This window comes from Alloalcanivorax mobilis (genome assembly GCF_002864685.1).
Classification (GTDB): domain Bacteria; phylum Pseudomonadota; class Gammaproteobacteria; order Pseudomonadales; family Alcanivoracaceae; genus Alloalcanivorax; species Alloalcanivorax mobilis.
Genome location: NZ_NMQZ01000041.1, coordinates 1 through 52,322 on the forward strand (window position 1 = coordinate 1; position 52,322 = coordinate 52,322).

General features: G+C 64.3%; 44 protein-coding genes and 1 tRNA gene. 40 read left to right on the forward strand and 5 right to left on the reverse strand.

Annotation, left to right across the window (positions count from 1 at the left end; all coding sequences use genetic code 11):
• The 28 genes from fliK to CGS25_RS16135 form a co-directional block, all read left to right on the forward strand.
• A partial coding sequence (fliK, locus tag CGS25_RS15995) for a flagellar hook-length control protein FliK (protein WP_198588828.1) occupies positions 1-569 on the forward strand: 569 nt, incomplete at its 5' end.
• Entirely contained in the window at positions 559-831 is a 273-nt protein-coding gene (locus CGS25_RS16000) for an EscU/YscU/HrcU family type III secretion system export apparatus switch protein (RefSeq protein ID WP_101676076.1), read from the forward strand. The genes fliK and CGS25_RS16000, both read left to right, overlap by 11 nt.
• Before the next feature lie 535 nt (positions 832-1,366).
• Positions 1,367-1,675 carry a flagellar transcriptional regulator FlhD gene (gene flhD, locus CGS25_RS16005; protein ID WP_089032863.1) on the forward strand — a complete coding sequence of 103 codons (309 nt, stop codon included), beginning with the start codon at positions 1,367-1,369 and terminating at the stop codon, positions 1,673-1,675.
• Positions 1,676-1,708: 33 nt separating this feature from the next.
• Complete coding sequence (gene flhC, locus CGS25_RS16010; protein WP_101676077.1) at positions 1,709-2,290, forward strand: flagellar transcriptional regulator FlhC; 582 nt, start codon at positions 1,709-1,711, stop codon at positions 2,288-2,290.
• A gap of 275 nt (positions 2,291-2,565) precedes the next feature.
• Positions 2,566-3,438, forward strand: coding sequence for a flagellar motor stator protein MotA (gene motA, locus CGS25_RS16020; RefSeq protein WP_101676078.1), 873 nt, complete (start codon positions 2,566-2,568; stop codon positions 3,436-3,438).
• Positions 3,435-4,340 (forward strand): flagellar motor protein MotB, encoded by a 906-nt coding sequence (gene motB, locus CGS25_RS16025; RefSeq protein ID WP_089032860.1) that lies wholly within the window; start codon positions 3,435-3,437, stop codon positions 4,338-4,340. Before motA ends, motB begins: the two co-directional genes overlap by 4 nt.
• A gap of 3 nt (positions 4,341-4,343) precedes the next feature.
• Positions 4,344-6,422: a chemotaxis protein CheA gene (gene cheA, locus CGS25_RS16030; protein WP_101676079.1), complete on the forward strand. Its 2,079-nt coding sequence runs from the start codon at positions 4,344-4,346 to the stop codon at positions 6,420-6,422.
• A complete protein-coding gene (locus CGS25_RS16035; RefSeq protein ID WP_089032858.1) occupies positions 6,422-6,916 on the forward strand; it encodes a chemotaxis protein CheW in 495 nt (164 codons plus the stop codon). The genes cheA and CGS25_RS16035 overlap by 1 nt, the downstream gene beginning before the upstream one ends.
• A gap of 16 nt (positions 6,917-6,932) precedes the next feature.
• Positions 6,933-8,615 (forward strand): methyl-accepting chemotaxis protein, encoded by a 1,683-nt coding sequence (locus CGS25_RS16040; RefSeq protein ID WP_101676080.1) that lies wholly within the window; start codon positions 6,933-6,935, stop codon positions 8,613-8,615.
• An 11-nt stretch (positions 8,616-8,626) separates the two neighbouring features.
• Positions 8,627-9,496, forward strand: a complete 870-nt coding sequence (locus CGS25_RS16045; RefSeq protein ID WP_101676102.1) for a CheR family methyltransferase — start codon at positions 8,627-8,629, stop codon at positions 9,494-9,496.
• 319 nt (positions 9,497-9,815) lie between these two features.
• A complete protein-coding gene (locus CGS25_RS16050) occupies positions 9,816-10,877 on the forward strand; it encodes a protein-glutamate methylesterase/protein-glutamine glutaminase (RefSeq protein WP_089032856.1) in 1,062 nt (353 codons plus the stop codon).
• Between the two features lie 138 nt (positions 10,878-11,015).
• On the forward strand, positions 11,016-12,773 hold the full coding sequence (locus CGS25_RS16055; protein ID WP_101676081.1) for a methyl-accepting chemotaxis protein: 1,758 nt from the start codon (positions 11,016-11,018) through the stop codon (positions 12,771-12,773).
• 47 nt (positions 12,774-12,820) lie between these two features.
• A complete protein-coding gene (cheY, locus tag CGS25_RS16060; protein ID WP_089032854.1) occupies positions 12,821-13,210 on the forward strand; it encodes a chemotaxis response regulator CheY in 390 nt (129 codons plus the stop codon).
• Positions 13,211-13,266: 56 nt separating this feature from the next.
• Entirely contained in the window at positions 13,267-13,953 is a 687-nt protein-coding gene (gene cheZ / locus CGS25_RS16065) for a protein phosphatase CheZ (RefSeq protein ID WP_198588829.1), read from the forward strand.
• A gap of 196 nt (positions 13,954-14,149) precedes the next feature.
• The gene (gene flhB, locus CGS25_RS16070) at positions 14,150-15,307 is read left to right on the forward strand and encodes a flagellar biosynthesis protein FlhB (protein WP_101676103.1); all 1,158 of its coding nucleotides are present in this window, start codon (positions 14,150-14,152) and stop codon (positions 15,305-15,307) included.
• Positions 15,304-17,382 carry a flagellar biosynthesis protein FlhA gene (gene flhA / locus CGS25_RS16075; RefSeq protein ID WP_101676082.1) on the forward strand — a complete coding sequence of 693 codons (2,079 nt, stop codon included), beginning with the start codon at positions 15,304-15,306 and terminating at the stop codon, positions 17,380-17,382. The genes flhB and flhA overlap by 4 nt, the downstream gene beginning before the upstream one ends.
• A gap of 53 nt (positions 17,383-17,435) precedes the next feature.
• Complete coding sequence (locus CGS25_RS16080) at positions 17,436-19,466, forward strand: flagellar biosynthesis protein FlhF (protein ID WP_101676083.1); 2,031 nt, start codon at positions 17,436-17,438, stop codon at positions 19,464-19,466.
• The gene (locus CGS25_RS16085) at positions 19,451-19,843 is read left to right on the forward strand and encodes a flagellar protein FlhE (RefSeq protein ID WP_101676084.1); all 393 of its coding nucleotides are present in this window, start codon (positions 19,451-19,453) and stop codon (positions 19,841-19,843) included. Before CGS25_RS16080 ends, CGS25_RS16085 begins: the two co-directional genes overlap by 16 nt.
• Positions 19,844-20,145: 302 nt before the next feature.
• Positions 20,146-20,853: an RNA polymerase sigma factor FliA gene (locus CGS25_RS16090; protein WP_101676085.1), complete on the forward strand. Its 708-nt coding sequence runs from the start codon at positions 20,146-20,148 to the stop codon at positions 20,851-20,853.
• Between the two features lie 222 nt (positions 20,854-21,075).
• On the forward strand, positions 21,076-22,656 hold the full coding sequence (prfC, locus tag CGS25_RS16095; protein WP_089032848.1) for a peptide chain release factor 3: 1,581 nt from the start codon (positions 21,076-21,078) through the stop codon (positions 22,654-22,656).
• Between the two features lie 678 nt (positions 22,657-23,334).
• Positions 23,335-24,813, forward strand: a complete 1,479-nt coding sequence (locus CGS25_RS16100) for a SulP family inorganic anion transporter (protein WP_089032087.1) — start codon at positions 23,335-23,337, stop codon at positions 24,811-24,813.
• A gap of 14 nt (positions 24,814-24,827) precedes the next feature.
• Positions 24,828-25,670, forward strand: coding sequence for a universal stress protein (locus tag CGS25_RS16105; RefSeq protein ID WP_101676086.1), 843 nt, complete (start codon positions 24,828-24,830; stop codon positions 25,668-25,670).
• A 207-nt stretch (positions 25,671-25,877) separates the two neighbouring features.
• Positions 25,878-27,473 (forward strand): isocitrate lyase, encoded by a 1,596-nt coding sequence (locus CGS25_RS16110; protein ID WP_101676087.1) that lies wholly within the window; start codon positions 25,878-25,880, stop codon positions 27,471-27,473.
• A 283-nt stretch (positions 27,474-27,756) separates the two neighbouring features.
• On the forward strand, positions 27,757-30,306 hold the full coding sequence (gene ligD, locus CGS25_RS16115) for a DNA ligase D (RefSeq protein WP_101676088.1): 2,550 nt from the start codon (positions 27,757-27,759) through the stop codon (positions 30,304-30,306).
• A gap of 38 nt (positions 30,307-30,344) precedes the next feature.
• Entirely contained in the window at positions 30,345-30,548 is a 204-nt protein-coding gene (locus CGS25_RS16120; RefSeq protein WP_089032846.1) for a B-box zinc finger protein, read from the forward strand.
• On the forward strand, positions 30,548-31,324 hold the full coding sequence (gene ku / locus CGS25_RS16125) for a non-homologous end joining protein Ku (RefSeq protein WP_089032845.1): 777 nt from the start codon (positions 30,548-30,550) through the stop codon (positions 31,322-31,324). Before CGS25_RS16120 ends, ku (CGS25_RS16125) begins: the two co-directional genes overlap by 1 nt.
• Complete coding sequence (gene ku, locus CGS25_RS16130) at positions 31,317-32,384, forward strand: non-homologous end joining protein Ku (protein ID WP_101676089.1); 1,068 nt, start codon at positions 31,317-31,319, stop codon at positions 32,382-32,384. Before ku (CGS25_RS16125) ends, ku (CGS25_RS16130) begins: the two co-directional genes overlap by 8 nt.
• Positions 32,385-32,737: 353 nt before the next feature.
• Positions 32,738-34,825 carry a putative bifunctional diguanylate cyclase/phosphodiesterase gene (locus CGS25_RS16135; RefSeq protein WP_198588830.1) on the forward strand — a complete coding sequence of 696 codons (2,088 nt, stop codon included), beginning with the start codon at positions 32,738-32,740 and terminating at the stop codon, positions 34,823-34,825.
• A gap of 152 nt (positions 34,826-34,977) precedes the next feature.
• Here CGS25_RS16135 and CGS25_RS16140 read toward each other — a convergent pair whose 3' ends face one another.
• Positions 34,978-35,175 carry a CsbD family protein gene (locus CGS25_RS16140; protein WP_089032842.1) on the reverse strand — a complete coding sequence of 66 codons (198 nt, stop codon included), beginning with the start codon at positions 35,173-35,175 and terminating at the stop codon, positions 34,978-34,980.
• A 276-nt stretch (positions 35,176-35,451) separates the two neighbouring features.
• Between CGS25_RS16140 and CGS25_RS16145 the strand changes: the two genes are divergently transcribed.
• The 7 genes from CGS25_RS16145 to CGS25_RS16175 all read left to right on the forward strand — a co-directional run bounded on the left by CGS25_RS16145 (position 35,452) and on the right by CGS25_RS16175 (position 41,282).
• Positions 35,452-35,880 carry a hypothetical protein gene (locus CGS25_RS16145; RefSeq protein WP_101676091.1) on the forward strand — a complete coding sequence of 143 codons (429 nt, stop codon included), beginning with the start codon at positions 35,452-35,454 and terminating at the stop codon, positions 35,878-35,880.
• A 140-nt stretch (positions 35,881-36,020) separates the two neighbouring features.
• Positions 36,021-36,320: a hypothetical protein gene (locus tag CGS25_RS16150; RefSeq protein WP_101676092.1), complete on the forward strand. Its 300-nt coding sequence runs from the start codon at positions 36,021-36,023 to the stop codon at positions 36,318-36,320.
• A gap of 183 nt (positions 36,321-36,503) precedes the next feature.
• Positions 36,504-37,370, forward strand: coding sequence for a sugar phosphate isomerase/epimerase family protein (locus CGS25_RS16155; protein WP_101676093.1), 867 nt, complete (start codon positions 36,504-36,506; stop codon positions 37,368-37,370).
• A 15-nt stretch (positions 37,371-37,385) separates the two neighbouring features.
• On the forward strand, positions 37,386-38,402 hold the full coding sequence (locus CGS25_RS16160) for a fatty acid desaturase family protein (protein WP_101676094.1): 1,017 nt from the start codon (positions 37,386-37,388) through the stop codon (positions 38,400-38,402).
• Between the two features lie 88 nt (positions 38,403-38,490).
• Positions 38,491-39,375 carry an ABC transporter permease gene (locus CGS25_RS16165; RefSeq protein WP_101676095.1) on the forward strand — a complete coding sequence of 295 codons (885 nt, stop codon included), beginning with the start codon at positions 38,491-38,493 and terminating at the stop codon, positions 39,373-39,375.
• A 25-nt stretch (positions 39,376-39,400) separates the two neighbouring features.
• Positions 39,401-40,429 carry an ABC transporter substrate-binding protein gene (locus CGS25_RS16170; protein ID WP_101676096.1) on the forward strand — a complete coding sequence of 343 codons (1,029 nt, stop codon included), beginning with the start codon at positions 39,401-39,403 and terminating at the stop codon, positions 40,427-40,429.
• Positions 40,430-40,487: 58 nt separating this feature from the next.
• Positions 40,488-41,282 (forward strand): ABC transporter ATP-binding protein, encoded by a 795-nt coding sequence (locus tag CGS25_RS16175; protein WP_089032835.1) that lies wholly within the window; start codon positions 40,488-40,490, stop codon positions 41,280-41,282.
• A gap of 313 nt (positions 41,283-41,595) precedes the next feature.
• Here the strand turns inward: CGS25_RS16175 and CGS25_RS16180 are convergent, their stop codons facing one another.
• From CGS25_RS16180 to CGS25_RS16190, 3 genes are all read right to left on the reverse strand, one after another.
• Entirely contained in the window at positions 41,596-43,086 is a 1,491-nt protein-coding gene (locus tag CGS25_RS16180) for a phospholipase D family protein (protein WP_332872163.1), read from the reverse strand.
• A gap of 267 nt (positions 43,087-43,353) precedes the next feature.
• Positions 43,354-45,159 (reverse strand): beta-ketoacyl synthase, encoded by a 1,806-nt coding sequence (locus tag CGS25_RS16185; RefSeq protein ID WP_101676098.1) that lies wholly within the window; start codon positions 45,157-45,159, stop codon positions 43,354-43,356.
• A 412-nt stretch (positions 45,160-45,571) separates the two neighbouring features.
• Positions 45,572-46,753, reverse strand: a complete 1,182-nt coding sequence (locus CGS25_RS16190) for an acetyl-CoA C-acyltransferase (RefSeq protein ID WP_089032832.1) — start codon at positions 46,751-46,753, stop codon at positions 45,572-45,574.
• A 368-nt stretch (positions 46,754-47,121) separates the two neighbouring features.
• On the opposite strand from CGS25_RS16190, the gene CGS25_RS16195 reads away from it, so the two are divergent.
• From CGS25_RS16195 to CGS25_RS16205, 3 genes are all read left to right on the forward strand, one after another.
• Positions 47,122-47,709, forward strand: a complete 588-nt coding sequence (locus CGS25_RS16195; protein ID WP_089032831.1) for a superoxide dismutase — start codon at positions 47,122-47,124, stop codon at positions 47,707-47,709.
• A gap of 190 nt (positions 47,710-47,899) precedes the next feature.
• On the forward strand, positions 47,900-48,790 hold the full coding sequence (locus CGS25_RS16200; RefSeq protein WP_101676099.1) for a hypothetical protein: 891 nt from the start codon (positions 47,900-47,902) through the stop codon (positions 48,788-48,790).
• A 52-nt stretch (positions 48,791-48,842) separates the two neighbouring features.
• Positions 48,843-48,927 (forward strand) — tRNA-Leu (locus CGS25_RS16205).
• 481 nt (positions 48,928-49,408) lie between these two features.
• Here the strand turns inward: CGS25_RS16205 and CGS25_RS16210 are convergent.
• The gene (locus tag CGS25_RS16210; protein ID WP_101676100.1) at positions 49,409-50,215 is read right to left on the reverse strand and encodes an SDR family NAD(P)-dependent oxidoreductase; all 807 of its coding nucleotides are present in this window, start codon (positions 50,213-50,215) and stop codon (positions 49,409-49,411) included.
• 227 nt (positions 50,216-50,442) lie between these two features.
• Here CGS25_RS16210 and zigA point away from each other — a divergent pair, with 227 nt between their 5' ends.
• Together zigA and CGS25_RS16220 are read left to right on the forward strand one after the other, a co-directional pair.
• Complete coding sequence (gene zigA / locus CGS25_RS16215) at positions 50,443-51,642, forward strand: zinc metallochaperone GTPase ZigA (RefSeq protein WP_101676101.1); 1,200 nt, start codon at positions 50,443-50,445, stop codon at positions 51,640-51,642.
• A 168-nt stretch (positions 51,643-51,810) separates the two neighbouring features.
• Complete coding sequence (locus tag CGS25_RS16220; protein ID WP_089032827.1) at positions 51,811-52,263, forward strand: transcriptional repressor; 453 nt, start codon at positions 51,811-51,813, stop codon at positions 52,261-52,263.
• Positions 52,264-52,322 lie beyond the last annotated feature (59 nt).

Consider the following 52,322-nt stretch of genomic DNA (forward strand, 5'->3'; position numbering starts at 1 on the left):
CCCGCCCGGCGATGGCACCCTCGGCACCGCTGGGCGAGGCGGCCGTGCCGCTGGCCGACGGCGCCCCCACGGCGCGCCCCGGTGAACCGGAGCGGGGCCAGGAAAACCGCGCCCTGCCGGCGGCTGCGCCGACGGGCGCCGGCGTCGACGAACCGGTGCACGAAACCCTGCATGGTTTGCTGCGCCATCAGTTGGAATTGCTCACCACGCCGGTGCTGCGCTGGGAGGGCGATGTCTGGACCGGGCTGTTCATGGCCCTGGTGATCCAGCCGCCCGCGGCGCGCCACGGGGACGCCAGCGGCAAGGGCGGCGAACGAGATGGCGAGGGCGGCGAGGATGGCGAGGCGCAGGCCTGGCAGTCCGAATTGCGTTTGCACAGCGACGACCTGGGCGAAATCCGGGTGCGATTGCACTTGGCGTCGAAGCAATTGAGCCTGGTGATGAACGTGGACTCCGAGGCGGTGGCGCGGACCCTGCGCGAGGGCGGCGAGGGTTTTAGCGAGCGCCTGCACGCGCTCGGGTTTGATCAGGTGCGGCTGAACGTGGAGGCCCCCGGCGATGAGCGATAAGGAGCCGGCCGGGCGCCGCCGGGCGGTGGCGATGGCCTACGGCGAGGGCGACAACGCCCCTCGGGTGGTGGCCAAAGGCTACGGTGAACTGGCCGAGCGCATCATCGCCGAAGCCCGCCAAAAGGGCGTGTATGTCCACGATGCTCCGGAACTGGTGGCCCTGCTGATGCAACTGGACCTGGATCAGCGGATTCCGACCAGCCTGTATCAGGTGATCGCCGAATTGCTGGTCTGGGTGGGGGATCTTCGCCGCGAACAATGACGAACAGGCTAAGTATAAATCATTAGTTTATAAAAAAAGACGGATTGGAAAGGCTTTTTGAGACCTGTATCCAAGCAATTTTTTTTACCCTCATGGGAATTCCGTTTTCCGCGCCGTTGCTTGCTGGCCGGCAGGCGTTCGATTTGCTCATTGCGGCTGCCGTTTCGTTTAGAGTTAAGTGCTAACTTGATGTTTTAAAAGGAAAAACTGGGAAATTTTCAGCTTTTCTTTCGATTCCTTCCGTACCTCCGACGCTGGCGCCGCGCCCCTTATCCTTCCGAGACTTCGTAGTGTGAATTAGATCACATTTTGATCTGGAGACGTGATCTTTGTCACACAAAAGTGTGAGGATTACGTAATGGTATGATAGGTTACGACGTAATCGGGGCCAGCCTAAAAGATTGCAGCATGGCCTTTTACTAAGAAAAAAGAATGAATTTGCGGCGCCTGCGCTTGCGGGCTCTTCTGGGGATGCTTTTCCGCCGTGGAAGCATGGGGAGACACCCCTCGGTAGTGGTTACCGTCGGAGATAAACATGGATGCGGACACCGTTCTAGACGAAATTCAGGACATCAATCTCACCTATCTTCTGCTTGCCCAGCGCATGCTCAAGGAAGATTTCGCCACCGCTTTGTTCCGGCTCAAGATCGACCCGGCCATGGCGGAGGTGCTGACCTCTCTTTCGGCCCGGCAACTGGGGCAGCTCTCACGCACCAATCAGCTTCTCTTTCGCCTTTGTTTCGACAACGCCGAACAGGTGAAAAAAGTCACTCATAACCGACGCGAGCAGGGTCTCGGGCAGACCCATGCCGCCTTGCTCATGGCGTGCGCCAATTCCGCTTAACGACGCACGGAAAACGTTTCTGGGGGGAAATTCATGTCAGAGAAAAGTCTGGTCGATGAGATGCGCCAGGTTCAACTGGCGATTGAGCTGATTGAGCTGGGAGCACGCCTGCAGGTGCTGGAATCGGAGACCGCGCTCAGCCGTGGCCGGCTGATCCGGCTTTATAAGGAAGTGCGCGGCATGTCGCCGCCCAAGGGCATGCTGCCGTTCTCCACCGACTGGTTCACCACCTGGCTGCCCAACATTCATTCCTCGTTGTTTTACAGCTTCTATCGCCAGCTCACCGGTGAGCAGGGCTGCGGCCGCATGGACGGCTTCGTGAAAGCCTACCGGCTGTATCTGGAACAGATGCTGCTCGATGACGCCGAGCCGGTGCTCGGGCTGACCCGGGCCTGGACCCTGGTGCGCTTCTTCGAGAGCGAGATGTTCCAGCTTTCGCCGTGCACCCATTGCGGCGGCCGCTTCGTCGCGCACGCCCACACCCCCTGCCAGGATTTTGTCTGCGGCATCTGCCAGCCGCCCTCGCGCGCCGGCAAAACCCGTAAACGCCGCGCCGAGCTGGACGCTACCGCGCTGGCCACGCCTTTGCTGGCCGGGCATGCCTTGGGGGCTTGAGACGCCAGACGCCGGACGCCGGACGCCGGACGCTAGACGCCGGACGCCGGACGCCGGACGCCAAACCCGGCGCGGATAGCAATGGTGTGTTTACTGAACTGCAGGAAACACACCATGCCTCTCAGGTTGAGGGTTTAGCGTCCGGCGTCTAGCGTCTAGCGTCTAGCGTCTAGCGTCTAGCGCCCAGCTTTTTTCCAACAATTCCCCTCAAGCCCCACCGCCGCCGGCCGATACAGACGGTAATGCTATCCACGTTGTAGTAAAGGATACCGGTTGTGCTGATACCCCTTGGTTTCATTATCGTCGCGTTTTCCGTGTTCGGTGGCTTTTCGATGGCCGGCGGGCATTTGGGGCCGCTGTACCAGCCCACCGAAATTCTGATGATCTGCGGGGCGGCGGTGGGCTCGTTCATCGCCGCCAATAACGGCAAGGCCATCAAGGCCACCTTGCGCACCGCCTCCAAGCTCAAGCGCACCAAGCGCTACGACAAAAGCATCTACATGGATCTGATGGCGATGCAGTACAAGCTGCTCTCGAAGATGCGTCGCGAAGGGGTGCTGGGGATCGAGCGGGATATTGAAAAGCCCGACGAAAGCCCGTTGTTTTCCGAATACCCCCGGTTGCTTCAGGACCCGATGATCATGGGATTCATCACCGATTACCTGCGCTTGATGGTGAGCGGCGGCATGGACCCGATTGAACTCGACGAGCTGATGACCCATGAGATCGAGGCCTTCGAGCATGAGGCGCACGTGCCGGTGGACGCGCTGACCAAGGTCGGCGACGCGCTGCCGGCGTTTGGCATCGTGGCGGCGGTGTTGGGCGTGGTGAAGGCGCTCAGCTCGGCGGACTCCGGGGTCGACGAGATGGGCTTTATGGTCGCGCACGCTCTGGTCGGCACCTTCGTTGGCATCCTGCTCGCCTACGGCTTCGTCAATCCGGTGGCCAGCCGCATTGACCGCCAGGTGCACGAGGCGGTGAAGATGCTGCAATGCATCCGCGTGACCCTACTGGCGAGCCTCAACGGTTACGCGCCGCAACTGGCGGTGGAGTTTGGTCGCAAGGCGCTGCACACGGCGGAGCGGCCCTCTTTCACTGAGCTGGAAGATCACGTGCGCGCCGCCCGGGGCGGCAACGGCGAGCCATGAAACAGGGTGAACGGGCGATCATTATCCGCCGCCGGCGACCGGCGGCGGCGGGGCACCATGGTGGTGCCTGGAAGATCGCGCTGGCGGATTTCATGACCGCGCTGATGGCGCTGTTTCTGGTGCTGTGGATTATTTCCACGGCGACGCCCCAGGAGCTCAAAGGGCTGGCGGAATATTTCCGCACGCCGTTGTCGGTGGCGCTGGCCGGTGGGGATCGCAGTGCCTCGGATTCCAGCGCGATTCCCGGTGGCGGCGCCGATCCGGCGCACGCCGAAGGGGAGAGGATGCGCGTGGACCTGCGCCAGCAAAGCCGGCCCAGCGACACCCGCAACCTGTTCCGGCATTTGCGCCAGCGCATTGAAGCGGCGATTGCCGCCGACCCGGCGTTGCGCGATCTGCATGAACAGATGCGCTTCGACATGACCCAGGAAGGGCTGCGCATTCAGTTGGTGGATACCGAGCGGCGCCCGATGTTCCGGCTGGGCCGCGATCAGGTGGCGCCTTATATGCGCGATCTGCTGCGCACCCTGGCGCCGTTGCTCAATGAGTTGCCCAACCAGATCAGTATCAGCGGGCACACCGACAGCCTGCGTTATCAGCGCGGCGATCAGGGTTACAGCAACTGGGAGTTGTCCGCGGACCGCGCCAACGCCTCCCGGCGCGAGCTGGTGGCGGGCGGGCTGGACGGCGAAAAACTGCTGCGGGTGGCGGGCATGGGCGACCGGGTGCCGATGCAGGACGCCAACCCCGGCGACCCGGTGAACCGGCGCATCAGCCTGGTGGTGCTGACCGCCGAGGCGGCGGCGCGGATTCTGGCGCAAAGCCAGGGGCGGGCCTACACGCCGGCGGCGGCACAGCCACAGGCAGCAGTACAGGCGCAGGCGAAGGCGAAGGCGGAGTGAAGCATGGACATCAGTGAATTTTACGACACCTTTTTCGAAGAGGCCGAGGAGTTGCTCGGCGACATGGAGGCGCACCTTCTGGATCTGAACGTGGACGATCCAGACGTGGAGCAACTCAACGCCATCTTCCGGGCGGCGCACTCGATCAAGGGGGGCGCCGGCACCTTCGGTTTCGAAGCGTTGCTGCGCACCACCCACTTGCTCGAAAACCTGCTCGATCACGCGCGGCGGGGCCGCATCGCACTGCGCCGCGACATCGTGGATACCTTTCTGGAAGCCAAAGATATGCTTAACGACCAATTGGACGCCTATCGCCAGGGCACCGAGCCGGACCCGGAAGCACTGGAACGGATCTGCGAGACCCTGCGCAAGATGGCGCTTGAAGAGCTTGGCGAGGAGACCGGTGACGACGCCCCGGTGACGGCCGTCCCGGTGGCCACCGCCGAGCCCGAGCCCCCGGCTCTGCCCGGCGGCGGCGTGAGGGTGGCGCTGTTGGGCGTCGATGAAAAAGACCGCCAGTTGTTGATCGAGGAGCTGGGGCAACTGGGCGAGATCGTTTTCCAAAGCGGTGACGCCGACCGCTTCGAGGTGACGCTGAACACCTCGGTCAGTGCCACCGACATCGAAGCGGTGATGTGCTTTATCGCCGAGCCGGAGCAACTCGATATTCAGGCGGTCGCCGCCAGCGAGCCGGCGGCGGCACCGACCGAGCCGGTGGTGCCCGCGCCGGCGGCGCCCGACGCAGCGCCTGAAAAAGCCGCGCCGGCGGCCAAACCGAAGGCGGCGGCCAGCGGCGAGTCGTCGTCGATCCGCGTGCCGGTGACCAAGGTGGACCAGATCATCAACCTGGTCGGCGAGCTGATCATCACCCAGTCGATGCTCAATCAGGTCGCCGAAGGTGGCCAAGGCAAGCACTCAACGGACAGCAGTGGCCAGGACAACGGCAGCGCCGCCCTGGTGACCGGGCTCAACCTGCTGCAGCGCAACGCCCGCGATTTGCAGGAAGCGGTGATGTCGATCCGCATGGTGCCGATGGACTATGTGTTCAGCCGTTTCCCGAGGCTGGTGCGCGATCTTGCCGCCAAACTCGGCAAAGAAGTGGAACTGGTCACCGAGGGCAAATCCACCGAACTGGACAAGAGCCTCACCGAACGGATCATCGATCCACTCACCCACCTGGTGCGCAACAGCCTGGATCACGGCATCGAGACGCCGGCGATTCGCCAGGCCGCCGGCAAGAGCGGCACCGGCACCTTGACGCTGTCCGCCCAGCACCAGGGCGGCAATATTCTGATCGAGGTCAGCGACGACGGCGCTGGCCTGGATCGCGCCAAAATTCTCGCCAAGGCACGCGCCAACGGGCTGAGCGTGTCCGATTCGATGAGCGACGACGACGTTTGGCAACTGGTGTTCGCGCCGGGTTTTTCCACCGCCGAGCAGGTCAGTGACGTGTCCGGTCGGGGCGTGGGCATGGACGTGGTGAAACGCAACATCCAGACCATGGGCGGCCATGTGGAAATTCTCTCGCGGCCGGGCGAGGGCACGGTCACCCGCATCGTGCTGCCGCTGACCCTGGCGATTCTGGACGGCATGTCGATCAAGGTGGGCGCCGAGGTGTTTATCGTGCCGGTGAGCGCGGTGATCGAATCGCTGCAGCCGCGCCGCGAGGATCTCTATCCCATGGCCGGCGGCGATGTGCTGTTGAAAGTGCGCGAGGACTATTTGCCAGTGGTGGCGGTACACCACGCCCTGGACGTGGACGACGCGGTCACCGAGCCGCCCCGCTGCATCGCGGTGATCGTGCAGGGAGAAGGCCGCCGCTACGCCCTGATGGTCGATGAGCTGGTCGGCCAGCAGCAGGTGGTGGTGAAAAATCTTGAAACCAACTATCGCAAGGTGCCGGGCATTTCCGCGGCCACCATTCTCGGTGACGGCAGCGTCGCACTGATTCTGGACATCGTCGACATGCACCGGCTCAGCCAGAGCAAAAAAGAGCGCCAGCGTGAGCAACACAACGTGGCAACGCGCCGCCGGCCCGAGGCCCTGATTCCCCCGGCCTTAATCAAGGAGGTAGAACACTGATGAATACGCTCAATGCCGTCAAACACGCCGCCGTGGACGCCGACCGCCAGGAGTTTCTGGTGTTCTCGCTGGGGCAGGAAGAGTACGCCATCGACATCCTCAAAGTGCAGGAGATTCGTGGCTACGAAAACGTCACCCGCATCGCCAACGCGCCGGACTTCATCAAGGGGGTGGCCAATCTGCGCGGGGTGATCGTGCCGATCGTCGATCTGCGCCTCAAGTTCCGTCTTGAACGTGCCGACTACGATGGCCAGACCGTGGTGATCGTGGTCAACATCGCCGAGCGGGTGGTGGGCATCGTGGTGGACCAGGTCTCCGATGTGATGACGCTGACCGCCGAGGAGATCAAGCCGGCGCCGGAATTCGGTGTCAGCCTGCCGCTGGATTACATCCACGGCCTGGGCAACCTGGAAGACCGCATGCTGGTGCTGGTGGACATCGAAAAATTGCTGACCAGCGAAGAAATGGCCTTGGTGGAGGAGGTCGGCGAGTAATCGCCGGCGCGAATCGATGCGCAACAATCAACCGGTAACGCAGCGCGAATACGTACTTGGCGACGACGACTTCCTGATCTCGCGTACTGATCTGCGCGGTAAGATTACTTACGCCAACCCGGCCTTCATTACCGTTAGCGGCTTCAGCCGCGACGAGCTGATGGGCGCACCGCACAATATGGTGCGCCACCCGGACATGCCGGTGGAGGCGTTCGCCAACTTCTGGGCAACGATCAAAAGCCGTGGCACCTGGATGGGGCTGATCAAGAACCGGCGCAAAAACGGTGACCATTACTGGGTGCGTGCCCACGTGACTCCGGTGATCGAAGGCGGAGAGATCAGCGGTTTCGTGTCGGTGCGTCTGAAGGCGGACAAGGCCTCCATCGCCCAGGCGGAGAGCCAGTACACGGCGATTCGCGAAGGGCGCGGCAAACATCTGAAGCTGCACCGGGGCGCGGTGCGCCGGCGCGGCCTGGTGCCGGCGCTGCGCCGCTGGAATCCGGGCTCGGTGGTCAGCCGGCTGGCGACTCTGTGCGCGGTGGCCTGCGCGCTGCTGGTGTTGAGCGCCGGGCTGGGCGGGTATGGCTTGAGTCAGGCGGACGCCGACAACGGCGCGCTGATAACGGCGCTGGTTATTCTCGCCGCACTCGGCTGCGTGGTGCTGGCGGCGTTGGCCTGGACCACCAAGCGGGCCTTTGTGGTGCCGCTCAAGCAGGCCGCCATATTCACCCTGCAAATCGCCGCCGGCAACCTGGCGGCGCAGCCGCCGCGCCGGGTCGGTGGCGAAATCGGCGAGGTGGTGATGGGGCTGAAGCTGATGCGCCGCAGCCTGGGCAGCATTGTCGGCCACGTGAACGGTGGCATCGCGGTGGTGGCGCCGGCCGCTCGGGATATTTCCGAGGGCAACGAGGATCTCGCCACCCGCTCGGAACAGCAGGCGGCGTCGCTGCAACAAACCGCCTCCAGCATGGAGCAGATCACCGTGACCGTGAAACAGAACGCGGACAACGCTCGCCAGGCCAGCGGGTTGGCGTCGGACGCCGCGCGCGCGGTGGGCGAAAGCGGCGAGGTGATGGGCCAGGTGGTGGACACCATGGGGCGCATCACCGCCAGCTCCGAGCAGATGGCGAAGATCATCGATGCGATTGATTCGATTGCCTTCCAAACCAATATTCTCGCTCTCAACGCCTCGGTGGAGGCGGCGCGAGCCGGCGAACAGGGCCGTGGCTTCGCGGTGGTCGCCAGTGAGGTGCGTAACCTGGCCGGTCGCTCCGCCGACGCCGCCAAGGACATTCGCAACCTGATCGCCAGCTCCACCAAGGAAATCGACGGCGGCGCGCGTCTGGTGCGCCGCGCCGAGCAAACCATTGAATCGGTGGTCGCCTCGGTGACCCGGGTCAACGACATCATGGGCGAAATCTCCGCCGCCTCCGAAGAGCAGAGCACCGGCATCGACCAGGTCAATCACGCGGTGGCGCAGATGGATGAGGTCACCCGGCAGAACGCATCGCTGGTGCAAGCCTCGGCCACCGCCGCCGCCGAACTGCGCTCACGCATTGATCTGCTCGGCCACGCGATTCAGGTGTTCCGCCTTGGCGCCGAACGCACGCCGACACCGGCGCCAGCGTTACGGGCGCTGGCCGGGCGCGCGGATGACGCCGCCACCGGGGCGCCCGCTCCGGTGAGACGGGCGGGGTAGAGCCGTTGAGCCTGCGACCGTCAGCCACCGCCACCTCGCAGGACGATGTCCTGCCAGGTGGCTTCGCGGATCGTGACCTGCAGTTTACGCAGAGCGACTTCGCCCGCATTTGCGTGCTGATTTATCAGCGCGCCGGCATCGTGCTCGCCGAGCACAAGAAAGAGATGGTCTATGGCCGCCTGGGCCGCCGGGTCCGGCACCACGGTTTGACGCGCTTCGCCGACTATCTGGCGCGCCTGGAAAGCAACCCGGCGAACCCGGAATGGCAAGCGTTCACCAACGCGCTGACCACCAATCTGACCTCGTTTTTCCGCGAGGCGCACCATTTTCCGCTGCTCGCCAGCCACGTGGCCGGGCGCCGTGGCCCGCTGCGGGTGTGGAGCGCGGCCGCCTCCACCGGCGAGGAGCCGTACTCGATCGCCATGACGTTGATGGAGCAGCTCGGCGCGCACGCCGACATCACCGTGGTCGCCACCGACATCGACACCGATGCCCTGGCCCGCGCCCGTGACGGCATCTATCCGCTGGAACAGGTGGCGCGCCTGGACCCGACCCGCCGCAAACGTTTCTTCCAGCGCGGCAGCGGCCGCCGCGCCGGCTACGCCCGTATCCGCCCGGAGGTGGCCGCGCGGGTGCGGTTCGCGCCGCTCAATCTGATCGAAAGCCGCTGGACACTGGACGGCCCGCCGTTCGACGCGATCTTCTGCCGCAACGTGATGATCTATTTCGATAAGGACACCCAGGCGCGCATCCTGGCGCGCTTCGCGCCGTTGCTGAAACCCGATGGCCTGTTGTTCGCCGGTCACTCGGAAAGCTTTTCCTACACCAGTGACCGCTTCGCCCTGCGCGGCCAGACCGTGTACACCTTGGCCAAGCGCTGAACGTCGGCCCGGCCGAAAAACGTCGCTGGCTGGGCGGAACGCCGCCCGGCCTCTCCTACGGCGGCGTCCGGTTCCAGGCTTCAAGCTGCAAGCCTCAAGCTAAGAAGCGGCTCCGTATCAGGCGTTTCTTGCAGCATGCAGCATGCAGCTTGAAGCCGTTCTCAACGAAGCCCGGCGCCGCCGCCGGCACGATCTCCCCCTGTTCCCCGTTGCCGCGCTGTCTTCCCGGCGACATTTTTTCCTAAAGCCGGCGCTGCGCTGGCCGATATCAGAAATGAAATGACCGCGCCCGGGCATAGGGACAACAGGGGAGGCCGCTTTGGCTGGCGACAAAATCAGGGTGTTGTGCGTCGACGATTCGGCGCTGATTCGCGATCTGATGAGCGAAATCATCAACAGCCACGAAGATATGGAAGTGGTGGCGGTGGCCCCGGACCCGCTGGTGGCGCGCGATCTGGTCAAGCAACACAACCCGGATGTGCTGACCCTGGATGTGGAAATGCCGCGCATGGACGGCCTCGATTTCCTGGAGCGGCTGATGCGGTTACGGCCGATGCCGGTGCTGATGGTGTCGTCGCTGACCCAGGCCGGTTCCGAGGTGACGCTGCGCGCGCTGGAGCTGGGGGCGGTGGATTTTATCGAGAAGCCGGCGCTGGGCATCCGCAGCGGCATGCTGGAGTACAGCGCGCTGATCGCCGAGAAAGTACGCGCCGCCGCGCGTTCGCGGCCACGGCGGGCGCGGCGCGCTGATCAGCCGGCGCCGGTGGCGTTGAAGGCGCCGTTGGTGTCCAGCGAGAAGCTGGTGATTATCGGTGCTTCCACCGGTGGCACCGAGGCGATTCGCGAGGTGCTGGAGCCAATGCCGGCCAACTGTCCGGCGATTCTGATCGCTCAGCATATGCCCGGTGGTTTCACGCGCTCGTTCGCTCAGCGGTTGAACCGGCTGTGCCGGATCGGCGTGAAAGAAGCGGAAGACGGTGAGCGCATTCTGCCCGGTTACGCCTACATCGCGCCGGGCGAGGCGCATCTGAAACTGGATCGCAGCGGCGCCAACTACGTGGCGCGGCTGGACCATGGTCCGCCGGTGAACCGCCATCGGCCCTCGGTGGACGTGTTGTTTGAGTCCGCCGCGCGCCAGGCCGGGCGCAACGCCATCGGCGTGCTGCTCACCGGCATGGGCAAGGACGGCGCGCGTGGCTTGCTGAGCATGCGCGAGGCCGGCGCCCAGACCCTGGCCCAGGATCAGGAAACCTCACTGGTGTTTGGCATGCCCCGTGAGGCGATTGCCCTGGGCGCCGCCAGCGAAGTGGTGGCGCTGGATCAGGTGGCGGCCAGGTTGATGGCGCTGGCCGCCGCTTCCGGCCGGGCCCAGCGGGTGTGACCGATGGTGGATTGAAAGGGGGAAACCCGAATGGCATTTGAGCTGGCCACTGTCTTCGGCGGCCCCAAAAGCCATTTGGATTGAGATGGCAGAAACGCGAAGAACGATAACGACACTCTCGAATAAAGGAACGCCGGCATGATGAAAATAATGCGTAACCTGAATATAAGAACCGCGATGGCGGGAGTTCTGGTCTGCTGCGCGGTGCTGATCGGCTCGCTGGCGGCCATCCGGATGATCACCAATCAGACGGTGGAAGAGACCATGAGTGTGATCACCACGGTTAACGTGGATCAGCTCAACGAGATCAATCGTGCCGGCACGCTGCTCAATCGCGCACGCCTGGATCTCGAACTGACCGCCTACTATTACGGCCAGAGCATGCGTCTGGTGGGCCGCAGTCAGCTCAAAGGCGTGGGCATGCTGCTTAACCGTGCCCAGGAACGGCTCGACAAGTTCGCCGCCGTGCCGAAGACCGAAGAGGGCCGGGCGCTGGCCAGCGAGCTCGAGGAGCGTTTCGCCAAGGTGATGACCCTGGTGCGTTCACAGTACGACGCCTTGGGCGATGAAGATCTGGAGCAGTTCAACTCGATTCGCGGCAGCCTGATGACGCCCACCCAGAAGCTGGATGAGACCCTCACCGCGTTCGTCAGCTACGCCGGCGACCGGGGCGACAAGCAACTGGCGGCATACCACGAAAAGATGCAGTTGTTTGGTTACATCGGCCTGGGGGTGCTGGCGCTCACCGCGATCATTCTGGTGTTGATCTACTTTGGCTTGCGCGCCGTGGTGATCCGCCCGTTGTACGACGCGGTGCAGAATCTGCAACGCATTTCCGACGCCGATCTGTCGCACAAGATCGAGATACCCGGCAACAACGAGATCGGCAAACTGTTCCGCACCATGCGCGATATGCAACACAGCTTGCGCAAGATCGTTGGCGACGTGCGAGACAGCAGTAACTCGATCTTTATCGGCTCCTCGGAAATCGCCCGGGGCAACACCGATTTGTCTTCGCGCACCGAGCAGCAGGCCGCCTCGCTGGAAGAGACCGCCACCAGCATGGAGCAGCTCACCGCCACCGTGAAGCAGAACGCGGACAACGCCCGCCAGGCCAGCGGTCTGGCCAACGACGCCTCCGGCACCGCCAGCCGGGGTGGCGAAGTGATGGAGAAGGTCACGGTGACCATGAACGGCATCTCCACCAGTTCCCGCAAGGTCGCCGACATCATCAGCATGATCGATTCGATCGCCTTCCAGACCAACATCCTGGCGTTGAACGCCTCGGTGGAAGCCGCCCGCGCCGGCGAACAGGGCCGGGGTTTCGCGGTGGTCGCCGGGGAAGTGCGCAATCTGGCCGGCAGCTCGGCGGACGCCGCGCGCGAGATCAAGCAACTGATCGCCAACTCGATGACGCAGGTGGACGAAGGCTCGGCGCTGGTGGAACAAGCCGGTGAAACCATGAAGGAAGTGGTCGCCGCGGTGAAGCGCGTGACCGACATCATGGACGAGATCTCCGCTGCCTCCCAGGAGCAAAGCGGCGGCATCGAGCAGGTCAGCCAGGCGGTCAGTCAGATGGACGAAGTCACCCAGCAGAACGCCGCGCTGGTGCAGGAAGCGACCTCCGCGGCCGCGTCCCTGGAAGATCAGGCCAAGCGGCTGGAACAGTCGGTGGCGGTGTTTCGCCTGCCCCGCGAAGACCGCGCCTCGCTGGACAGCTACCTGGGCGACGCGGTGCTTTCGGCGCAACCGCCGACTCTGGAAATGGACCAAGAGCCCGACAGCGCGCCTTTGCCACGCCGTGAACCGCGTGGCAAAAGCGCCGAGGCACGGCCGCAGCAGGCTTCCGAGCGCCGTGAACTGGTCGCCGCCGACGACGACTGGGAAGAATTTTAACCGGGCGGCGCACTTCGGGCCGCCGCACCCTGTAACGAGAGGATCCAATGGTCGACAAGAACATGAGCATTCTGGTGGTGGACGACTTTCCTACCATGAGACGGATCGTGCGCAGCCTGCTCAAGGAGCTGGGCTTTACCAACGTGGACGAGGCCGAGGACGGCCAGGAAGCGCTGGCGAAACTGAGAGGCGGCAACATCGAGTTCGTGGTCTCGGACTGGAACATGCCGAACCTGGACGGCCTGGAGATGCTCAAGCAAATACGCGCCGACGAGGCGATGAAGAGCCTGCCGGTATTGATGGTGACCGCCGAAGCCAAGAAGGACAACATCATCGCCGCCGCCCAGGCCGGCGCCAACGGTTACATCGTCAAGCCGTTCACCGCCGCCACGCTGGAAGAAAAGCTGGACAAAATTTTCCAGAAGCTCGGCAAATGACCGGCTCCTGACATGGCATGCGAGAGAGGCTCAGGCCGATGAGTGGAGAAGCGATTATGAATGGTGAGGCCGGGCGCGTACCCGAGCACGAAGGCAGCGACGACCTGGTTCAACGCATCGGCCAGTTGACCCGCATGCTGCGCGACAGCATGCGTGAGCTGGGCCTAGACAAAGAGGTGGAAAAGGCCGCGGCGGCGATTCCCGACGCGCGCGCGCGCCTTAATTACGTGGCCTCGATGACCGAGCAGGCCGCCGAGCGGTCCCTGAACGCCATCGACCGTGCCCAGCCGCTGCAAAACGAAATGGAGAGCCGCGCCGCCGCTCTGGATCAGCGCTGGGGCGAATGGTTCCAGGACCCCATCGAGATGGACCAGGCCCGCGAGCTGGTCAAGGAAACCCGTGGCTTTCTCGGCGCGGTGCCGACGATGACCAAGGAGACCAACAAAGAGCTGCTGGAAATCATGATGGCCCAGGATTTTCAGGATCTCACCGGCCAGGTGATCAAGAAAATGATGGAGGTGATCCAGGGCGTCGAGCACCAGTTGCTGCAGGTGCTGCTGGACAGCGTCCCGGAAGGCGCCGAGCGCGAACAGATGCGCCAGCGCCTGGACGACCGCTGGGCCGCCGACTCCGCCCGCCGCGACGCGCCCCTGGTCAACGGCCCACAAATCAAACCCGACGGCGACGACGTGGTCAGCAGCCAGGACCAGGTTGACGACTTGTTGGATGAGTTGGGGTTTTGAAGGGCAGCTGCAAGCCGCAAGCCGCAAGCTACAAGCTACAAGCAGCTACGTAGCCGCCCTTGAAGCTTGTAGCTTGCGGCTTGCCGCTGGTCCTTCCCATGAATAACCGCCCCTAATCTTCCCTTATCGTTGGATCGGGGCGGGTCGGGATTGCGGACAATGGCGCATTCCATGCAGTTTCCCGATGCCGAGCGCCATGGCCGACGATACCGACGATCAGGAAAAGACCGAAGCGGCCACGCCGCGACGGCTTGAGAAAGCCCGTGAGGAGGGGCAGGTGGCCCGTTCCCGGGAGCTGGCTACCTTTACGTTGCTGTTGGGCGGCGTGGTGGGGCTGTGGTCGATGGGTTCGGTGCTCTACGACCATCTCGGCATGGTGATGGAGCAGTCGTTCCTGTTCGAGCGCCGCCAGGCGTTCGAGAGCGCGGTGATGTTGCGCCACGCCGGCGAGCTGGGCGAGCGCATGCTGTATGCCTTGCTGCCCCTGTTCATTCTTCTGGTGGTGATCGCGCTGACCTCGCCGATGCTGTTGGGCGGCTGGTTGATCTCGGCCAAGTCCTTGCAGCCGCAACTGAGCAAGCTCAATCCTGTAAAGGGTCTCAAGCGCCTGTTTTCCAGCCAGGCCATCGCCGAGCTGGTCAAGGCCATCGCCAAGGCGGTGCTGGTGGGTGGCGTGGCGGTATTGTTTCTGCTCGATAAACGTGGCGAGTTTATTTCGCTGATGGATCAGCCGCCGGCGATCGCGCTGGCCGACGCCATGCGGCTGGCCGCCCAGGCCTGCGGGCTGATGGTGCTGTCGTTGATCGTGGTGGTGATGATCGACGTGCCTTACCAGCTTTGGAGCCACGCCAAGAAGCTGCGCATGAGCCGCGAGGAGATCAAGCGCGAGCACAAGGAAACCGAAGGTGACCCGCAGTTAAAGGCCCGCATTCGCGCCCAGCAGCAGACCATGGCGCGCAGCCGCATGATGAGCAAGGTGGCCGGCGCTGACGTGATTGTCACCAACCCGAGCCACTACGCGGTGGCGCTGCAATACGATGACAGCAACATGGCCGCGCCCCGCGTGGTCGCCAAGGGCGTGGACGCGGTGGCCCGGCGCATCCGCGAACTGGGCGAAGAAAACCATGTGCCGCAATTGCAGGCGCCGCCGCTGGCGCGGGCGCTGTATCGCCATGTGGATCTGGACCGGGAAATCCCCGGGCCTTTGTACACCGCCGTGGCGGAGGTGTTGGTGTGGGCGATGCGCCTGAAGCGCGCCCGCGACCACGGTGAAGTGACGCCGACTCCGCCCGGTGAATTGGTGATTCCCGAGGAGCTGGCGGTGCCGGCCGGCGAGCAAGGAGGCGAGCCATGAAAGCGACCAGCCGCCTCGCCGGCTTCGGCGGTCTTGCCGAAGCGCGCATGAAACTGATGACCGGGCCAATCCTGATCATCCTGATCATGGCGATGCTGATTCTGCCGTTGCCGCCGTTCGCCCTGGACTTCTTTTTCACCTTCAACATCGCCCTGGCGGTGATGGTGCTGTTGGTCAGCATGTTCACCCTGAGCGCGCTGGACTTCGCCGCCTTCCCGGCGGTGCTGTTGTTCACCACCCTGTTGCGCTTGTCGCTCAATGTGGCTTCCACCCGGGTGGTGCTGATGGAGGGCCACCACGGCGGCGCCGCCGCCGGCAAGGTGATCGAAGCCTTCGGCCAGTTCCTGGTGGGCGGTAACTTCGCCGTGGGTCTGGCGGTGTTTCTGATTCTGGTGGTGATCAACTTCATGGTTATCACCAAGGGCGCCGGGCGCATCGCCGAGGTGGGCGCGCGCTTCACCCTGGACGCCATGCCCGGCAAACAGATGGCCATCGACGCCGACCTCAACGCCGGCCTGATCGGCGAAGACGAAGCCCGCCAACGCCGCTCCGACGTGTCCCGCGAGGCGGATTTCTACGGCTCCATGGACGGCGCCAGCAAGTTCGTGCGTGGCGACGCAGTGGCCGGCTTGGTGATCATGGCGGTGAACATCATTGGCGGGCTGATCATCGGCATGTTGCAGCACGACATGTCGTTCGCCGACGCCGGCCGCACCTATACGTTGCTGACCATTGGCGATGGCCTGGTGGCGCAGATCCCGGCGCTGGTGATTTCCACCGCCGCCGGCGTCACCGTGTCGCGGGTCAGCTCGGACCAGGACATCGGCCAGCAGGTGATCGACCAGTTGCTGGTCAACCCGCGCGTGCTGGCGTTGTCCGCCGGGGTAATGGGCCTGCTCGGCCTGGTGCCGGGCATGCCCAATCTGGTGTTCTTGTTGTTCACCGTGGTGCTGGGTGGCTTCGCCTGGCTGCTGTTCCGGCGCGAAAACGAACGGCTGGTGGAAAAGCAGATAGAGCAGGCGCCCGCCAGCGCCGTACAGGAAGCCCCGGAAGCAAGCTGGGACGACGTTCAGTTGATCGACACCCTGGGGCTGGAAGTGGGGCACCGGCTGATCCCGCTGGTGGACTATCGTCAGCAGGGCGAATTGCTGGGCCGGATCAAAAGCGTGCGCAAGAAATTCGCTCAGGAGGTGGGTTTCCTGCCGCCGGTGGTGCACATCCGCGACAATCTTGAGCTGGGCTCGAACAGTTACGTGGTCAGCCTCAAGGGCGCGGAAGTCGGGCGTGGCGAATCGTTCCCCGGCAAATGGCTGGCGATTGATCCGGGCCAGGTCAGCGGCACGCTGCAAGGCACGCCCACCGAGGACCCGGCGTTCGGATTGCCGGCGGTGTGGATCGACGCCGGCCAGCGCGAGCAGGCGCAGGTGTATGGCTACACCGTGGTCGACGCCGGCACCGTGGTGGCCACCCACCTGAACCATCTGTTGCACCAGCACGCCGGCGAGATGCTCGGCCGCCAGGAAGTGCAGCAACTGCTCGACAAACTTGGCGAAGCCAACAAGTCGCTGGTCGAGGACGTGGTGCCCAAGGCGGTGTCGTTGACCACCTTGCAGCGGTTGCTGCAGAACCTGCTTGAAGAGGACGTGTCGATCCGCGACATGGGCACCATTCTGGACACCCTGGCCGAGCACGCCGACGCCCACGCCGACGTGGACACCCTCACCGGGCAGGTGCGCGCCGCCCTGGGCCGGGCGATCACCCACCAGTGGTTCCCGGCCGGCGGCGAGCTTCATGTGATTGGCCTGGACAGCAATCTCGAACAGGTGCTGATTCAGGCGATGAACGGCAGCGGCGCCCTGGAACCGGGGCTGGCCGACACCCTGATGCAGCAGGCCGCCAACGCCCTGGAGCGCCAGGAAGCCGCCGGCGAACCGCCGGTGCTGGTGGTGCAGCACGGCCTGCGTGGCTTGCTGGCGCGCTTCCTGCGCCGCCGCCTGCACCACCTGGTGGTGATGTCCCAAGCGGAAATTCCCGACGACCGCCACCTGCGCGTCACCAGCCTGGTCGGCGGCTGATTGGCGTCGCCGGGGCTGATCAACTCCACCGATATTGATCCCAGGAGAATCCCATGAGCGTAAGACGGTTCCTCGGTGCCAACAGCCGTGAAGCGATGGGCCGTTTGCGCGCGGTGCTGGGCGACGACGCCCTGATTCTCGCCAATCGTCGCACCGCCCAGGGCGTGGAGATCCTGGCCCTGGCCGAAGGCGAGGCCGGCGACATGGCGCGCTCCGCGGCGACCGCCGAGCCGGCCCCGGCGGCGGCCGGCGACGAGGCGGCATGGTCGCAGCGGCTGCTGCGGGAAGTGCAGGGGGTGCGCGCTTTGATCGGTGATCGCGGCGAGGCCGGCGCCGCGCGGCGGCGATTGGCCGCGCGCCTGCGGCACGCCGGCTTCAGCGACGGTTTCGCCGCCGCCTTGCTGGACACCCTGCCGGCGGAGTGCCGGAATACGGCGGACACCGACGCTTGGCTAAGCCGACAACTGACCGCGCGGCTGGCGGTGGGCAGCGACCCGGAAGCGACGCTACTGGAGCGCGGCGTGGTCGCCCTGGTTGGCGCCCCCGGCGCCGGCAAACGCCGTGTGGCGTTGGCCCTGGCGGCGCGCCACGCGCAGCGCTGGGGCCAGCGCTCGGTGGCGATCGTCAGCCAGGACGCGGCGCCGCTGGCGGAGGCGGCGGCCACGCTCGGCGTGGCGCTGTACCCGGCGCAACCGGACCAGCCACTGGACACCTTGACCAAGCAGTTGGGCGGGCACGCCCTGGTGCTGATCGACGCGCCGGAACACGACGCCGGCGATCCGCGCCTGGCGACGTTGATGGCCTGGCTGCGCGGCGCCGGCCCGCGTTTGCGGCCGGTGCTGGTGCTCGACGCCGGCGCCCAGGGCGTGAGCCTGGAGGATCTGATTGAACGTTACCGCCACGCCGCCCGCGACGCCGGGTTGGCGCTGGACGATGCCATCGCCGGCCGGCGCGATGCGGCGGCGCGGCTGGCGCCGCTGTTGGAAAGCCTGAACCGCGCCGGATTGTGGCTGCACTTCGCCGCCGCCAGCGTGGAGCAGGGTGGTGGCCTGGATGAGGCCGACGCCGACGCGCTGATCAACACCATCGTGGCGCAGGCGTCGGCCGCGCCGGGGGTGGGGCTGGATGCCAGCCCACCGGCCGCGCCACCGTTGCTTGCCCAGGGGCGCACGCTGGCGTTGGCGCTGGCCGGGCTGCGCCGCCATGGGCACGGGTTCGGCGACCTGGAGAGAGCCTGGGGCGACCCCGACGCGGTGACCGCCGATCCGCCGCCGCCGGCCATGCTGGCGTGGCGCGATGTCAGCACGCCGCCGCTGACCGGCCTCGACCGGCAAGGCCTGCCGGTGGCGGCCCTAGGGCCGGCTCTGATCGACGGCGTGCGGGCCGGCGGCTGGCCGGGCGCCGCTCATTTATTGCCGGCGCCGCCGGACGCCGGTTGCTGGCGGGCGTTGCACGAAACCGGCAGCGACTGGCTGGCGACGGCGCGCCCGCAAAGCCAGGTCTGGTATCGCGGTGAACGCCATCGTCTGCTGGACCTGGCGGCGTGGGGCGAACCGACCGCGCCGCTGGCGGTGCGGTACCGGGGGCGCGCGGCGCAGTTGCGGCTGTCCATGTTGCCGGTGGCCGGCGAGCTGCGCGGCGCCGGCCGCACGCCGCTGTGCGGATTGTTCAACGCCTGGTTCGGCGAGCTGCGCGACGCCGACCGGGGGGCGCTGTTGGGGCGGCGCTACTGGCTGCGCCCCCGCCCCGGCGTTGACCATGGCGGCGATCCCGGGCAGGGCGGCGACGAGAGCGCGGTGTTGGCGCTGCTGAGCGCGCAGTTGGGCGCCGAAGGGCTGGCGGCGCTGCAACAGCGCGCCGCTCAGCGTCTGGCGGGCGGCCCCCGGGCCTCCCTGGCGCCGGCGCTGGCGCGCCTGGCCACTCGCCTGGACAGCGAAGACGCCCCCTGGGCGGTGGATCTGCGCGGGCAGCTTCTCGGCCTCGCCGGCGGCCGCCGGCGTTCCGCCACCGGCTTGCTTGAGGCGTTGTTCACCCTGTTTGAATTCCGCGACGCCCTGGCGGTGCTGCAATGGCCGGCGCCCTGACCCGCTGGGGCATCGCCGCGCTCGGGCTGATGCCAGTGCTGGCGACGGCGGCGCCGGGCAGTTGGGTCGCCGAGGTGCCGGCGTTGCGCGTGGCGGTGGTCGGCCGGGCGGTGTACAGCGAGGCGGTCACACCGCCCCCCGGCGCCGGGGTTCCGCACCGCGTCGGTTGGCGATACACCAGCGCCGGCCATCGCCGCCTGGACGCCTGGCTCTGCCAGCGTCAGCACTGTGTGCCTCTGCAAGGCGAACGCGGCCGGCTTGCCGCCCCGCACGGCTGGCGGGCCGACACGCCACTGCGCTTCCGCTTCCGCCTGCCCCCCGGTGAAACCCGCGCGGTTCAGGTGAACGGCCTGCGCATCAATTTGGAGTGGCGGTGACGGGGAACCGGGAACAGTTCAGGTTCGTGGAGAGCGGCTTCAAGCCGCAAGCGACAAGCCCCAAGCTAAAGAAGCGGCTCTGTATCAGGGCTCCTTGTAGCTTGAAGCTTGTGGCTTGAAGCCGCTCTCCAGGCAGCACGGCGTCGCCAATGGCATGGCCTCTCCTTGTTCCGGCCGTTCCGCCTATCCGCCAAAAAGCCGACAACATTGCTCGCTATTCGCGGCTTCCGTTTGCCGGCGGGATTGAATAATGGAGGGTGTCGCATCTTGATCGTCCGTTGGGGCGCTATCGGGGAACGGGGATGTATACGGCTCAGGGTAAAATCGATCACACCATGCTGCTGGAGCAGCACCTGCCGGCGGTGCGCCGGCAGGCCCTGGCGTTGCAGGTCAAGCTGCCGGCGGGCATCGATCTGGACGATCTGATCCAGGCCGGCATGGTGGGCCTGCTGGATGCCCTGAAACGCTTTGATCCCCAGGCCGGCGCCAGCTTTTCCACCTTCGCCAGCCAGCGTATCCGCGGCGCCATGATCGATGAGCTGCGCACCCGCGACTGGCTGCCGCGCAGTGTGCGCCGCAACGCGCGGGCGCTGGATCAATGCGTGCACCGGCTCGAACAGCGCCACGGCCGGCCGGCCGAAGAACGGGAAATCGCCGCCGAGATGGGCATGTCGATGCAGGAGTACCATCAGCTTCTGAACGACACCAACAACGGCCACCTGCTGCCCTTCGAGGAAATGGTCGCCGAACGGGGCGAGCCGGAAGCCTCGGAACAGGGCGCGCCACTCTCCCCTTTCGCGGCCCTGGTCAGCGGCCAGCAACGCGAGCGGCTGATGGACGCCATCGAAGCGCTGCCGGAACGGGAAAAGCTGCTGGTGGCGCTGTATTACCAGGAGGAACTCAACCTCAAGGAGATCGGCGCGGTGCTCGGTGTCACCGAGTCGCGGGTGTGTCAGTTGCACAGCCAGGCGGTGGCGCGGCTGCGGGCGAGGTTGGCGGGGGACGTCTGAGGTCGGACGCCAGACGCCAGACGCCGGACGCCGGACGCCGGACGCTAAACCCGGTGCTGGCAGCAATGGCGTGTTTACTGAACGGCAGGAAACACACCGTCACTTTCCGATTACGGGTTTAGCGTCCGGCGTCCGGCGTCCGGCGTCCAGCGTCCAGCGCCCCCCGCTTGCCGCCCGGCGCTGGCGGCGCCACAATGCCCGCCGAATTCCAGCGAGAGCCCTATGAACGCCATCGACGAGATCCGCAAGCGGCGTACCTTCGCCATTATCTCCCACCCGGACGCCGGTAAGACCACGATTACCGAGAAGTTGCTGTTGTACGGCAATCAGATCCGTATGGCGGGCACGGTGAAGGGCAAGAAGTCCGGGCTGCACGCCACCTCCGACTGGATGGAAATGGAGAAAGAGCGGGGTATTTCGGTGACCACCTCGGTGATGCAGTTTCCGTATCACGGGGCGATGGTCAATCTGCTTGATACCCCCGGCCACGCCGACTTCTCCGAGGACACCTACCGCACGCTGACGGCGGTGGATTCGGCGCTGATGGTGATCGATGCCGCCAAGGGCGTGGAGGAGCGCACCGTCAAGCTGATGGAGGTGTGCCGGCTGCGCGACACGCCGATCCTGACCTTTATCAATAAGCTGGACCGCGACGTGCGCGACCCCATCGAGGTGCTCGATGAGATCGAGGACGTGCTCAAGATCGAGTGCGCGCCGGTGACCTGGCCGATTGGCATGGGCAAGAGTTTCAAGGGCGTTTACAACCTGCTGCGCGACACCACGGTGCTGTACAAGACCGGCCAGGGTCACGCCATCCAGGAAGTGCGCGAGATCAAAGGGCTGAATAATCCCGAGCTGGACGACGCGGTGGGCGCCGATTACGCCCAGGAGCTGCGCGACATGCTGGAGCTGGTGCAGGGCGCCAGCCACGAATTCAACCTGGAACGGTTTCTGGCCGGCAAGCTGACCCCAGTGTTCTTCGGCACCGCCCTGGGCAACTTCGGCGTCGATCACATGCTCGATGGCCTGGTGGAATGGGCGCCGCCCCCGCAACCCCGCGACGGCGGCGAGCGCAGCGTCGAGGCCACCGAAGAGAAAATGACCGGGTTCGTGTTCAAGATCCAGGCCAACATGGACCCGCGCCACCGCGACCGCATCGCCTTTATGCGCATCTGTTCCGGTAAATACCAGAAGGGCATCAAGCTCAAGCAGTGCCGCACCGGCAAGGACCTGCGGCTGGCCGATGCGCTGACGTTTCTGGCCGGCGAGCGTGACAACGTGGAAGAGGCGTTCGCCGGCGACATCATCGGCCTGCACAACCACGGCACCATTCAAATCGGCGATACCTTCACCGAAGGCGAAATGCTGCAGTTCACCGGCATTCCCCACTTCGCCCCGGAATTGTTCCAACGGGTGGTGCTCAATGACCCGTTGAAGAGCAAGCAGCTCCACAAAGGCCTCAAACAACTGGCCGAGGAGGGCGCCACCCAGGTGTTTTTCCCACTGCGCAATAACGACGTGATTCTGGGCGCCGTGGGGACCTTGCAGTTCGACGTGGTGGCGGCGCGGTTGAAGGGCGAATACGGCGTGGAATGCCGTTACGAAATGGTCAGCGTCAGCACCGCGCGCTGGGTGGAGGCCGCCACCGAACGCGAGCTGGTGGCGTTCGAACGCAAAGCCTACGACAACCTGGCCCGCGACGGCGCCGGCCACCTCACCTATCTGGCGCCGACCCGCGTCAACCTGCAGCTGGCCCAGGAGCGCTCGCCGGAGATTCTGTTCCGCGAGACGCGGGAGATTTGAGGGGGGAACCGGTAGTAAGGGGCAGAGGTCGTGCCGTGGTCGAGGCCGTGCTCCGTGGAGAACGGCTACAAGCTACAAAGGGCGCCAGATACAGCGCGGCCTAGGCGGGGCGCAAAATAGGTTTGCGAATCCGCAGGCGTGCCGACAACGCCGCGTGGGAGCGGTCCTTGACCGCGAATGAGCGTTGCCAGGCAGTTCTGGCCTTCGGGCTCGGTTCGCGGTCGGGGACCGCTCCCACAGCGGCGCTGTAGCGGGTTCGGAACAAGGAGCGACCGTGCCATCGGCGAGGCCGTGCTCCGTGGAGAACGGCTTCAAGCTGCAAGCTGCAAGGGGCCGCTGATACAGAGCGGCTTCTTTGCCTGAGGCTTGTGGCTTGCAGCTTGAAGCCCGTCCCCGCAACCGGTCCGCATCGCCGACGGTGCCGGGCCTGTGTTAGACTTCCGCGCCTTTCCCGTTCCGATGGAATCGATCCTCATGCATCTGGCGTTCAGTCCGCCCTAGTCAACCTTCCTTATAGCGCCACGCTGTGCGTGCCTGGCTGTGTGCCCGGGCGCGGAGCAGGGGCGTGTCGTTTTGTGGCCGTCACGGCTACCTCCCTTTAAATATTCGTGTGTTGTCCTGCTGGCCTGGCGGCGTGGTCGCTGGCGGTGGGTGTGTCGTTGTTGAAACAAGGATTCGATCTTGCTCAGTCTCAAACAGACCTGGTTTTCCAATGTGCGTGGCGATGTGCTGGCCGGTATCGTGGTGGCGCTGGCGCTGATTCCGGAAGCCATCGCCTTTTCCATCATTGCCGGCGTGGACCCGAAAGTCGGGTTGTACGCCTCATTCTGTATCGCCGTGGTCAGCGCCTTCGCCGGTGGCCGGCCGGGGATGATTTCCGCCGCCACCGGCGCCATGGCGCTGTTGATGGTGACGCTGGTGAAGGAACACGGCCTGCAGTATCTGATGGCGGCCACCATCCTGACCGGCGCGATTCAGATCGTGTTCGGTATTTTTAAACTCGGCGGGCTGATGCGCTTTGTGTCGCGTTCGGTGGTCACCGGCTTCGTCAATGCCCTGGCGATTCTGATTTTCATGGCGCAGTTGCCGGAACTGATTGGCGTCACCTGGCACGTTTACGCGATGACCGCCGCCGGCCTGGGGATTATCTATCTGTTCCCGCTGCTGACCCGGGCGGTGCCGTCGCCGTTGGTGTGCATCGTGGTGCTGACCGGCGTGGCCATGTATCTGGGGTTGGATATCCGCACCGTGGGCGACATGGGCGAGCTGCCGGACAGCCTGCCGGTGTTCCTGTTTCCCGATGTGCCGTGGTCCCTGGAGACGCTGGCGATCATCTTCCCGATCTCTCTGACCATGGCGGTGGTGGGGCTGCTGGAGTCGATGATGACCGCCACCATCGTCGATGACATCACCGACACCGACAGCAATAAGAACCGCGAATGCCGGGGCCAGGGCATGGCCAATATCGCTTCCGGGTTTCTGGGCGGCATGGCCGGTTGCGCGATGATCGGGCAGTCGGTGATCAATATGAAGTCTGGTGGTCGCACGCGGCTGTCCACCCTGATCGCCGGCGTGGTGTTGCTGATTCTGGTGGTGTTCCTGGACCAGTGGGTGTCGAGGATTCCGATGGCGGCACTGGTGGCGGTGATGATCATGGTGTCCATCGGTACGTTCAGTTGGGAGTCGATCATTAATCTGCGTGCCCACCCGGCCAGCAGCAGCGTGGTGATGGTGGTGACGGTGCTGGTCACCGTGTTCACCCACAATCTGGCCATGGGCGTGGGCATTGGCGTGCTGCTGAGCACGCTGTTCTATGCCAATAAGGTGGGCCGCATGTTTTATGTGGCCAGCGAAGAGGGCGACCGCGGCCAGCGGGTGTATAAGGTAGTGGGGCAGGTGTTCTTTACCTCCGCGGACCGGTTCGTGGCGTCGTTCGATTTCAAGGAGGCCGCGCCCCGCATCACCATTGATCTGCACCGCGCCCACTTCTGGGACATCACCGCGATTGGCGCGCTGGACAAGGTGATCATCAAATTCCGCCGTGAAGGTACCGAGGTCGAGGTGGTCGGCCTGAACGAAGCGAGCGCCACCCTGGTGGACAAGTACGCCGTGCACGACAAGCCCGAAGCGGTGGAAAAACTGATGGGCGGCCACTGATAAGGAGAACAACCATGAGTCAGGTGATTGCCTGCATCGACGGCTCCGCCGCCGCGGATTCTGTCTGCGAGTACGCGGCCTGGGCGGCCTCCGCGCTGAAGGCGCCGCTGATGCTGTTGCACGTGCTCGATGACGACCTGTACCCGACCACGCCGAACCTGGTCGGCAATCTGGGGCTGGGCAGCCGCGAGCATCTGCTCAGCGAGTTGGCCGAACTGGATGCGCGCCGCAACCGCCTGGCCCTGGAGCAGGGGCAGGCGACTCTGGAGGCGGCGCGCGCTCGCCTGAGTGCCGCCGGCACGCCGCCGCCACGGCTGCGCCAGCGCCACGGCAACCTGCTTGAGGCGGTTAAGGAACTGGAACAGGACACCCGCCTGCTGGTGATTGGCAAGCAGGGTGCAAGCCATCCGGGCCCGCAGCGGATTGGCGATAACGTGGAGCGGGTGATCCGCGCCGCTGCCTGCCCGGTACTGGTGGGGATGGGTGAATTCCGGGCGCCGGCCAGCGTGATGGTGGCGTTCGACAACGCTCCGACGACCCGCAAAGGGCTTGGCATGATTGCCGAAAGCCCGTTGTTCCGGGGCGTGCCTTGTCATCTGGTGACGGTCAATGGCGCCGCCGGGGAGGCGGATCTGGCCTCGGCGGTGGCGTTTCTCGAAGCCGGCGGTCATCAGGTTACCGCCGCCTCCCTAGAGGGCGACGTGGAAGCGGCGCTGCACCGGTATCAGCAAGATCACGCCATCGACATGATGGTGATGGGCGCCTATGGCCACTCGCGGCTGCGCGAGTTTTTGATCGGCAGCACCACGGAACGCATGCTGCGCCACGCCCGGGTGGCCCATCTGGTGCTGCGTTAAGGCCTGTCCGGGGGCGCGAACTGTGCGGGCTAAGGCGCGAAATCCAGGGTATATTCATGTGCTGAATACCGGTTATCACCCATATTGATTGTTTTTATGAAATGGCCGCACCTAGAATGCGCGCCATCGGTAGTTGGATGCGGGCCGGGCCGGATGTCCGGGTTCGCAGACAGCTTCGGTGTCCAATTCATACCGAAAGGAATGACCATGTCACAGTTCTCTAAAGACGTTGAAGCCGTTAAGGCTCTCCGCCAGGCACAGGGCGGCAAGTGGGACAGCATCACCCCCGAGCACGCGGCCCGCATGCGCGCCCAGAACCGTTTCCACACCGGTCTGGATATCGCCAAGTACACCGCCAAGATCATGCGTCAGGACATGGCCGAGTACGACGCCGATTCGTCCAAGTACACCCAGTCCCTGGGCTGCTGGCACGGCTTTATCGGCCAGCAGAAAATGATCTCCGTCAAGAAGCACTTCGGCACCACCAAGAAGAGCTACCTGTACCTGTCCGGCTGGATGGTTGCCGCTCTGCGCTCGGAGTTCGGCCCGCTGCCCGATCAGTCCATGCACGAGAAAACCTCGGTGCCGGCACTGATCGAAGAGCTGTACACCTTCCTCAAGCAAGCCGATGCCTGGGAACTGAACCACCTGTTCCGTGACCTGGAAGAAGCCAACGCCAAGGGCGACAGCGCCAAGGCGAAAGAGCTGCTCGACAAAATCGAGAACCACGAAACCCACATCGTGCCGATCATCGCGGACATCGATGCCGGTTTCGGTAACGAAGAAGCCACCTACCTGCTGGCCAAGAAAATGATCCTGGCCGGTGCCTGCTGCATCCAGATCGAGAACCAGGTGTCCGACGAGAAGCAGTGTGGCCACCAGGACGGTAAAGTGACCGTTCCCCACGCCGACTTCCTGGCCAAGATCAACGCGGTTCGCTACGCGTTCCTGGAGCTGGGCGTTGACGATGGCGTGATCGTTGCCCGTACCGACTCCCTGGGCGCCGGCCTGACCCAGAAGATTGCCGTGACCAATGAGCCGGGCGACCTGGGCGACCAGTACAACAGCTTCCTCGACGGCGACGTGATCGCTAACGCCGAAGACATCAACAACGGCGACGTTGTCATCAAGCAGAACGGCAAGCTGCTCAAGCCCAAGCGTCTCGCTTCCGGCCTGTTCGAGTTCAAGAAAGGCTCCGGCATCGACCGCGTGGTTCTGGACTGCATCACCAGCCTGCAAAACGGCGCCGACCTGCTGTGGATCGAAACCGAGAAGCCCCACGTTGGCCAGATCGCGGAAATGGTTAACCGCATCCGCGAAACGGTGCCGGACGCCAAGCTGGTTTACAACAACAGCCCGTCCTTCAACTGGACCCTGAACTTCCGTCAGCAGGTGTTCGACGCCTGGGAGAAGGAAGGCAAGGACGTGTCCGCCTACGACCGCGCCGGCCTGATGGACGCCAAGTACGACGACACCGAGCTGGGCCAGCTGGCCGATCAGTGGACCCAGAACTTCCAGGCCGACGCGGCTCGCGAAGCGGGTATCTTCCACCACCTGATCACCCTGCCGACCTACCACACCGCGGCCCTGTCCACCGACAGCCTGGCCAAGGGTTACTTCGGTGACGAAGGCATGCTGGCTTACGTCGCGGGCGTTCAGCGCAAGGAGATCCGTCAAGGGATCGCCACCGTGAAGCACCAGGACATGGCCGGTTCCAACATCGGTGATGACCACAAAGAGTTCTTCGCCGGTGACGCCGCCCTGAAAGCCGGTGGCGGCGACAACACCATGAACCAGTTCTAATACGGTTCCAGTGTTGCCACGGCGGCTACGGTCGCCGTACAGAAAAGGCGGGCCCCTCGGGGCCCGCTTTTTTTTGGTTCATCGCGGTTTGGCGGGAAACCGGCTTGCAGGGGCGTCGCCGCCAACGCGGGTCGCCGTGGGCGAGTCACGGCCGCCGTTACGTTGTGTGGCCGTCGGATCAGACGGTGCGCTTATACGCTCTTTTACATCGCCATTGGTTGTTTTGCCGGCCGGGGAGGGCTATCCCTGTTGCACGGCCCTGCGATAACCACGGAGGTGGTTGATGGACAACCTGAAGTCCTATCGTGATAAACGGAATTTCGAGCGCACGCCTGAGCCTGCCGGTGAAGAGACGGGCTCCGCCGGTGGCCATCGCTATGTGATGCACAAACACGCCGCCAGCCACGATCACTTTGATTTGCGTTTGGAACTGGATGGCGCTTTGCGCAGTTGGGCTTTGCCTAAAGGCGCCAGCCTGAAGACGGGAGAGAAGCATCTTGCCGTGCAGGTTGAGGATCACCCTCTGGAGTACGGCGATTTCGAAGGCATTATTCCCCGCGAGGAGTACGGCGGCGGTACCGTGATGCTCTGGGATCGCGGCCAATGGCACCGCACCGATAAAGGCGGCGGCAAAAACGACCAGGATCGCATAGACCTCTGGCTGGACGGCGAGAAGCTGCGCGGTGCCTGGACACTGACCCGCATGAAAGGGCGCGCCGGCGGCAAGGACGGCCGAAACTGGCTGTTGATCAAACGGGACGATGACCAGCCCGAGCCACGCCCGCACGATCGCAGCGTGCTCAGCGGCAGAACCATGAAGCAGATTGGCGCCGACCCGGATCGTGTCTGGCAAGGCCGCGACCATCGCCAGCCGGACGCTGATTTAAAAGGCGCCCGTCGCTTTCGAGGGAAAACATTGAGCCCGCAATTGGCGACGTTGTCCGATACGCTGCCGGAAGGCGACTGGTTCTATGAGATCAAGTTTGACGGCTATCGCCTGCTGGCTCACCTGGATCAAGGCCAGGTACGTTTGATTACCCGCAACGGCAAAGACTGGAGTGATCGCTTTCCCGAGTTAAGCAAAGCCCTGGCGGCGCTGCCCATCGATCAGGCGGTGCTGGATGGCGAAGTAGTGGCGCTGCTGCCGGACGGCATCAGCAGCTTTCGGCACCTGCAGGAAGCACTCAGCCGTGGCGACACCGATGCGTTGATCTACCAGGTGTTTGATTTGCCGGTGCTGGGTGGGCAGGACCTGTGCGCGGTGCCCAACATTGAGCGCAAACGGGCGCTCGAGCAGCTTCTCGACGGAGCCGGTGTGACCGAGCATGGCCGGGTGCGCTACACCGACCATCTCAGCGATCAGGGCCCGGCGCTGATGAAGCGAATTTGTGAAATGGGCCTGGAAGGGCTGATCGCCAAACACGCTCGCGGCGATTACCAGCAGCGACGCAGCAAGCAATGGCTGAAAGTGAAGTGCGTTCAATATGAAGAGTTCGTGGTGGGCGGCTTTACCGACCCGGGCGGCAGCCGCGAGGGATTCGGCTCATTGCTGCTGGGTGCCTACGACAAGCATGGGCATTTCGGTTACGCGGGCCGGGTCGGTACCGGTTTCAATCGCCGCCAATTGAAAGACATCCACAAACGATTAGGCGCCACCGAAGTCGAACAGTGCCCGTTCGACAAACGGCCACCGGACAGCAAAGGCGCGCACTGGGTGACCCCGCAACTGGTGGTCGAAGTCGAGTACACCGAACGCACCCGCGACGGCGTGCTGCGCCACCCGGCGTTTCGGGGGCTGCGTGAGGACCGGGATGCCCGGGGCATTGTTTGGGACAACCCCGAGCGCGGCGGCCCGCCGCATCAGGGGCCGGCGCGCCAGGGTAAGAAACGCCGCCAGGGCGTCGAAGCGCTCGCCGGCGCGGCAGCGCCACGGCGGCATGAGGCGCTGGTGGCCGGCGTGCGCATTACTCATCCGGATCGGGTGCTGTACCCACGGCAGGGACTCACCAAGATTGAGCTGGCCCGCTTCTACGAGAGCATCGCGTCGTGGGTGCTGCCGGGCCTGGTAAACCGGCCGCTTTCGTTATTGCGTTGCCCGGAAGGCCTGGCCAGCGAATGTTTTTTCCAAAAGCACCCGAGCCGGCCGTTGCCAGACCGGCTGCCCCGTGTGGAGATCGAGGAGAGCGGCGGCCCCGCCGAGTATGTGTACGTTAAGGAGCTGGCGGATCTGGTGGCGCTGGTCCAGGCCGGCGTTATGGAACTGCACCCTTGGGGTTGCCGTGTGGATCGGGTGGAGCAGCCCGACCTTATGGTGTTCGATCTGGACCCCGCCGAAGACGTACCCTGGCATGCCACCGTGGAGCAGGCGCATGCGTTGGGACGGCGCCTGGAAGACCTCGGTTTGGTGAGTTTCGTTCGCACCACGGGCGGCAAGGGCGTGCATTTGGTGGTGCCCTTGCGTCGCCATGCTGATTGGGAAGAGGTAAAAGCCTTCGCGCGAGCGGTGTGTGAGCAACACGCGCGCAGCGCGCCGGCATTATTGACCACCAACATGTCGAAAGCCCGACGCCGTGGAAAGATCTTTCTCGATTACCTGCGTAACAGCCGTGGCGCCACGGCGATTGCCTCTTACTCGGTGCGCGCCCGTCCGGGCGCGCCGGTGGCGGTGCCGTTGCGCTGGGATGAGCTGAGCGAAGCGATGGCGCCGGATCGCTACTCGGTGGACAACCTGAGCCGTCGTCTGGCGGCGTTAAGGCGTGATCCCTGGGCGGAGCTGGAGCGAACGCACCAGCGTCTGACGGTGGCGATGAAGCGCCAGCTATCAGGCCGCTGAATGTGAGGGCGCGGCATGGCGTGACCCGCGGAGGAGTAATGAACGAACACCAACACGAAGCCCCCTGGTGGCTGGAGCCCGGCAGCGAGCAGTGCCCCTCTTGCGAAGGTCATTACCGCTATGAGGCCGGCTATTTTTGCCTGCGATGCGATGCACCGGTTTGTCCGGTGTGCGTGCGTTACCTGCGCGTTTCCGGTGACGTGATTTGCCCGCGATGCGATGACGCAGTGGAGCGCGGCTGATGGCGGCGCGGGCGATCTGGAAAGGGGTGCTGATCATTGGTAAGCAGACGGTGCCGGTCAAACTTTACTCGGCGGTCAGCGACCGGTCGGTGCATTTCCGCCTGTTGCACCGCAAGGATAAAGCGCCGGTGCGCCAGCGTTTGGTCAACGCCGAGACCGGCGGCACGGTGCCCCGGGAGCAGGTTTTGAGCGCCTATCCATTCGAGGATGGCAGCCTGGTGATGTTTGATAACGAAGAGCTGGAGGCGCTGCAACCCAAGGACGGCCGTGATGTCGACCTGCTCGCTTTTTTGCCGTTGGGCGCCATCGACCACCGCTGGTATGACCGCCCCTATTATCTCGGCCCCGACGGTGATGAAGAAGCGCTTAACGCGTTGACCGCCGCTCTTGATCAGGACCATCGGGAAGGGCTGGCGAGTTGGGTGATGCGCGGCAAGGCGTATTTGGGTGCGCTGCGCCTTCATCAGGGACAGCCGCTTCTGATGACGTTGCGCGCCAGGGAAGAGGTAATACCGATCGATGAACTCAGTGCCCCCCAGGGCAGCCAGCTGGACAACAAAGAGCTGGATATGGCCTGCCGGCTTATCGAGATGATGGAAGGCGACTTCCAGCCTGACCAGTATCACGATGAATATCGCCAGAGGGTGTTGGATCTGGTCGCCACCAAGCAGCGTGGCGGGCGCGTGAAAAAAACCCGGGCGCGGCGTCGCAGGGGCTCCTCTGATTTGTCCAAGGCGCTGCAAGCAAGCCTGGCGCGGGAGAGCAAAAATGGCTGATGCAGGTACCGCGCGCCGGCCCGCCAAGGCAAAAGCCAGGGCCGGGAAGAAACACCCGCGCCGCTCAAAAAAAACGGCCGACACGCACCATCAACACGGGCAAGCAAGGCCGTTCTGGTCCGGCACCTTGAGTTTTGCTCTGGTCAGCGTACCGGTGGGATTGTTTCCGGCCAATCGGGGCAAAGCGCTGTCACTGCGCTGGGTGGATCGTGACGGGGCGCGGCTGGCGCGGCGCTATTACTGCTCCAAGGAAGACATCGAATTGGGCAGCGACGATCTGGTAAGAGGTTATCCGGTGGGTGACGACCGTTATGTGGTGATCACGGATCGCGAGCTGGAGCAATTGGCGCCGGACAAATCCCAGGAAATCAGTTTGCAGCGGTTCGTCCCGTTGGAGCAAGTCGACCCCATGCGATTCGAACGCGCCTATTTTTTGACGCCGGAAAAAGGCGGTATCAAAGCCTACCGCATGCTGGCTCGCGCCATGCAGGACAGTGCCCGTGCCGGGATCGCGACCTTTGTCCTGCGCGGCAAGGAGCACCTGGTGGCGATTCTCAGCCACAATGGCATTTTGCGCGTGGAAACGCTGAGATTCGATGAGGAGCTGCGCAGCCCCGGGGATGTGGGTCTGGCGGCGCCAAGCGCGCCGGCGTCGCCGGTGGTGAAGCGCTTCTTGAGCGCCATGAAGCCGTTGCGCAAAGCGAAGCTCGATGCGCGGCAATTAAGTGATCGTCATGCCCGGCGCGTGCTCGAGCAGGCACGGAAAAAGCGCAAGGCCGGCCGTGATCTGATCGCCGTCGCCGCGAGCGAAAAGTCACGGACCGCGGCGCCGACCCAGGAGCCGGTGGATCTGATGGCGGTATTGAAGCGCGGTCTCAAGGAAGGCTTGCCGGCGTCCTCGGCCTCCGGACGCGGCAAAAAAAGATCCGACTCGGACGGTGACTTAGGGGCGCTGTCCAAAAACGAGCTCTATCAACGGGCCAAGCGGCAACACATCGAAGGGCGTAGCCGAATGACGAAAGCCCAGTTGATCAGCGCCCTCGAAGCCGCCGCTGCCTGAGATTGCCTTCTTCACCCGCATGCCCTCAATCAAGACCTCTTTAAAGTGCGTCCTCGGCTGGCCGATAAGACCTTATGCGTGGGTGAGAACAAGGCGCGCCAGCGCCATTGTTGGCCCCGTTTTTGCCAGTAGGTTGTTAATGGTTTGTGAGTCGTTGCCAGGAATTCGCCAGTGGTCAGCGAAGGGTTGTTAGCGCCTGAGCGACGCCATGGTGATTGCCCGGGTGCCCGGTCGCGGGTCAATAGTGTATAAAAGCCGGTGCCAGGGAAAAGCACGCCAGAAGGCATGGACAGCACCGGGAACAGGTGTATTTACACCATGAAGTCTTATAACGAAGCTGCCTTGGGATGGATATGACGGACACACCCCGCACAACGGGGGTCGAGGAGTCGCTGGCCGAGGAGCGCTTCCGCGCCATCGCGGAAATCAATTCGCTGATGGTCTGGCGGGCCGCCCCCAATGGGCGGCCGTTGGGGGATTGTGAGTGGCAGCGCTTTCTGGGTGACGAGAGCGACCCCGACGACGGAGAACGCTGGATTCGCTGTTTGCATCCGGACGATCAAGCACCGGTGCGCTCGCAATGGCGTCAGGCGTTTCGCCGTGGCACGCCCTTTGAAGCCTTTTACCGGGTTCGCCAGCCGCAGGGGGATTACCGCTGGTGCCAGGGGCGCGGCACGCCCCTGACCGACACGCGTGGCGTGATCCGCGAGTGGATCGGCACGGTCGCCGATGTGCATGACAAATTCCAGGCGGTGAACGCCTCGGTGGTCAATGAGGAGCGCCTCAAGGTGGCGCTGGACGTCAACGACCTGGGCATCTGGGACCACGATCTGGAGAGCGACACCTTCTGGGCTTCCGAGGTGATCGCCCGCATGACCGGCCTGTATCCGAGCCGGGAAGCGAACCCCCGGCAGTTCTGGCATTTCGTTCACCCGGAGGATCGCTACGGGGTGCGCCAGGTGCTGCGCGCGGCGCTGGCGGGGGCGGTGACCGGTCACTTCGAGCTGCAGTTTCGCGCGCACCGTCATGACCAGGAGCGGCTCGCCCTGATCGGCTGTTCGGCGCGTCTGATCTTTAATGACCAGGGGCGGCCGGTGCGCGTCGTTGGTGTGTTCCGGGACATCAGCGAAGAGCAGGAAGAGCAGGTTCAGCTTTACTACGAAGCCCATTACGACTCACTGACTGGCCTGCGCAACCGCAAACTGTTCACCGAGCAGGCTCAGGCTCTGTTTGATCAGGGCGGTGGCGGCGCTTGCCTGCTGCTGGAGCTGGATGGCTTTCAGGAAGCGCGCAACACCCTGGGGCAGGAGGCCAGCAACCGGTTACTGCAACTGACCGCCCACCGGCTTTCCCAGGCGCTGCCGGACGCCACCCTGCTGGCCCGCCTTACCGGCGAAGAATTCATCGCCCTGGTGCCCGGCCAGCATTCCCGTGGCGCGGTGCTGACCCTGGCGGAGAGCATCCACGCGGCATTGCTGGAGACCTTTATGGTGTCCGATCGGCCGGTGGCACTGAGCGGCCATGTGGGCGCGGCGGTGGCACCCGGCCCGGGCGCCGACGCGCGGGCTCTGATCGACGACGCTCACCTCGCCCTGGCGGACGCCAAAGCGACCGGCTACAGCGCCAGCCGCATCTACCGACCGGCCCTGCGCGAAGCGTTGCGGCTGCGCCAGGACATGAGCGCGGAGTTGCGCCGCGCCGCCCTGGGTGAAGAATTCGAGCTTTATTATCAGCCCCAGGTCAGCCTGGATAGCGGCCGCATCGTCGGCGCCGAGGCGCTGCTGCGCTGGAATCATCCCGAGCGGGGCCTGCTGACGCCGAACCTGTTCCTGCCATTGCTGAAACGCAGCCCGATGGCGCGCATCGTCGGTGACTGGGTGGTGGCGCAAGCCTGTGAGGCGGGCGCCCGGTTGCATGCGCAGGGGCGCCCGCTACGGTTGGCGGTGAATCTGTTTTCCGCCCAGTTCAAGGCCGGCGGCGTGGAAAAAACCGTGGCGCGGGAGCTGGAGCGTCACGCCCTGCCGGCGCGTTGGCTGGAGATCGAGATCACCGAACGGGTGATCATCAACAACGACCACAGCCTGCGAGCTTCGTTGCAGGCGTTGCGTGAACAGGGCTGTGAACTGGCCTTCGACGACTTCGGCACCGGCTACGCCTCGCTGAGCATGCTCAAGGATTTCCCGCTGACCCGGCTTAAAGTGGACAAAAGCTTCATCGACGGCATCCCCGGCTCCACCCAGGACAACGCCGTGGTGAGCGCCATGGTACAACTGGCCGCCACCTTCGGCTTTCAGCTCACCGCCGAAGGCATTGAGCACCCCAGCCAGGCGAGCACGCTCAAGCAATGGGGCTGCCAGGAAGGGCAGGGCTACCTGTTCGGCAAACCGATGCCCTGGGCGGAGCTGGTCAAAGCGCTGGATGGGCAGGGGAGGCGGGGATAGAACAATGAAGGTGGGCCGTGCCGGGTTGGGCGTGGTGCTCGTTAATAGGAGCTGCAAGCTTCAAGCCGCAAGCCACAAAAAGCGAAAGTTGTAGCCTGCGGCTTGAAGCTTGCAGTCATAGCCGCTGAAAGCGGCTACGACTGTTGCCTTGATTATTTATCCTTGAACATCTCATCGACTTCTTTTTCAGCCTGTTCCTTGGCGATGCCATGGCGTTCCTGGATTTTACCCACCAGCTTGTCTTTGTGGCCGCCAATTTGTTCGACATCGTCATCGGTGAGCTTGCCCCATTTCTTGCGGATCTCGCCCTTGAACTGCTTCCAATTGCCTTTCAACTGATCAGTGTTCATTGGAACCTCCATGTGAAATAAGGCGATAGGTTAAAACCGTATCGAAACGAACTCGGCGAGCTCGTGAACCCAATACTAGACCTTTAAATGCGGGTGTGGGTGAAGGCGAAGCAAGATTTAGCAGATTTAATCAAGTTTACAAAAAAGAGACCGTTTTCTGTTTTCAATGTTCGGTAACTGAAAACTGAAAACTGAAAACTGAAAACTGAAAACTGTTCTGATAACCTTGGTTAAAATCGCTCTCGCCGTTCAATCAATGCATTAAAGGACAAAAAAATGACAGGGAACCGTGCCATTACTTATAGCCTGTTCGCCGTTATCGCTCTTGGCCTGACGGCGTGCTCGTCGGCGCCGGATAAACCCGCGCGCGGCGCGGTCCACACAGCGGCGCCCGACTCGCCCAGCCATCGGTTGGAGGCGCTGATCAACCGGGTGTGGACGGTGCGCGCCTCCAACGCGGTCACCACCGGCACGCTCTATGTCTTCCTCGAGGATGGCACCCTGGTGATCACCTCCAGTTACAGCGAGCCGGCGCTGGGCCAATGGCAACTGCAGGACGGCCAGCTGATTCTGGTGGAGCAGGGCATCCGTTACCAAGCCGATGTGCTGGCGGTGGACCGCAACGAGCTGCGACTGGTGGTGCACAGCCCGGGAGAGCCAGTACGGATGACACTGACCGCCGCCGGCGAGACCCGCGTGCATTAAGCCGCTTGTGGCTGGCCTGACCGGCGCGGACTTTCTATCATGGCGCTATCATGGCGCTAGCATGGCGGGTGCGTGGCTTGGTGGCGCTGCCTGGGTGGTTCCGAACCGACACTATTGCGAACAGAAATGAGGGTAGGGGTATGGCGGCGGTGATCGTGGGCGGTGTGATCGTGATCTGGCTGGGGCTGTCCGCCGGGTGCGCCTTGTTGCTGTGGGTTGGCGTGCGCCTGCATTGGCCGGCGACCCTGGCCGCCCCGTTGTTGTTGGCGCTGATCGAAACGCTGCTGTTCCTGGCCGCCGTACCGAAGGGCGATCTGCTCCCCGAGCCCCAACGCACCCCCGCATTGCTGACCTTGATCGCCCTGGCCTGGGTCATCAACGGCGCCGTCGCCGCCACCCTCGCCGCCCGCCACCATCGAACACTGAACACTGAACACTGAACACTGAACACTCTCTTCCCGCCCCTTTCTGGTGCAGCCCCTCCATTCTGGTGCGCGCCCGTCCTCCGAATGCGCCGTCTTTTCGCCTTATATGATGCAAATTTGCATGCATTTGTGACTATTTAAGGTTGGCACGCTGGTTGCTCTCTTATCAGGAACCTGTTTCGGCGAGAGGGCATAACCATGCTGTTAGAGCGTTTTAAAACCCTGTGGGGGCATACCGGCAGCGCCGATGAGGCGGCGGCCTTGGCGCGCCAGGCCGGTTTTGATGGCCTGGAAGCGCCGCTGCCCACGCAGCCGGCGCTTCGCGAGGCGTTGGAAAAAGCGCTGGATCAGCATCACTTGCAGTGGATTCAAGAAATCTGCACGGCGGGCAGTTACGTGCCCCGCCGCGACGCCAGCGTGCAGGAGCACCTGGCGGATTTCCGTGCCCAGTTGGAAGCCGGCCGTGCCGTGGGCGCGCGCTTCGCCAACGTGATGGGCGGCTGCGATGCCTGGCCCCTGGAACAGAGCGTGCGCTTTTTCACGGAAGCGCAGGACATCGCCCTGAGCGTGGGCGTCACCGCCAGTTTTGAAACCCACCGAGGGCGCAGCTTCTTTACTCCCTGGAACACGGCGGCGGTGCTTGAGCGCATCCCGGAATTGCCGGTGACCTGCGATTTCAGCCACTGGGCGGTGGTCTGCGAGCGGCTGCCCGACAGCGAGTGGGATTGCGTGGAGCGGGTCGCCGAGCAGGCGCTGCACGTGCATGGCCGGGTCGGCTACGACCAGGGGCCGCAGGTGCCCCACCCGGGCGCCCCGGAATACGCCGCCGCCCTGGCCAGCCATCAGCGCTGCTGGGAGGCGGTGTGGGCGTCGCAGCGGCGCCGCGGCCTGACCGGCACCACCCTGACTCCGGAGTTTGGTCCGGATGGCTACCTGCATACGCTGCCTTTCACCAACGCGCCGGTGGCCGATCTGTGGGCTCTGAACCGCTGGATCGGCGACCACGAATACGATCATTTCCAGCACTGGCAGGCGGCCCAAAAGGCCGCCGGTCAGGTTGCCTGAAGCAAGGAGTCGTCAATGCAACGCTCGCGCAACACTCTGCGACACGCCGATGGTCTGTGGCCGAACCTGGCGGTGCTGGCCTACATTCTGGTCACCTATGTGGGCGGCTGGCTGCTGATGGCCCAGCCAGGCTGGGCGCTGCCGGCGCTGGGCGTGCTGGCCTGTGGCCATGGCATGGTGATCGCCGCTTATCTGATTCATGACTGCGCGCATAACGCGCTGTTCAAGAAGGCGTCCGACAACGCCCGCCTGGGAGCGGCACTGAACTGGGTCGCTGGCGGTTGTTATGGCACCTATGAAGACCTGCGTTACAAGCACATGCGCCACCACGTGGACAACGCCGACACCATCGCCTTCGATTATCGCGCCTGGCTGAAGGCCCATCCGCGCACCGAAAAGCTGGTGTTCACCCTGGAGTGGGCCTATGTGCCGGCGGTGGACTACATGATGCACGGCGTGCTGATGGTGGCCCCGTTCATTGGCTACGCCGATAAAGCCCAGCGCCGCCGCGGTGCCTGGGTGTTGATCACGCGCTTCGCGGTGCTGGCCGCGCTGGCGTTGTGGAGCCTCAAGGCGGTGCTGCTGTACTGGCTGGCCTACGCCTTGATGCTCACCGTGCTGCGCTTTTTTGATGCCTTTCAGCACAACTACGACATCATCGCCATTCTCAATGACAGCGACGCGGGTCTGCCCCATAAGGGCGACCGCGAGTACGAAGAGAACAACACCTACACCAATCCGGTGTCCCGGCGCTGGCCGGTGTTCAACCTGTTGATTCTGAATTTCTGCTACCACAACGCCCATCACACCCGGCCCACCACGCCCTGGTACAAGCTGCCGGCGCTGCACCGTGAGCTGTATGGCGACCACTTCGAACGTGCTTTGCCTTTGCACCAGCAACTGCGCAGCTATCACCGTCACCGTCTCGCCGGCATTCACGCCGAGACCTACGGCCAGGTGCCGGCGCCGCAGGCGATGCGCGAAGGCAGCGCGGTGCCGGTGTATGGCTTGAGTTTTCTGACCGCCTTCTGAGCCGCCGGCGCTGTTGGCCGGAAGATTGGCCAGAGAGTTGCAATGGCAAAAGGAAGCAGGGGTAAACCGCGTGAGTAAGGAGTCCGCTATGACCGTCTCACTGCAAGATCGCTTGACCCACAGCGCCCGGGGCGCCCAGGTCGGCGTGGGCGAAGCGCCGGTGGCCGTGTCACTGCGCCGCCGCTGGCTGGATTTCGGACAAAGCCTGGATTGGCGCCGCCGGCTGTGGCTGGGGGCGTGCGGGTGGCTGTTGTTCCTGGCCGGCTGGTATCTGGCCGCCCAGGCGGGCCTGGCGCCGGCGCGGCTGTTCCCCGGCCCCGGGCAGGTGCTGACCGCGCTGCACACTCTGTTCGCCGAACAGCAGTTTCTCGGCGATGTGCTCGCCAGCGTGCGGCGCATCGCCGTGAGTTTTGGGCTGGCGGTGGCGTTGGCGCTTCCGTTGGGGTTGCTGATGGGCGCCTTCGCGCGCATCGACGCCCTGCTCAATCCGCTGCTGGGTGCGTTCCGCTACCTGCCGGCGCCGGCGTTCATTCCACTGCTGTTGATGTGGCTGGGCACCGGCGACAGCCACAAGATCGCGCTGTTGCTGATCGGCGTGGTGTTTTTTCTGGCGATCATGCTTGCCGATGACACCCGGCAGGTGCCGGCGTCGTTCATTGAAACCGCCAAAACCCTGGGCGGCGGACGCCGTTCGGTGCTCTGGACGGTGGTGTTTCGCCATTCACTGCCCGGCTATCTGGACACCTGCCGGCAGATGCTGGCGGTGAGCTGGACCTACCTGGTGATCGCCGAGATCGTCGCCGCCACCGACGGCATCGGCGCCATGATGATGCGCGCCAAGCGCTTCGTGCACGTGGACGACATCATGGCCGGCATCGTCACCATTGGTTTGTTGGGGCTCGCTTTCGATGCCCTGTTCCGGTTGCTGTACCGCTGGTGGTTTCCCTATCTGCGGCCCGAGAACCATCGCTGATTTTTTCCATAACGGAGTGTTCGTCATGCGCCTGATCACCACCTTGTTACTCAGTGCCGGGCTGTGCCTGGCCACCTTGAGTGCCCACGCCGCCGACACCGCCCGGGTGTCGCTGTTCTCCTGGCCGGGTTACGGCTTCTGGTTTATCGCCAAAGAGAAAAACCTGGTGCCGGATCTCGATCTGGAAATCAGCGTGATCGAGGACCCTTACGAAAGCTTTTCCCTGATGACCTCCGGCGGGCTGGACGTGACATCCAGCACCGCCGAATACGGCCCGATCGCCGCCGACAAGAACGTGCCGGTGAAACTGGTCACCTACACCAACCCCTCCTACGGCACCGATAAAATCATCCTGGCGCCGGGGGTGAAAGGCGCCCAGGACCTGAAAGGCAAATCCGTGGCGGTGCTCGAAGGCGGCCTGACGCAGATCTTCATGGGCATCTGGCTGGAGCAGAACGGCGTCAGCATCAAGGACGTGAAGTTCACCAACCTGATCATGGACGACGCGGTCGGCGCGCTGGTCGGCGGTGATGTGCAAGCCGCCGAATTCTGGGAACCGTTTGGCTCGCACGCGCTGGAAGCGCTGCCCGGCGCCACCGTGGCCGCCACCTCCGCGCAAGGGGACTGGATCGAAACCGCGCTGCTGGGCGATGGCATGTACATGAGCGACGCCTTCCTGAATGACCAGCCGGCGCTTGCCGAGAAAACCATGCAGGCCTATTTCAAAGCCGTGGATTACTGGAAAGCGCACCCCGCCGAAGGCAACCAGATCATCGCCAAGGCGCTGGGCTTCCCCTTGGCCGATGTGGAAAAAGTGCTCGGCAAGGACGGCAAGATTTACAAAGGTGGCATCTGGGTGTTCGACGCCCAGCAGGCGGGCCGCTTCATGGGCGTGGTGCCCGGCGAACTGCCATTGGGCCAAAGCAACGGTCAGATGGCGAAGCACTGGCAAACCACCACCGACTGGTGGCTCAAGTTTGGCCTGATCGAGCAGCGTCACCCGATCGAAGACGGCGTTAACCTGGCGCCCTTGAAAGCGGTGCTGGCGCAATAAACGGCGCCGGCCATGGCGGTGTGCGCCGTGCTGGCCGGCCGGATTCGAGGAGACGGCGATGAAAACCAACAGCGGACTGAACGTGCACAAGGCGGGCAAGATTTTCCGCGCCGGCAGCCGCCAGCCACGGGTGGCCCTGGAGGGCGTGTCGCTGCACTTGCCGCCGGGCCAGGTGGGCGTGCTGCTGGGCCCTTCCGGCTGTGGCAAATCCACCCTGCTGCGCATGGTCGCCGGGCTGGAGGCGCCCACCAGCGGCGCCCTGTCGCTCAACGGTCGCGCCATTACCGGCCCCGGCCGGGACCGGGGCATGGTGTTCCAAAGCTACACCTCGTTCCCGTGGCTGACGGTGCGCCAGAACGTGGCCTACGGGCTCACCATCAACGGTGACGCCAGCAGCCTGAAAGAGGGCGTGGTGGACCACTTTATCCGCGCCGTGCGTCTGCAAGACGTGGCCAACGCCTACCCCCACGAGCTCTCCGGCGGCATGCGCCAGCGGGTGGCGATCGCGCGCACCCTGGCCAACCACCCTGAGTTGTTGCTGATGGACGAGCCGTTCGGCGCGCTCGACCCGGAAACCCGCTGGCAAATGCAGGAACTGCTGCTGGGTATCGTGCGCAAGGAGCACACCACCGTGTTGCTGGTTTCCCACGACATCGAGGAAGCCCTTTATCTGGGCGACGTGGTGTTTTTTCTGTCCAGCCACCCGGGCCGTCTGCGCGAGGTGATCCGCCCGGGTTTCAAGCACGAGGTGCCCGCCGGCGACCGCGAAGCGCTGCTCGATCACCCCGAGTACCGGCGCCTGGATCTGCACATCCGGCGCTTGATGAGCGAAGAGGGGCGGCGCGCGGCTTAGGGCTTAGGGCGCGCTTGCATGCGGCACGCAACACGCCGCCCCACCCCAGAATTCAACCCGCGCGGGCCTGTTGTTCCCTGTTGTGGCCGCGCTACAGAGCCGCTGTGGGAGCGGTCCCCGACCGCGAACCGAGCCGAAGGCGAGGATGGGCCTGGCAAAGCCGATTCGCGGTCGAGGACCGCTCCCACATCAGAAGCGAACCCCGGTGCCAGCCCGGCTGTTCCCTTCAACCTGCTCCTTGTTTCGGCCCGCTACGGAGCCGCTGTGGGAGCGGTCCCCGACCGCGAACCGAGCCGAAGGCGAGGATGGGCCGCTAAAACGTGGACCAGCCGGTGAATTCCATCAGCCGGTAGAGCCCGTAGCGCAGGGTGGAGTCGTCGGCGTAGGCGGTGTAGGCGAGGCTGAACTGTTTGCCGTCCGGGTTGCTCCAGCGCTGTTCGAAGGTCTCGCGGGCGGCGCGCAGGGCGGGCAGATCGGGGCGGCCGGTGAGGGCCACGCTGGTCTCCAGATTGAGGTTGTCCAGGTTGCGGCGGGTGTAGTTGGCGGAGCCGAGAATCAGCGTCGCCGGGCGTGCCCGGTCGCCGGGGGCTGGCAAGCGCAGCAACATCTTAGTGTGGCACTGTTCGCCGTGGGTGGCGCACCAGCGCACCGGCACGCCGGCGTCGTGCAACTCCAGCGCCGCCTGGCGATTGGGGATGCCGTTCTTCTCGCGGCCGAAGGCGTCCTTGTTGGGGTCGAGCAGCACGCGCAGGGCGACGCCGCGCCGCTGCGCCTTGACCAATGCTTTGATCAAGGGCCGGTGGGAAAGATAAAACACGCTCACCTGAAGGGTTTCCCCGGCGCGGGCTTCGCGCACCGTGCGCAGTAGAGCGTCGCGGATGGCGCCTTCGGTGAGCACCTGCAGGGTCGGCCCGACGGTCGGCGCGGCCGCTGTGGTCAAGGCCGGCGCGGGCACCGGATCGGCGCCGGAAAAGCGCGCCACCGACAGCTCCGAGCGCAGCACGTCCAGCGCCGCCGCGCCACTGAAGCGCAGCGCCACATTGCCGTGGGCGCTGCTGGCGTCGTGGGCATTGGCGGAGGTGACCAGGGCGGTCCAGTGGTCGCCCTCGTCCACTACCAGGGTTTTGCGGTGATTGGCCTTGAAGTTGATCAGCGCCAGATAACTGCGCAGGGTCACCTTGCCGGGGCCGGTGGCGTTGGGCAGCCAGCCGCCCTCGGTGCTGTTGCCCAGCCACTGGCAGCACAGCCGCCACAGGCCCGACCAGCCCGGGTTGGAATCGCGCAGGCGGGGCAGGTCGGTGAACACCACCTGCACGCCGGCCTCGCGCAGGCGCTGCAGGTGGGGCGCCTCAAGGCCGCCGTAAAAGGTGTTGAACGAATCGGTGATCAGCGTCACCGGCATTGCCGGATGGGCGCGTTTGGCATGGATCAGCGCCTCGGTGAGTTGCGCGCTGAGCGGCCGGTGCACGCGGGTGCTGGCGCCGGCCATGTCGTTGAACAGGAACATGTCCACCAGCACCCGCTGGCGGGCCTGGCCGATCAGACGGAAGAATTCATCGAAGATGCCCTGCTGGAAATGCCGCTCGGGTGTTGCCTGGGTGGCGTCGGCCTGGTTCACCCAGGTGTCGTCCACCAGCAGCGCGACACGCTCCGCGGCGCGCACTGGCCAGGCCCGGCCGACGTCGTCGGGCAGCGGCTTATAGCGGTGGTACAGCGCGGTCAGCGCCCAGGCGCACAACAGCAGCAGGATCAGAAGGCGAACAGGATGGCGGTTCATGGCATCACGGTGTCGGGAAAACGTCACTCTAGCATTTCCCAGCGCGCCGTGGAGACCAGGAAAAAACAGCAGGGCGGCGGTTGAAAGTGAAAAGTTAAAAGTTAAAAGTTAAAAGTTAAAAGTTAAAAGGTCGTAGCCGAAACGCCTTCCCACGGCCTACGGCCGTTGAAGATCAACGTGGGTTTGAACTCCCTGAAGCGCGGGCACGGCCTTGCCGCCTGGTGGACCCCGCCCGCGTTTCAACTTTTAACTTTTAACTTTCAACTTTTAACCGCCATCCCCCCGCTTCTTTCCCTACCCCCGATAATCATCAAACCCTGGATCATCCCGAAACACCAACGGCTGGTCCCAGCCAGGCAGGCGGATGTCGCGGTCGGTGAGGGCCACGTCTTCGCCGTCGATCACGCCTTCGTTGAAGTGGTATTCCGGGCGGGTTTCGCCGCGCAGGGCGCGCTGGTCGTAATCGCGGGCGGCCTCGCGGGTGCTTTCCACGGCGTGCTGCCAGCGGGTCAGAGTGGCGTCGCCGTGGCGGCGGCGCAGCAGCTCCAGGGTGGACTCCGGCGACAGCGTCACGGCGGTGGCGTTGTTGCCGCCAAAGCCCTTGGAGTTGAGCAGGCCGGCGGCGGGGCGCAATTCGCGGTGGTGTTGCGACAGCGATAAATGGCTGGCGTGCAGATCGTCGGCGAAGGCGTCGACGGTGGCGATGCCGGGCAGCAGGCCCTCGGCGAAGGTGCCCAGGGTGGCGGCGAGCTGGTCGCCGCCGGCGGAGCCCAGCGAATGGCCGACAAACGCCTTGATCGCCGCCACCGGCCACTGCTCAATGGCGAACGCTTTGGCGACCTGATTGAGCACGTGGGATTCGGTGACCCGGTTCTGCGGCGTGCCGGTGCCGTGGGCGTGCACGAAGCTGCGCTGACGCAGGGCGTCTTCGCCGAGCAGTTGGCGAACCAGATTGGCGCCGCGTCCGAGGGTCAGGTAATTGCCAATGCCTGGCGAGGAAATCGATTTCTTGGCGCCGTCGGCGTGCACGAAGACGTCCGGCACCGCGCCGAGGATGTCCGCGCCCAGCTCCAGGGCCAGGGCGTCGTCCATCAGCACGCAGAACTGGGCGGATTCGGCCATGGTGAAGCCGCAGTTCTCGCCAAACGGCCGGCAGGCGCGGCGCAGATCCGGTTGGCTGACGCCGTCCAGCGCCGCCAATGCTTCGTCTTCGGCGAGCGCGCCCATGGCGCGATAGCCTTCCAGCACCTCGGCCACCAGCGGTGCTTCGCTGGTGCCGACCACCACCAGCCGGGCACGCCCGGCGCGGATCGCGTGCACCGCGCGTTCCAGGTTATACAGGAACGTCGCGCAGGCGCCGAGCATGCCGCCGGTGCCGCCGGGGCTGCGCAGCACATAGGCGTTGATGAAATCGGCGGTCATCTCGCCAAGCCCCAAGGGGCACTGTTTGGAGGTGGTGCGCGCGCCCAGGGCCGGCGCGCGCATCATGCCGCCCAGGCCGTTGTCGTCCAGTTGCGCCATGGCGTTGGAGGCGAACACCGCCACCTGGTCCGGCGCCAGCCGGCCGCGCAGGCTGTCCCAGGGAATACCAAGCATGCCGAACGCATCGCTGACGCCGTAGATCGCCATTTGCAGCGCGCGCGGGTGGTTGCGGGACGGATACAGGGCGGCCGGGTCGAAGCCGTCGGGAAGCTGGCCGGCGGCGCTGACGCGCCGCTCAATGGCGCTCGGCGCGCGCAGATCGGCGCCGGCGGGCAAGGTCACGCGGCTGCGCTGGCGGCTGATCGGCTCCACCCGCCAACCGGCGGGCAGCGGCTCGGGCAGGTCCATGTTGCGCATTTCCACCGTCACCGGCGCGTCGCTGTGGCCATTCACCGCCATGGTCAGCCGCACCGATTCGGGCAGCGCGCGGATCAAGGTGCCATCCAGCAGGCGCTGCTCGTCGCCATGACCACTCAACGCGCCCAGGGCATCAAGCGTGCTGCGCCGCCGGCCCTGATCGAGCGCGTCGAACACCAGGCGATGGAACCCGTGATGCATGGAAGAGCGGCCGGCGGCGTTGATGCCGCCCATGGCGGTAATGACGGGCAGGGCGGACATAAAACTCCCCAGAGGATGACTGAACGGTCAATTCTAGGCCCGCGACGCCGCTTTGCGTATCGGTCAGCGAGGTTGATGTGCAACGGGATATTACGGCCGGTGGGGCCGGTCGGTTTCAAGCTACAGGCTTCAAGCTTTAAGCTACAGGCAGGCCGTGCTGGCGGAAAGGCCGTGCTGGTCGATGGCCCGTTGAAAGTTAAAGGTTAAAAGTTAAAAGGTCGTCGCCGACGGGCTTTCCCGCGGCCTACGGCCGTTGAAGATCAACGCGGGTTTGAACTCCCTGAAGCGCGGGCACGGCCTTACCGCCTGGTGGACCCCGCCCGCGTTTTAACTTTTAACCTTTAACTTTCAACGGGCGTCCTGCCCCCCCAGCACGGCCTGCCTGTAGCTTGCCGCTTGCCGCTTGCCGCTACTAAACCAACTCCACCGCCACCGCCGTGGCTTCGCCGCCGCCGATGCACAGGCTGGCGACGCCGCGTTGGCCGCCGGTGCGTTTGAGGGCGTGGATCAGGGTGAGGATGATGCGCGAGCCGGTGGAGCCGATCGGGTGGCCGAGGGCGCAGGCGCCGCCGTGGATGTTGAGTTTCTCATGGGGAATGCCGAGATCGATCATCGGCATCATTGCCACCATGGCGAATGCTTCGTTGATCTCGAACAGGTCCACGTCGTCGACGCTCCAGCCCACTTTCTTCAGTAGCTTCTCGGTGGCGCCGATCGGGGCCACGGTGAATTCGCTGGGGTGGCGGCTGTTGGTGGCGTGGCCAAGAATGCGCGCCAGTGGTTGCAGGCCGCGCTGTTCGGCCACCGATTCGCGGGCCAGCACCAGCGCCGAGGCGCCATCGGAAATCGAACTGGCGTTGGCGGCGGTGACGGTGCCGTCTTTCTTGAACGCCGGTTTGAGATTGGGAATCTTATCGATGTTGGCGTTGCCGGGCTGCTCGTCGGTGTCGACCACGGTTTCGCCTTTGCGGGTCTGCACCGTCACCGGCACGATCTCATCGGCGAACCAGCCATTGCCGATGGCTGCGTGGGCGCGCTTCAGGGATTCGATGGCGAAATCGTCCATCTGCTCGCGGGTGATGCCGCGCTGGTCGGCCACGTCCTGGGCGAACGAGCCCATCAGGCGACCGGTTTCGGCGTCTTCCAGGCCGTCCAGGAACATGTGATCCAGCACTTTGCCGTGGCCCATGCGATAGCCGGCGCGGGCCTTTTCCAGCACGTAGGGCGCGTTGCTCATCGATTCCATGCCGCCGCTGACCACGATGTCGTGGCTGCCGGCTTTGATCATGTCGTGGCCAAACATGGTGGCGCGCATGCCCGAGCCGCACAGTTTGTTGATGGTGGTGGCGCCGGTGCCGTCGGGCAGGCCGGCCAGACGCATGGCCTGGCGGGCCGGGCCCTGGCCGAGCCCGGCGGGCAGTACGCAGCCCATGATCACGTCTTCGATGTCGGCGGCGTTGAGGCCGGCGCGGGCGACCGCTTCGCGGATGCTGGCGGCACCCAGCCTGGGCGCGCTCAGCGCCGCCAGGGAACCTTGAAAGCCGCCCATGGCGGTGCGGGCACCATTCACGATGACAACGTTGTCCTGGGCCATGATGAACTCCTGAAAATCGATTCTTTATGCGCCTCCCACTCTGGGCGACACACGGCGCCGAAGCCGCTTTAACGGCCGACGCGGCGATGTAAAAACGCGGTAATTGTACTTGAGTTGGCGGCGAGCGTCCCCAAATGCAACTGTGCAGATCAATGGATGATCCGGTGAAAGGCAATCATTCTCATAGCGCCACTCTATGTGGTTCGCCCCGGAGTCGCTTGCTATGATGCCTCCGGGCCACGGTAACGTAACCGAGCTGCGCGAGCAGAGGTGTCGAGCGCGCACCGCGTCGACCACCGGTTATGAGCCCGCTGGCAACAGATCCGGGTTATCCGAACAGCACTTCACAACCGTCAGGGGAATTGACTATGGCTTTCGAACTTCCGCCACTTCCGTTCGAGAAAGACGCACTGGAACCGCACATTTCCAAGGAAACCCTCGAATACCACCACGGCAAACACCACAACGCCTACGTCACCAAGCTCAATGACATGATCAAGGGCACCGACGACGAAAACCGCTCTCTGGAAGAGATCATCCAGAAAGCCAAAGGTGGCTTGTTCAATCAGGCGGCCCAGGTCTGGAACCACACCTTTTACTGGAACAGCCTGAGCCCCAACGGCGGCGGTGAGCCGTCCGGCGAGCTGGGCGAAGCGATCACCAAAACCTTTGGCTCCTTCGACAAGTTCAAGGAAGAATTCAACGCCAAAGGCGCCGGCAATTTCGGTTCCGGCTGGACCTGGCTGGTGAAAAACTCCGACGGCAGCCTGGAAATCGTCAACACCGACGACGCCGACACCCCGATTGCCCACGGCAAGGGCCAGGTGCCGCTGTTCACCGTGGACGTTTGGGAACACGCCTATTACATCGACTACCGCAACGCCCGTCCCAAGTATCTGGATTCCGTCTGGAACCTGATCAACTGGGAATTCGCCGCGAAGAACTTCGCCGGCTGAGCGGAATACTCCGCTATCCGCCGGGGCCGCGCCAGCGGCCCCGGTTTCATTACCGCCCACCGCCGTTCCCCGGGAACTTAAACCGCGAAAGCCCCCACCAAGCCCGCACAGTGACACCCGACCGGGCAAACCGGTGCGACTATGGGTAAGATCACTGTTTTACACCCTTCGAACCGCACAGGATTCCGCCATGACCCGCGAGAAAGACGTCAAACTTGGTGACATTGACGACCTGAACGTGGACGAACCCGCCCGTCCCCGCGCTTCCCGCCCGACCCCGCCGCCGGCAGGCCGTGCTGGCAATGGCGCCGGCGCGGGAGGGGGTGGAGGCCGTCGCCCGCCGCCCCAGCCGGCACCGAAAAGCGGCGGCAGCGGCGGCTGGGTGTTCGCCACCCTGGTGCTGGCGGTGCTGCTGGCCGGCGCCTGCCTGTATTTCTATTCGCAGATCACCGACCTGCAAGCGCAGATGGAGACCCGCATCAGCGCCTCTTCCGAGCAGCTCGGCAACCTGCAATCGCGGCTCTCGGAAACCGGCGAATCCTTCAACCAATCCTCCGGCCAGCTTAAAAACACCCTGGCCAGCCAGAGCAAAGCCCTGGACGAACACGGCAAGGAAATCCGCAAACTCTGGGACGTGAGCAACAAGCGCAACAAAGACTGGATCGAGGAAAACCAGAAGGCGCTCAAGGCCCAGCAACAAGCCGCCAGCGATAATCAGGCCGCCCTCGCCAGCCTGAAGAAAAGCGTGGCTGGCTACGACAGCGCCATCAGCAACAGCAACGCGCGGATCGCCGACTTGAAAAAACAAGTCGACAGCGCCGTCAAAGCCGTCAACGACAGCGGCAGCCAAACCCGCACCCAGCTCAACCAGCTGCAAACCCAGGTCGACGTGCTGGTCGACTCGCTCAAGCAGCTCGAACAGCAAAACCAGAGCCAGAAAGCCGCCCTCGGCAAACTGCAAAGCGGCCAGAACAGCAGCGCCAACCTGGACCAGCGCCTGAGCAACATCGAAGACTCGATCAAAGCCTTCGACCAGTACCGTTTGCAGGTCAACAACCGCCTCGACCAGCTGCAGCGCTGAGCGCGCCGGGGCATCTGGCATTTGCGCGGCCGGCTGCTACAATAGCCGCCGCGCGCCAGTGGTGGAATTGGTAGACACGCCAGATTTAGGTTCTGGTGCCGAAAGGTGTGGGGGTTCAAGTCCCTCCTGGCGCACCACATTGAAGTGCTGATGTTTCCAGAAAAGGCCGGATTGCCCGATAACAGGGGCATCCGGCCTTTTTTTTGTTGCCATGGATCTTGCCAACCCGAGCCCGGCCGGGCTTGCCTTGCCACCAGGATTGCGGAACCATCCGGACGTTATTCGGCCCCCTCCTCGTCTGAGAAAAGGTTACCCCCATGACTGCCGAGCAAGCCAAACAACGTTCGCGAGTGCCCACCCAACGTGTCGATTTCGGCCGACCCGACGCGGCGGTCTACGTGCACTAAGCCGATTTGCCGGCGGCGCGAAGCTGGGAGGGCATGGTGGCCGCCTTCGGCATCAAGATCGTCGCTGGCACGGCGGGGTGCCGCCCAGCCTCTCCTACAAAAAACACGCCTCCCTCTACAGGGCCGCCGTAGGAGAGGCCGGGCGGCGTTCCGCCCAGCCAGCGACTGGTTTGATTTCTTGTGTCTGATGCCACTTCAACGGCACGTTTCTTCATTTCCCCTTCGACAGCTTATCTCTCAGTTTCTTATCCATGCGCCGGAAGATCGGTTGGCTGTACTTCACCGCGGGGCCGGGGACGGCGGCCATCAGCAGGCTGCCGAAGGTGCCCAGCGGGCTGCCGACGCGGGCGGGGCGGTCGCGCAGGGCTTTGACGATCCAGCCGGCGGCGGCGTCGACGTCCATCATTTTCATGTGCCGGTAGAGGCGGGTGCGGTTGGACATGGGCGTGCGCACCATGGGGAAGTAGACCACGCTGGCGGTGATGCCGCGGTGGCCGAGTTCGGCGTTGAGTGAGCGGGAGTAGGAGTCCAGTGCCGCTTTGCTGGCCAGGTAGGCGGAGAACAGGGGAATCGGCACTTGCGCGGAGAGGGTGGAGACGTTAACCACGTGGCCGTTGCCTTGTTCGAGAAAGCGCGGGATCAGGCCCATGGTCAGACGCAGGGCGCCGAAGTAGTTGAGGCGCATGGTGCGTTCGTAGTCGTGGGGCCGGTCCAGGGTGTCGAGGATGGAACGGCGGATGGAGTGGGCGGCGTTGTTGACCAGGGCGTCGAGGCGGCCGTGCTCTTTGAGCAGGCGGGCCAGGGTGGCGTCGATGCTGGTGTCGTCGGTGAGGTCGGTGGGGTAGATCCAGGCCTGGCCGCCGTTGGCTTTGATGTCCCGGCGCACGCGGGCCAGTTCGGTTTCGCGGCGGGCGATCAGGCACAGGCGGGCGCCACGGGCGGCGAGTTGTTTGGCGGCCTGCTCACCGATGCCGCTGGAGGCGCCGGTGAGCACGATGGTGGTTCCCTTGAAACGCATGGATGGGCTCTCCTGCCGGGGGACGAAAAGCAATGGTGCCGTCCCGCGCAAAAAAACGCATCAACGGAATCGTTTGATTTGTATTTGTTATAGTATAACGTATCATTCAAAGAGCTCACCGAGTACGCGGTGGAGGTGAAGAGACAGCGGGAAAGCCGCGAGCGGCATTTCCATAAACCCGGACAGTTCTGGTTTTCTCTATGTTCAGTTTTTCTCGGAGTTCAGTCATGGGCGATACACGATTACCGGTCACGGTGCTTTCGGGTTTTCTTGGCGCCGGCAAGACCACGGTGCTCAACCATATTCTCAACAACCGCGAGAACCGCCGGGTGGCGGTGATCGTGAACGACATGAGCGAGATCAACATCGACGCCGCCGTGGTGAACCAGCAGGTGAGCCTCAACCGCGCCGAGGAAAAGCTGGTGGAGATGAGCAACGGCTGCATCTGCTGCACGCTGCGTGAAGATCTGCTCGAAGAGGTGCGGCGCCTGGCCGGGGAGGGGCGTTTCGACTATCTGGTGATCGAATCCACCGGAATTTCGGAACCCTTGCCAGTGGCAGAGACGTTCACCTTCGAGGATGAGGACGGCCAGAGCCTGTCATCGGTGGCGCGCTTGGATACTCTGGTGACGGTGGTCGACGGCGCCAATTTCATGGACGACTACCGCGAGGCGCGCAGTCTCGCCGAAGCCGGCGAGAGCCTGGGGGAAGAGGATCAGCGCAACGTCGCCGATTTGCTGGTGGATCAGGTGGAATTCTGCGATGTGCTGCTGGTCAGCAAAACCGATCTGATCGACCAGGGGCAGCGGCTGGAATTGATGGCGGCGTTGCGGGCGCTCAACCCGCGGGCGGAGATCGTGCCGATCGCCCATGGCCAGGTGCCGCTGGAGCGGGTATTGAACACCGGCCGATTTGATTTCGAACGTGCCAGCGAGGCGCCGGGCTGGTTGCAGGAGATGCGCGGCGAGCACACGCCGGAAACGGAAGAGTATGGCATCTCCAGTTTTACCTTCACGGCGCGCCGGCCGTTTCATCCGAAAAAGTTCTTCGATTTTCTGAACACACCGTGGCAACACGGCAAACTGCTGCGCTCCAAGGGCTACTTCTGGCTCGCCAGCCGGCCCCATTTCGCGGGCAGTTGGAGCCAGGCGGGCGGCATTGCCCACCATGGGCTGGCCGGCATGTTCTGGAAATCGGTGCCGGAGTCGCAATGGCCGGACGACGAAGAGACCCGCGCGCTGATCAAGGAGAAATGGCAGGAACCGTTTGGCGATATGCGCCAGGAGCTGGTGTTTATTGGCCAGGGGCTGGACCCGGAGCACGCGCGCGCGGCGTTGCGGGCCTGCCTGCTTGACGAGCAGGAGTTGGTGGCCGGCGCGGAGTATTGGCAAACCCTGGAAGACCCGTTCCCGGCCTGGCAGGCCTGAGCGCGGGCGCTCTGTACCGGCCGCGCCCTATCACTGCTCCCTCTTCGCCGCTCTACACAAACCACGGCAGGCAACGGATAATGGCTTTGAGAGTCGGGCGTTACGCTGTAACGTACGCTTTTATTGCCTGTAACCCGCCGGTGTGCCGGTGTCTGACTGGAGCCGTGGATGGCGAAGGACCTGGAAAAAAGCCTGAAGATCGCGGACCAGCGCTGCATCGAACAGGGCCTGAGGCTGACGCCCCAGCGGCGCCAGGTGATGGGCCTGCTGTTGGAGCAGGAAGGGCCGCGCAGTGCCTATGACCTGCTCGACGAACTGCAGAGCCGGCACCAGCCCGGCGCCAAGCCGCCGACCATTTATCGGGCGCTGGATTTTCTGGTTTCGGCGGGGCTTGCGCATCGGCTCGCTTCCACCAACCGATATCTGGCGTGCGGCCATCTGGCCTGCGACCACGGCCATGAGCGCACCCTGTTTCTGGTCTGCGATCAGTGCGGCGCGGTGCGTGAAGCGACCATGGACACACCGCTCAAACAGGCACTGAACCGCAGCCTCAGCCAGGAAGGCTTCACCGCCGGCACCCAGCCGATGGAAATGCACGGGCGCTGTCGTGCCTGTCGGTAACGCGCCATAACCGGAGTTGGATTCTGGTGTGGGAGCGGTCCTTGACCGCGAAGGGGCTT

Coding starts and splice junctions, on each gene's coding strand:
- CGS25_RS16000 (WP_101676076.1), top strand. CDS start 559: ATGAGCGATAAGGAGCCGGCCGGGCGCCGCCGGGCGGTGGCGATGGCC.
- flhD (WP_089032863.1), top strand. CDS start 1,367: ATGGATGCGGACACCGTTCTAGACGAAATTCAGGACATCAATCTCACC.
- flhC (WP_101676077.1), top strand. CDS start 1,709: ATGTCAGAGAAAAGTCTGGTCGATGAGATGCGCCAGGTTCAACTGGCG.
- motB (WP_089032860.1), top strand. CDS start 3,435: ATGAAACAGGGTGAACGGGCGATCATTATCCGCCGCCGGCGACCGGCG.
- cheA (WP_101676079.1), top strand. CDS start 4,344: ATGGACATCAGTGAATTTTACGACACCTTTTTCGAAGAGGCCGAGGAG.
- CGS25_RS16035 (WP_089032858.1), top strand. CDS start 6,422: ATGAATACGCTCAATGCCGTCAAACACGCCGCCGTGGACGCCGACCGC.
- CGS25_RS16040 (WP_101676080.1), top strand. CDS start 6,933: ATGCGCAACAATCAACCGGTAACGCAGCGCGAATACGTACTTGGCGAC.
- CGS25_RS16055 (WP_101676081.1), top strand. CDS start 11,016: ATGATGAAAATAATGCGTAACCTGAATATAAGAACCGCGATGGCGGGA.
- cheY (WP_089032854.1), top strand. CDS start 12,821: ATGGTCGACAAGAACATGAGCATTCTGGTGGTGGACGACTTTCCTACC.
- cheZ (WP_198588829.1), top strand. CDS start 13,267: ATGAATGGTGAGGCCGGGCGCGTACCCGAGCACGAAGGCAGCGACGAC.
- flhB (WP_101676103.1), top strand. CDS start 14,150: ATGGCCGACGATACCGACGATCAGGAAAAGACCGAAGCGGCCACGCCG.
- flhA (WP_101676082.1), top strand. CDS start 15,304: ATGAAAGCGACCAGCCGCCTCGCCGGCTTCGGCGGTCTTGCCGAAGCG.
- CGS25_RS16080 (WP_101676083.1), top strand. CDS start 17,436: ATGAGCGTAAGACGGTTCCTCGGTGCCAACAGCCGTGAAGCGATGGGC.
- CGS25_RS16085 (WP_101676084.1), top strand. CDS start 19,451: ATGGCCGGCGCCCTGACCCGCTGGGGCATCGCCGCGCTCGGGCTGATG.
- CGS25_RS16090 (WP_101676085.1), top strand. CDS start 20,146: ATGTATACGGCTCAGGGTAAAATCGATCACACCATGCTGCTGGAGCAG.
- prfC (WP_089032848.1), top strand. CDS start 21,076: ATGAACGCCATCGACGAGATCCGCAAGCGGCGTACCTTCGCCATTATC.
- CGS25_RS16105 (WP_101676086.1), top strand. CDS start 24,828: ATGAGTCAGGTGATTGCCTGCATCGACGGCTCCGCCGCCGCGGATTCT.
- CGS25_RS16110 (WP_101676087.1), top strand. CDS start 25,878: ATGTCACAGTTCTCTAAAGACGTTGAAGCCGTTAAGGCTCTCCGCCAG.
- ligD (WP_101676088.1), top strand. CDS start 27,757: ATGGACAACCTGAAGTCCTATCGTGATAAACGGAATTTCGAGCGCACG.
- CGS25_RS16120 (WP_089032846.1), top strand. CDS start 30,345: ATGAACGAACACCAACACGAAGCCCCCTGGTGGCTGGAGCCCGGCAGC.
- ku (WP_089032845.1), top strand. CDS start 30,548: ATGGCGGCGCGGGCGATCTGGAAAGGGGTGCTGATCATTGGTAAGCAG.
- ku (WP_101676089.1), top strand. CDS start 31,317: ATGGCTGATGCAGGTACCGCGCGCCGGCCCGCCAAGGCAAAAGCCAGG.
- CGS25_RS16135 (WP_198588830.1), top strand. CDS start 32,738: ATGACGGACACACCCCGCACAACGGGGGTCGAGGAGTCGCTGGCCGAG.
- CGS25_RS16140 (WP_089032842.1), bottom strand. CDS start 35,175: ATGAACACTGATCAGTTGAAAGGCAATTGGAAGCAGTTCAAGGGCGAG.
- CGS25_RS16145 (WP_101676091.1), top strand. CDS start 35,452: ATGACAGGGAACCGTGCCATTACTTATAGCCTGTTCGCCGTTATCGCT.
- CGS25_RS16150 (WP_101676092.1), top strand. CDS start 36,021: ATGGCGGCGGTGATCGTGGGCGGTGTGATCGTGATCTGGCTGGGGCTG.
- CGS25_RS16155 (WP_101676093.1), top strand. CDS start 36,504: ATGCTGTTAGAGCGTTTTAAAACCCTGTGGGGGCATACCGGCAGCGCC.
- CGS25_RS16160 (WP_101676094.1), top strand. CDS start 37,386: ATGCAACGCTCGCGCAACACTCTGCGACACGCCGATGGTCTGTGGCCG.
- CGS25_RS16165 (WP_101676095.1), top strand. CDS start 38,491: ATGACCGTCTCACTGCAAGATCGCTTGACCCACAGCGCCCGGGGCGCC.
- CGS25_RS16170 (WP_101676096.1), top strand. CDS start 39,401: ATGCGCCTGATCACCACCTTGTTACTCAGTGCCGGGCTGTGCCTGGCC.
- CGS25_RS16175 (WP_089032835.1), top strand. CDS start 40,488: ATGAAAACCAACAGCGGACTGAACGTGCACAAGGCGGGCAAGATTTTC.
- CGS25_RS16185 (WP_101676098.1), bottom strand. CDS start 45,159: ATGTCCGCCCTGCCCGTCATTACCGCCATGGGCGGCATCAACGCCGCC.
- CGS25_RS16190 (WP_089032832.1), bottom strand. CDS start 46,753: ATGGCCCAGGACAACGTTGTCATCGTGAATGGTGCCCGCACCGCCATG.
- CGS25_RS16195 (WP_089032831.1), top strand. CDS start 47,122: ATGGCTTTCGAACTTCCGCCACTTCCGTTCGAGAAAGACGCACTGGAA.
- CGS25_RS16200 (WP_101676099.1), top strand. CDS start 47,900: ATGACCCGCGAGAAAGACGTCAAACTTGGTGACATTGACGACCTGAAC.
- CGS25_RS16210 (WP_101676100.1), bottom strand. CDS start 50,215: ATGCGTTTCAAGGGAACCACCATCGTGCTCACCGGCGCCTCCAGCGGC.
- zigA (WP_101676101.1), top strand. CDS start 50,443: ATGGGCGATACACGATTACCGGTCACGGTGCTTTCGGGTTTTCTTGGC.
- CGS25_RS16220 (WP_089032827.1), top strand. CDS start 51,811: ATGGCGAAGGACCTGGAAAAAAGCCTGAAGATCGCGGACCAGCGCTGC.